Source organism: Phormidium sp. FACHB-592 (assembly GCF_014695795.1).
Classification (GTDB): domain Bacteria; phylum Cyanobacteriota; class Cyanobacteriia; order Leptolyngbyales; family Leptolyngbyaceae; genus Stenomitos.
This window is the reverse complement of the sequence record NZ_JACJOZ010000074.1, coordinates 287,853-345,523: the sequence shown is the minus strand read 5'-3', so window position 1 is coordinate 345,523 and position 57,671 is coordinate 287,853. Positions and strand designations below refer to the sequence as shown.

Sequence of the window (57,671 nt, the reverse complement as noted above, 5' to 3'; positions counted from 1 at the left end):
CCAAAATGCCGCGCTCTTTAAGTGCTAAATAGATTTGTTCAGCATTGCTTTGGGGCGGCTGCACCAACAAAAAGTTAGCTTGCGAATCCCACAGGCGGAAACCCAGTTGCTTAAGCGCGATCGCCAGCGCTGCCCGCGAAGTTTTGACTTTGGCAGCACACTCATTTTTGTACGCCTGATCGCGCATAGCAGCGGCACCTACTAACCCCGCGATCGCATCAATGTTGTAGCTGTCTTTGACTTTGAACAAGCCACTCAACAGCGTTGGATTAGCGATGCCAAAACCGAGACGCAACCCTGCTAGCGAGTACCCTTTAGATAACGTGCGCGTTACAATCACATGATCAAATTCCTGTACCAGCGGCAATGCAGTTTCTTCGGCAAAGTCAACATATGCCTCATCAACCACCAGAACACCCGTAAGCCCTGCCGCTAGTTGGCGTAGTTCAGCGATCGACACCACATGACCAGAAGGGCTGTTGGGCGACGCAATAAAGGTAACGGCACCATTCGCAGCAATTAGTTCCGCAATCGGCAAGCGATAGTCGTCTCCGTAGGGAATCTCGATCGTGTCCGCTGGCTGCATTGCAGTTAAGGTGCGATACAGCACATAAGTCGGTACCGGATAAACTACTTTGCGCTCAGTTTCAGCGCACGCACGAATGATGATATTCAAGATATCGTCACTGCCGTTGCCCACAATAATCCAGTCCATCGGCACGCCGAGCGCTTCACTGATCGCCTGCCGAAACTCATTGGCGTAGGGATCAGGATACCGTCGCAGTGACTCAGCCTTAAGCGTTTGCAACGCTGCGATCGCTGCTGGAGAGGGCGGATAAGGATTCTCGTTGGTATTTAGCTTAATGATGGGTGTGTCAGACTTTGGCTGCTCACCTGGCACGTAGCCAGTCATCGCATCAATGGCGGGGCGGAAGTAGGTAGTCACGGCTCTAGGGATAGGTTCAGACAAATGCGTTCGACAAAGGCTTTAGATAAGTGCTTTAACTTATGGTGACGTTGGACATCACTGCGAGAGAAACCCCGTTACCAGCAGCGGCACAAGAATAAGCGCAGCCATGATCGCAAGTAGCGTTCCGGGATCAATCTTGACAATGTTCTCGTTTGGATCGCGCATTGAACCTTGCTCGTCAGTATGTGAACTTAGTTTAGTGGACTTAAGTTTAGAAGATCATAACTCTTTGCTCAAAGCCTGCTGTTTGCCCAAAGCTCCTAGACAAACAGCAAAAAGCCCCTGAACGTCTTGCCGTGTTTCGACTTCAGGGGCTTTCTGTATTCGATTCGTACTCCTCACACACTTGCGAATATACCACAGATTTCTTCCTTGCGGTAGTCTTTTGCAGCACGATCACTTTAAACAAATAGCAAAAAGCCCCTGAACGTCTTGCCGTGTTTCGACTTCAGGGGCTTTCTGTATTCGATTCGTACTCCTCACACATCTATAATCTCGCTACCAACTTACGCTTGCTATATCTCATGTGACAGATGCTGAGATGGGCAAGTGTGAATTACGTGTGTAAAGCAGACGACAGCACAATTAGAGCAAGGATTACAGCACTGACAACCAAAAAGTATTGTGACAATCCAACGATTTAGGCAAGCAACAAAAAGCCCCTGAACGTCTTGCCGTGTTTCGACTTCAGGGGCTTTTTGTATTCGATTCGTACTCCTCACATATTCATCATCTCGCTACTAGCCTACGTTTGCTATACCTCTTGTGACAGATGTTGAAGTGGACAAGGGGGGATGAGCCCTGTGGAGCAGGCAACAGCACCGTTATGACAAGAGTTACAGGTCTCACAAGAGCAGATATTGCAACGATTCGACGGCACCTCAATGGAAGCGCTATTGTTTAGAGCAGTGGACTCTAGACGATCGTCATGAATAAACCGTTGGATGCAGAGCAGTCGATAGCGCTGTCTACTAGCATCAAAAGCAAAGCCAAAGCACCGTTTGACAATGCCTACCGTGCGGCACTGGCTACAAAAGGCGCAATCTACGTACAGGGGTTTGTAGCGTTGGCAGGGCAGCCACATAAGCCGATCGAGCATAGTTGGCTAGAACTGGAGAATTGCATCGTTGACCCGTCGCTGCCGCACTTTAACCGCCCCGCTACTGCACTCCACTACTTTCCTGCTCAGCGACTCACGGTGAAACAGTTGAAAGCCGCGATCGAAGAGGCTAAGGAAGATTATCCCGACGACGATCCACTACCAATCTATGGCAAGGCTCCTTACGAATACTATGGCGATTTGATGCTGGGCGGCAAAGAGTATCTCGCAGCCCACAATGCCGCGATCGCCCAATGTCAGTCACTGAACCAGCCAAAATCAACCTCTAATGGACACACCAGTGCTGAGGGCTGAAGGTAAAAGCCTAATCGGTTTGACAGCCCGCAAGCTGTTATCTATTGGAGCTGCACTAGCTGCTAACGTTTAGCTGCCATACCAGATGGCTTCGATCGTACTCGCGATCACCTCTCCTTGCTGTGCGTCTTCCAGCAGCACCGTAATGTGCCCTAGCTTGCGCCCTGGACGAGATTCCTTTTTGCCGTACCAGTGCAAATGAGACTTCGGCATCGCGGCTAGCTGCTGTCGCTTAGCTTGATAGTCACTTTGAGACTGCTCATAGCCCAGAAGGTTGACCATGACGGCTCCAGGCGACTGCATGGCTGGGCTACCTAACGGCAAACCACAGACCGATCGCAACTGTTGTTCAAATTGAGATGTTTCGCACGCATCCAGCGTAAAGTGCCCTGAGTTGTGCGTGCGTGGCGCAATCTCGTTTACCAACACTTTGCCATCAGCAGTGAGAAAGAACTCAATGCCAAATACACCAACTACTTGCAGGCGATCGAGTAGCGTCTGGACGATCGCTTCCACGTCCCCAGCGATCGCCGCACTCAGCTTGGCAGGCGCAAAGACACGCTGACATACTTGCTGCTCCTGCTGTGTTTCGACGATCGGATAGACAACAATCTCGCCTGTAGTGGAACGAGCGGCGATCGCTGCCAATTCCCGCTCAAACGGCACAAACGCCTCCACCAATAACTGAGAGTCCTCCAACTGCCCCAGCGCCGCATTCAATGCCTGGGCATCCTTAATGATGAATGTGCCTTGACCGTCATACCCATGCCGACGGGTTTTCAGCACAAACGGAAATGAAACCGGGACGTTCTGAGCACCTTCTTCTAGCGCTTGCTGCCAGGTGTTATCCCAAGCCGCAAACTGAGGCGTTGGCAGACCTAATTTCTGTAAATAACAGCGCTGATGATACTTATCCAGCAGTGGCTTTAGCGACTCCAACCCTGGTCGAAAGCAGACTCCCTGCGTTGCCAGTTGTGAAAGTGCTTCCAGATTGACAAACTCATTTTCAAAGGTGATGACATTGCATTGAGCTGCCAATTGTGCCGTCGCCGTTGCATCATCGATCGCCCCCAGAACCACCTCTGCCGCAATACTTACCGCTGGATCATCACGAGACGGTGTTTGCACCACCAATTCAACACCCAGTTTAGCGGCTGCGCCTGCCATCATCCAGGCAAGTTGCCCACCACCGATCACACCCACACGTTTAATCACCATCCCTCATCCCTCATCCCTCAATCCCTCTTCTTTACTCCCTGCACCCTAACGACTCCCGCGTCTCCACACCCGTTTTAGAATTTACCCCACTTGCCATGCCGCACAATTCTCGAATCTGCACCTTGTCTAAAATCGCATCACTGAAGTCAGTACCGTTGATGTTCACCGCATCAAAAACGGTTCGGAGCATCATCGTATTCACCAAAACGGCATCGCTGAGATCAACCCGCGATAGCTTCACCTGATCCAGCATGGCCTGGGTCAAATCAGCACCGTGTAAGTTCGTTTCCGTCATCGTCGAAGCGCTAAAGACTGCCCCAGCCAGATCTGCATAAGCAAAATTCGTGCGGTTGAGGTTAGCGTTCGAGAACTCTGCCACTCGCAACGATTGCCCAGAGAAATCTTTGCCTGCTAGTTCAGCATTGCTGTAAGAAGGCGGCGGCGTATATTGAGAAGAGTATTTGGCACCTGTAACCGCCTGTGCTGGCACCGAAACCATACCGATTGTCAGCAACAACGCGAACAGCACGACAAAAAAGCGATTTATCAGCATTCGCACAGCATGGAAACGACATCTCTTAGTGTAGTCAGAAGTGAAGCGATCGCCTTTGCTTTATCAATACTCTGGGTTAGCTTTCAGCTTCTAGCCTTTAGCTTTTAGCGTTAAATGCCATGCTGACCGCTGACCGCTAATTGCTGACTTTTTGACTAGCTAGCTCCGAAACAAGCGGCTGTACTGAGTTTCATGCGCCATGCTTACCAAGGCTAATCCCCAACTGCAACTGCCTAAATCGTCATCTTGCAGCAACAAAACCGCCTCAACGGCATCTTCGATCGCAGGCTGAAGCTGCAATAACAACTGCTGTCCTGCTGTTTGCCCTAATGGAATCAGCTTGACACCCACATTGACCAGATTACTTGCCCAACTATGCAAATAGCCCAGCATGGCTGAAGGCAGGTCAATCTGCCATCGTACCGCTGCAAGGGCAAAGGCGATCGCAAAATGGCAGCCATCTTTTTGTAAAACAATACTTTGCGGTAGCTCTACAAGGTGCAAATCTTGCAACAGCCGCAAGAGGGATCGCCCCATCTGCAAACTTTGGTGTCGCAACTCCTCCGTCTCACGCGCTGCCGATAGCCAGCGATTCCAGTCGCCCAAAGCATCCCAATCGTCTAGCTGACACGCTCTATAGGCACGTACCATGACCGCCGTTTCAACACGAATAGCACCATACCGAAGCTCCTGCACTAGCCAGCTTTCAAGCGCATCGCGATCGCTCAATCTGCCAGCCTCAGCTAACGCCTCAAGTCCTTCAGAATAGCTGTAAGCACCAACTGGCAACGCCGGACTCGCTAACTGCAACAACCGCAGCAATGCACCCTGATGATTGTTTTTTTCCATTTCTATATCCTTCCATGCGCTTTCAGCAGTCAGCTTTCAGCGATTCAGTGACCAACCGATAAAACGCAATCAAAACCCTTCTATGAGCAGTCAGTTTTCAGCTTTCAGTGATCAGTAATTAACTGGCAAAACGTAAGTAACTAGCCGACAAAACGCAATCAAAAACCTCTAATGAAGCGACACAAAATACGACTCTTCCACTCCTTCACTCTTCCACTCCTTCACTCTTCCACTCCTTCACTCTTCCACTCCTTCACTCTTCCACCTCCTCAATGCCCATGCCCATAAGCCCCTGTCTCTGGGTGAAATGGCTGAACTTCCTCAACAACGCGCAGACCTCGATGCTCTAATAAAGCGCGTAAGACAGGATCAGGAGACAGCCGCAAATAAGTTGGCATAATCTCTAGCGGTACGTGGCGGTTGCCGAGATGATATGCCGCTTGCAGCAACGGCAGTTCACTCTCAGCCGTGACGGTTAAAACAGGTTCTGGTTTGGCGCTCACCTGCACTACAAAACCATCGTCAGACTGCAAAAAATCGCCATCGCGTAGCACAGTACCCCTGGGTAACTGAAGATAAACCGACTGTCCATCCAGGCTTTCAAAGCGGTAGCGCGATCGCGTTCGTTCTTCGGCTGTTAGAGCGAGGGTAAAGGCAACCGCTGCTTGTGGGCTTACCGTTAAGCGTTGTGTCAGCGTTGTAATCACGGCTTCAGCTAACGTCCTTGCGTCTGGCATAGCGGGTCTAGAGCATCTCAACCAAAGCTTAGTGTATTCAACGTACTTTTATGAAGCGATCGCCTCCGCTTCCGAAACGGGCTGATTTTTCAAAGAAGTTAAATAAGGTTCGCACCTCTGTTAAGTGCTTGGCTCATCTCATCACCAGTGGCAGCTAAACGGCTTCACCGTTAGTTGCGATCGCGTGCCTGAGACAGAGTGCGTAGCCTTTGCATGAGCTGTTCCTTTAGCCCCCAATGAACTCACGATGGATACCGTCATTTCGACTGCAAAACCACCTTCGTTGCTTCAAGCTGTACTGGAAGGCTTTATTGATGGCGTCTTGATTTTGTCTGAACAAGGTGAATGGATACACGCAAATGATCGCGCTCGCCACATTTGCGATCAACTCACAAAAGGTATCGCCCAGCCTGATCGCGTGCCTCAAGAAATCTGGCGAGCGTGCCAATGCCTGATCGGCAGCCTTAATCTTTATCCCAATAAAGCATTGACGATCGAAGATGAAATCACTACAGGTCAAGCGGACTCCTATCGTGTACGAGCACAATGGCTAACCCTTGAACGCTTTCAGCGCCCTTGCTTACTGATTACGCTAGAAGATCGGCTTCAGTCTGTGCAGCAGGCAGCGATCGGTGAAGGGCAGCGTTACGGACTTACACCCCGTGAACTGGAAGTCTGGCTGCGTTACCGTGCTGGCTACTCCTACAAAGCGATCGCTGCAGAACTTTACATCACCCATAATACGGTGAAGAAACACATGAAAAACATCCACGCCAAGCGTCAGATAGTAATGGCGATTGCAGATTGAAGCAACTAGAGAGCTTAAAGACTGGCAGGTTCTTTAGCTAATTTTTCGCTTACTTATGGCAACAGACTGTAGGGGCTTTGAAGCTGAAAACTAACAGTCAAAAGATGGAGCTATGCGCTCACACTCTATCAGCTTATACTAGTAGCTTCATCATGGCTATATTTACTAGATCTGGTACGGATAGATATACTCCGTAGGTAAGCGAAGATCTTTTTATTGCCCTCATAGAGCAGTCATTGAAATTATCATACCTTTACCGAACTCACTAACTACGTTAGTAGCTTCATCTGGTGCATGACTAAATCCGCCACAGATAGGAATACTCCGTGGATAAACGGACATCTTTGTATTTCCTTCATAGAGGAGTCATTGAAATTACCATACCTTTACTGAAATCACTAAACGCTAGGATTACTATTCAATCTATAAGCACGGGTCAGTTCGTCGCAAACTTTCAAAAGGTGGTTGCATGAAAGCAGTAATCTTGGCAGGCGGCTTGGGTACACGATTGAGTGAAGAAACGACTATTAAGCCAAAACCAATGGTTGAAGTGGGTGGACAACCCATTCTTTGGCACATTATGAAGACCTACTCTGCCCACGGAATCAATGATTTCGTCATTTGCTGCGGCTACAAAGGTTACGTTATCAAAGAGTTTTTTGCAAACTACTTTTTGCGTATGTCAGATGTCACCTTTGATATGCGCTTTAATCAAATGAACATTCATGCCGGTAAAGCTGAACCCTGGCGCGTCACGCTAGTTGACACTGGTGAAAATACGATGACAGGTGGACGGCTGAAGCGTGTGCAAGAGCACGTCGGCAATGAAACCTTCTGTTTTACCTATGGTGATGGGGTAAGTAACGTCAACATTACTGAATTAGTTGCCTTTCATAAAGCAGAAGGTGTGTCAGCAACCCTTACCGCCGTACAGCCTCCCGGACGTTTTGGTGCGATTTCACTGTCAAAAGAACAAACCAAAATTAATCAATTTCATGAGAAGCCAGGTGGCGATGGTGCCTGGATTAACGGTGGCTATTTTGTTCTCGAACCAGAAGTGATTGACTACATTACTGATGACTCTGTGATGTGGGAACATGAGCCTCTGCAAAAGATCGCTCAGGCTGGTAAGCTTAGTGCCTTTAGACACAGCGGTTTTTGGCAACCAATGGACACGCTTAAAGACAAAATGTATCTCGACGAGCTATGGAAAGAAGGGAAAGCACCCTGGAAAGTTTGGTAGAAAGTTTGGTGGAAATACGACTGCTTTGCTAGCAGCGTTGGCGAGATAAGGGTTTAGCTATCACTTAAGCAGGGACAAGAATTTATGTACGATTTTGCGATCGTCGGTGGTGGCATCGTCGGTCTTTCTACGGGTGTCGCCTTGAGTCAGCGCTACCCAGATGCAAAGATATTGGTGCTTGAGAAAGAAAGTCGCTGGGCTTTTCATCAAACTGGTAATAATAGTGGCGTAATCCACTCTGGGTTGTATTACAAACCAGGCAGCTTTAAGGCAACGTTTTGCCGTGCAGGTGCCCAGTCAATGGTTGCCTTTTGCCAGGAACATGACATCCCCTACGAAGTCTGCGGCAAAGTCATTGTTGCCACAGAAGAGAAAGAGTTACCGTTGCTGGAGAATCTTTATCAGCGCGGCTTGCAGAATGATATTAAAGTTGCTCGCCTGACTGCTGAAGCAGTGCGTGAAATTGAGCCGCATGTCAACTGCATTGCCGGAGTACAGGTTTTTTCTACAGGCATTGCTGACTACAAAAAAGTCTGTCAAAAATACGCTGAACTCATTCAACTGAGCGGTGGCGATTTACGACTTAACACTAAAGTTCTAAAGATTGTTGAAACGGCGACTGGTCAAGTACTTGAAACCAATCAAGGCACCTTTGAAACGCAGTTTGTGATTAACTGTGCAGGCTTACACAGCGATCGTATTGCCAAACTTGGTAACGTTGACCCGAAGGCAAAAATTGTGCCTTTCCGAGGGGAGTACTACGAGCTGACTCCCGAAAAACGCTACTTGGTTAAAGGTCTCATCTACCCTGTTCCAAACCCTGACTTCCCGTTTCTGGGCGTTCACTTTACCCGCATGATTGACGGCAGCGTCCATGCTGGTCCCAATGCAGTGCTGAGTCTCAAACGCGAAGGGTACAAAAAGACCGACTTTGACCTGGGTGACTTTGCTGAAGTGATGACCTACCCTGCCTTTTGGAAATTGGCTGCCAAGCACGCTGATGAAGGGATTAAAGAGATCATTCGTTCTTTTAGCAAAGCAGCCTTTGTCCATAGCTTGCAGCGTTTAATCCCAGAAGTGCAAGCGGCGGATGTTGTGCCTACTCATGCAGGCGTTCGGGCGCAGGCACTCATGAACGATGGTAAGTTGGTCGATGACTTTCTGATTATCAAAGGTCAGCAGTCTGTTCACGTTTGCAACGCGCCCTCTCCTGCAGCAACCTCATCCATTGAAATTGGCAAAGCCATTGTCGCGCAAATCCCTGCGCCACAGCACTTACGCACCACCGTCAACGTTTAGCACTGATTACTAGGAAGAAGCAATGAAAGTACTGGTTACTGGAACAGAAGGGTATCTTGGTTCACTCTTGGCTCCCCTCTTGATGGAGCGTGGGCATGAAATCACAGCAGTTGATACTGGCTACTATAAGGTTGGCTGGCTTTACAACGGCACAGACTTAACGGCTAAAACCCTTAACAAAGATATTCGCCACATTACCATTGAAGATTTAGCGGGTATTGAAGCGATCGTTCACATGGCAGAATTGTCCAACGACCCAACGGGACAACTGTCGCCAACTATTACCTATGACATTAACCATAAAGGTTCGGTGCGGCTGGCTGAACTGGCAAAAGCAGCGGGTGTACGGCGCTTTGTCTATATGTCTTCATGTAGTGTATATGGTGTTGCTAGCGGCGACGGTCTGACCACTGAAGAAACGCCCGTTAACCCTCAGACTGCGTATGCTGAATGCAAAACCCTTGTAGAGCGGGATTTGAAGCCACTTGCGGATGACAACTTTTCGCCCACGTTCATGCGGAATGCCACTGCCTTTGGCGCTTCTCCCCGGATGCGCTTTGACATTGTGCTGAACAATCTGGCTGGTCTTGCCTGGACGACGAAAGAAATCAAAATGATTAGCGACGGCACACCTTGGCGACCGCTGGTGCACGCGCTGGATATTGCCAAGTCGATCGCCTGTGCATTAGAAGCACCCCGCGACATTGTGCACAATCAGGTGTTTAACGTTGGTGATACGACTAATAACTACCGAGTCAAAGAAATTGCCGAAATCATTGCCAGCGTGTTTGAAGGCTGTCAACTAAGCTTTGGTGATAGCGGCTCTGACAACCGCAGCTACCGCGTTTCCTTCGAGAAAATCAATACGCAACTACCAGGCTTTAAGTGCGATTGGAATGCCGAACGTGGTGCCCAGCAGCTTTTCGATCTATTTACCCGCATTGATATGACGAAAGAAGTCTTTGAGTCACGCGGCTTTACTCGTTTGAAACAGCTTGAGTACCTGATTCGCACCCAACAAATTGACAAAGATTTCTTTTGGAGCAAGTAATGAAATTCACAGAAACGAAGCTAAAAGGCGCATTTATTCTTGATTTGGAGCTGCGTAACGACGATCGCGGTGGTTTTGCCCGCACCTTCTGCGCCAAAGAATTTGAAGACCACGGACTGAAGCCAACTGTTGCTCAATGCAATCTGTCCTTTAACTACAAGGCAGGCACACTGAGAGGGATGCACTACCAGGTTGCACCCGCCTGCGAAACCAAGCTAGTCCGCTGCACAAAGGGCGCTATCTACGATGTCATCATTGATATGCGTCCTGAGTCTCCCACTTACAGACAGCACATTGGCGTGGAATTGACGGCAGAAAATCGACGAGCGCTTTATGTGCCAGAACTATTTGCCCACGGTTATCAAGCGCTCACCGACGATGCCGAAGTCGTGTATCAAGTGGGTGAGTTTTACACTCCTGGTTACGAGCGCGGCTTGCGCTATGACGATCCTGCCTTCGGTATCGAATGGCCCCTTCCCGTAACGGTCATTTCTGAAAAGGATGCTGCCTGGTCCTTATTTGAAGCGGTTCCAGCCTAGGCGAAAAGGCTAAAATGCATTATTTGCCTTCAGGACACTGTTTTCTTCAGAAGGAAAGGCATGAAGCTAAGTGTAATTTTGCCCTGCTACAACGGTGAGAAGACGATCGCGGTTCAACTTGAGTCACTGGCAAAGCAACAGTGGGCCGGAACTTGGGAACTCATTGTTGTTAACAATGGCTCAACTGACCATTCAATGGAAATTGTTGAGGGCTACCGCGATCGCCTACCGCACCTACGCATTGTCAATGCTTACACACCTCCTGGTCCGAGACTAGGCGTTGCTCACTCTTACAACACTGGTGTTCAGGCGGCAGACGGTGATGCTGTAGCCTTCTGTGAGGCAGATGACGAAGTTGCAACAGACTGGTTAGCTCAAATGGCAGAAGCGCTTGCTCAACACCAATGCGTAGCTGGTGCTTTGGAGTACACCCGGCTGAACGAACCCTGGATTCTTGAAGCTAATGGCAATGGGGCTCAATCAGAGGCACTTATCGTGGTAAAGCACAAACCTTATCTTTCTTTTGCCTATGGCTGTAATTTGGGTATGAAACGCTCTGTCTACGAAACAGTCGGCGAGTTTGATACCTCCTTCCCCTGCGCTTGGGATATGGATTATTCCTTTAGAGTGCAACTTGCAGGTATTCCGCTCCACTTCGCGCCTCAGATTGTCGTTCACTATCGCATTCGTCATACATGGCGCGATATTTATCGTCAAGCGCACCGATGGGGTGAAGACAACCCATTAATTCGGAAGCGGTATGGAGTTGGGATGGGCAAGCTTGAACTCTTTAGAAGGACATTCGCGCTTTTGCAACATCTCTTACACAAGCCTCCCGTGTCAAAAAGAGCAGCTTTTTCTAACTGGTTATTTAGCTTCGGTTGGCAAGTTGGAGAGGTGCAGGGACTGCTCAAGCACTTTCTTTTCAGCTTTTTCACTAGTCCTCAACGTTCTAGCGTTGTCCCGCAGCATAAGCAGGAAATTCAAGTTCACTAAGAACATTTGCGCCACTTAAAAGATTCTTGTAGGAGATTACTCATGTTTATTGTTGATACTGCCCTAAAAGCACGTGCCGAAGCAGGAAAGCCCATTAAAGTTGGCATGATTGGTGCTGGCTTTATGGGTCGTGGCATCGCGAACCAGATTGCAAACTCGGTGCCAGGGATGGAGTTGGTTGCTATTTTTAACCGTAATTTGGATGGGGCAAAGCGTGCCTATACAGAAGTGGGTATCGAAACCTTCCAGGTTGTAAACACGGTTGCTGATTTAGAAGCCTCTGTTGCACAAGGTAAGTATGCGGTAACGGATGATGCAATGTTGCTGTGCCGCGCCGAAGGGATTGATGCGCTGATTGAAGTCACGGGCACGATCGAGTTTGGTGCCGCAGTGGTGCTAGAGGCGATCGCTCACAAGAAGCACGTTGTCTTGATGAATGCTGAACTCGATGGCACCATCGGACCCATCCTGAAGGTTTATGCCGATCGCGCAGGTGTAGTGCTCTCTGCCTGTGATGGCGATCAACCAGGTGTCGAGATCAACCTTTACCGCTTTGTCAAAAGCATTGGTCTCACGCCGTTGCTCTGTGGCAATATCAAAGGCTTGCAAGACCCGTATCGCAACCCCACCACCCAGGAAGGGTTTGCCAAGAAGTGGGGGCAACAAGCGCATATGGTCACCAGCTTTGCCGATGGTAGCAAAATTTCCTTTGAGCAGGCGATCGTGGCTAACGCAACAGGGATGAAAGTTGCTAAACGCGGGATGTTGGGCTACGACTTCTCTGGGCACGTCGATGAAATGACCAGTATGTATGACATTGACCAACTCAAATCTCTGGGCGGCATTGTCGATTATGTAGTGGGCGCAAAGCCAGGTCCCGGTGTCTTTGTTTTTGGCACCCACGACGATCCCAAGCAGCGGCACTATCTGAACCTCTACAAGTTGGGTGAAGGTCCGCTGTACAGCTTCTACACACCGTATCACCTCTGCCATTTTGAAGTGCCCTTATCCGTAGCGCGGGTCGTGTTGTTTCATGATGCTGTCATGGCTCCGATCGCTGCCCCTGTTGTCGATGTCATTACCGTTGCCAAAATTGACCTGAAAGCAGGCGAAACGCTGGATGGCATTGGCTTCTACATGACCTATGGGCAGTGCGAAAACTCTGAGGTTGTGCAGGCGGAGAATCTTTTGCCTATGGGTTTGGCAGAGGGTTGCCGCCTGAAGCGCGATCTTCCTAAAGACCGGGCGCTAACCTATGACGATGTGGAATTGCCACCAAATCGCCTTTCCGATAAGCTGCGGGCAGAACAAAACGCTTACTTTGCTCCTACCCCAGTCCTTGCCACTGTGTAACGGCTATCGCAACAGCCAGCTTGGTCTGTCCTAGCCTTTGAAGGCGATCGCAGTAGCACATTGAAGAAAACCGGGTTTCTAAACGTCAGGCTTAAAGTCTAATGTTTAAAGAAACTCGGTTTTTGCGTTTGTCAAAGCGACCTTATCTGCCCTGCCTCTGCTATCCTTTCGTCAAATAGTGCTTGTCTAAATGAATCATTGAAGAGTAACGCTGTGCGATCGCTCGTTCGGTTAGGTATTGCGCTTCTTATCGTTCTGCTTGGGCTGCTTAACTACTGTAGCAGCACCGCTGAAAACCCCATTACAGGCGAGAAGCAAAATGTGCAGCTATCGGTGCAACAGGAAATAGTATTAGGGCTAGAAGCACGGCAGCAGATGGTGGCTCAACATAATGGCTTGCATCCTGACCCTCTGCTTCAGCAGTATGTCAATCAGGTCGGTAAGCAGATCGTGGAGCGATCAACCGCATTCCGATCCCCCTATCCCTTTGAGTTTCACCTATTGCGTGACTCGCGTGCCATCAATGCTTTTGCACTACCGGGAGGGCAGGTCTTTCTTACCGTTGCTTTACTGAGACAATTAACCTCTGAAGCACAACTGGCAGCCGTGTTCGGTCACGAAATCGGTCATGTGGTGGCGCGTCATGGTGCCGAGCATCTAACAAAGCACCCGGTTAGCCAGTTACCAGTCTCTGCTATTAATGCCACTACAAACGATCGCCAAGACAAAGCGGCAGTACTGGCACAAACAGTTAAGCAACTGGTGAGTCTGCGCTACGGACGTGATGATGAATTGGAGAGCGATCGACTGGGCTTACGGTTTATGACCGAAGCAGGCTATGACCCGCAAGGCTTTGTTCAACTGATACAAAGCTTGGGAGTTACGCGGCAAGATGGACGACCACCAGCCTTTTTTAGCACTCACCCTAGCCCTGATAATCGCGTCAAGCGGTTACAAACATTGATTACCCAAACGTACCCGCAGGGTCTTCCCAGAAACTTGAAGAACAACCGTGAGCTATTCGCTCAAATGGTGAAAGCTCGTCTTTAAGCAACCCTTTCCATAAGGCTTACAGCGCTACACTTACTGGCTCTGGGTCGATCGCCTGTGCTTGTGCATGGCTGTTTTCATCGCTCACACTAGCAGTTGAGAGCGCCAACGCAGCCTGGACAAACCCTTTGAACAGTGGATGGGGCGCACTTGGGCGTGATTGAAACTCAGGATGGAACTGAGTTGCGATGAAAAACGGATGTTTCGACAATTCTACAATCTCGACTAGACGACCATCAGGGGAGGTGCCGCTGATGGTGTAGCCTGTTTCGGTGAAGAGGTTCCGGTAGGCATTATTGAATTCATAGCGGTGGCGATGCCGTTCATAGATGACCTCTTCTTGATAAAGCTTAAAGGCAAGGGTGTTGGACGACAGACGGCAAGGGTAGAGCCCCAACCGCATAGTGCCGCCTAAGTCAATCACGTCTTGCTGTTCTGGCAAGAGGTTGATCACAGGATTGCTTGCTTCAGTAGAAAATTCAGCACTATGAGCATCGGGCAAGTTGGCGATATGCCGCGCCCATTCGATGACCAAACACTGCATGCCCAAACATAGACCGAGATACGGAATTTGGTGCGTCCGTGCATACTCGATCGCCGCAATCTTGCCATCAATGCCCCGAATGCCAAAGCCTCCCGGGACGATGATGCCCTGAACGCCTTCTAAATGATTGGTGGCATGGTCGTCTTCAATATCTTCAGCGTTAACCCAGCGAATGTTGAGGTCGCTATCAAGCGCGATCGCGGCATGGCGGAGTGCTTCCATCACCGATAAATACGCATCGCTCAAACGCACGTACTTACCAACGATCGCAATTTCGACCGTCTTTTTGGGGCTATACAGACGATCGACCAATGTTGCCCATTGCGTCAAATCAGGCTGACGCTGCTCCAGTTGCAGAAGCTCAATTGCCTGATGCGCTAGCCCTTCACGTTCCAGATTTAGCGGCACCTCATAGATACTTCTGGCATCTTGAGACGTAATTACACACTCAGCCGGCACATCGCAAAAGCCTGACATCTTTTCCTTGAGTCCCGGCGGCAGGGGACGATCGCTCCGACAAACAAGAATATCGGGCTGAATACCGATCGATCGTAGTTCCTTGACTGAATGCTGAGTCGGCTTTGTTTTCATTTCCCCTGCGGAAGGGATCCAGGGCACCAGCGTGACGTGCATATACAGCACATTTTGTCGCCCGACATCTTTACGAAACTGGCGAATCGCTTCGAGAAACGGCAGCGACTCAATATCGCCGACCGTACCGCCGATTTCGGTAATGACGACATCAGGATTCGTGTCCTTAGCAACGCGCCGCACCCGCTCCTTAATTTCGTTGGTGATGTGGGGAATCACCTGCACAGTGCCGCCGTCATAATCACCCCGGCGCTCTCGATTTAGCACTGCCTGATAGATTGATCCCGTTGTCACACTGTTGAGCCGCGACATTGACGTATCGGTGAAGCGTTCGTAGTGCCCCAAGTCGAGATCTGTTTCGGCACCATCTTCGGTGACAAACACCTCACCATGTTGAAAGGGACTCATCGTACCTGGGTCAACGTTAATGTAGGGATCAAGCTTCAGGATGGAAACGGAGTACTGTCGCGACTTGAGCAAGCGCCCTAAACTAGCTGCTACAATCCCCTTGCCAATGCTAGAAACGACACCGCCCGTTACAAAAACAAACTTAGTAGCCATAGGTTGGGGAAGAAATAGAGTAAGGGACTTGCCTGGTGTCGTATCCAACTCATTCTGCCATAAGGAAGAGAGATGGGGGGATGAGGGCTGAAAGCTGAGGGCTGAAAGCTGAGGGCTGAAAGCTAAAGGAGAAGACTGAGAGTTTTCAGTTTATGGGAGTGGGGAGCGGCAGGAAAGGCACTTTTGTGTCTGCTGCTCGTACTAAAGGGACTTCAACATCCTGTTTCGCTGCATTCATAATGTGTCTAAAGGCAAAACGCATCAGCAGTGCAGACTCAACAAAAACCGCGATCGAGGATTATGCAAAAAACTTTGATGAGCGTTGGCTTGCTCCTTTTAAGCCTGGGATCATTGCCGGGGGGAGTAGTAATGCCTCAACAGGCTCAGGCTCAGGCAAAACCATCAAAAACAACCGCACCGACTAAACCCACTGGGGCAGGTGGACTTACGGGTACGTCTGGCATTCGCTTGAAGAATCCTGCTGGTGCCGCAGGACTCACACAAAAATGGCAAACCTTTAAGGCACCCGGACTTGAGCTATCGCTACCCGAAAACTATCGCGGCGGTAGCCCTAACACGACAGGCTTGCAGACGTTGATTAAAGGTATTCGATCGCTGGGTTCCGATTACGAGAAAATTGCCAGCATGGTAGAGCAAAACCCTGAGACGTTTCTGCTAATTGCGGTAGATCCAAAGCCTGATGTGAGTGGCGGCATTACTAACGTGGTCGTGAGCGCGGTTAAGGTGCCAGAAACGGTTACCGTAGACGCCTACCTTGATGCAGCAATGAAGTCATTGCCGACTCCAATGCGGACGATCGAGCGCAAAACAGTGCAGGTGGGTCAAAAGCCAGCCGGACGCTTAGTGACAGAAGTAAGCGTACCGTCTAGCACTCAGGCAGATGGGCTGCGGCAGTTGATTTACGTGATCAAAGAGGGCACAACGCTGTGGACAGTCGCTTACTCGACCCGATCGGGCGACTATCAGCAGCGGCTAGCCATGTTTGAGCAAAGCATTGCTTCCTTCACGGTGCAAAGTGCTCAAACGCCTGGTAGCGGTTCAGCTGTGCCCAAACAACCTGTTAGCACGCCTGAAAGCACGTCGCCTGGAAGCAAGCCAGCAAAGCCGAGCAAGCAGAAGCCTGCTAGCACAGTACCCGCACAGGAAGCAAAGCCAAACACCAGCAAACCTGCTAGCGATCGCACAGGTGACCGGAAGCAGCCGTAAACTACTGGCTCTTATCATCCATTGGCTGACGACTCAACCTCTTTTCAAAATTCTTTCTAAAAAAAGAGATCGCCCTTCTTAAAGAAAGACGATCGCTTTTTTGCTAAACCTCAAGCGGTTAAGCCAGTCTAGTCTTTAGAAGTGAATGTTTGAAACTGCCGAAGGGCAGCTTGACCAATGTTAAACACTGCCCAACCAGCCGCCGCAGCAATGGGAAGCAGCACAACCACTATGCGAAGATCTAAGTCCATGTCTGGAGCCTCTCTCTTAAAGATTCTTGAATGATTCTCATATTCCATTTTTACGCAAAAGGCTCCGTTTTCCTAGCCCTTGGACGTAAATCCTAAGTCAGTGCCCTTTCCAGCATGAACCAGCGCTAACGTTTCGTAACGTTTGGCATGGTCGATGAGTTCTTCTGCTTCTACATCCGAAAGCTGTCGCAGCACTTTGCCAGGAATGCCAACAACGAGCGATCGGGCGGGTACATCCTTTGTCACCACCGCTCCTGCCCCGACAATGCTGCCTGTACCAACTCGCACACCATCCAACACAATGGCTCCAATGCCAATCAAGCAGCCACGTTCAACGTGAGCACTGTGGATGACTGCGCGGTGTCCGACTGTCACGTGATCCTCCAAGACCGTTGGGTTACCAGGATCGCCATGCAAGATGGCGCCATCCTGAACGTTCGTACTCTCGCCGATGACGATCGCCTCTACATCACCGCGCACGACGGCTCCGTACCAGATACTTGCTCCGGCGGCGATCGTCACCTGCCCAATAACCGTTGCGTTGGCGGCAACAAACGCAGCTTGAGAGTAATCTGGAACAGTCCAAAAAGCAGGATAGGGTTGGGGTTGATTAATCACAGTAAAGGATCGTAAAGAAAGGACTTATAAAATTGCTGTTAGGGGCGACAGTAACCTAGAGAGTATAATAAAGCCACTGGCAGTGACGCATAAGAACAGGCATATCCGTCCTTGATGATTAACCTTAGTTTGCAATATCCAATCTTTGGACCGGAGATTCAGTGCCCGCACTGCCGCCAAACTATTCCGGCGTTGACGCTCACCGACACTTACTTGTGTCAGCGACACGGCGCTTTTGAGTCAGACCCTAAAACAGGCGAATTAGTCCATCTGCAATCTGGGCGGCACTGGCGGCAGTGGGAAAACGAGTGGTATCGGCAGCATACTCACCCAGACGGCATCCGGTTTGAAATTCATGAAGCGCTCGATCGACTTTATACTCAGGGCTATCGCGCTACCCGCGTCATCATTGCTCTACGCTACAAAGATTTGATCAGCACTTATCTAGAGCGCAGCACTCCTTGGCGGGGGCAGGCAGATTCTCAGCGACCGCGCCTGTATGGGCTACCCGTCGAGTTTAGTCCCGATCCCAAGGAAAACCCTTGCTGGGACGTGATTAATTTTGACTTGGATAAAGAACCGGGCGCACCTGTTCAGTATCCCTATTTTCGGCTCTTTGAATGAATGGTAGGGACGCTACATGTAACGTCCCTACCGAATTATTGCTTCCATGCCTGCGGTTGCTGGAAGTGGTAAATGTCTTTGATCGCCTGTACCCAGCCATCCGCAAGTGATGCCAGGATGCGATCGCCCTTTTCCTTAGTAGCCGTCGTGGGATCGCCCAGAACACCGCTTTTGGTGAGATCGCGCGTTACCCAGGCAAACGGCAAGTTTCCTTCCATACTCAGCAAGCTAGCGTCTGGTAGCCCGTGAGGATACTCTGCGATCGCTCGTTCCATCTTCACCTGTTCCGGCAAGATTGACAGCAGCAGGCTCGTTTCGGCATCACCCGCATGAATGCCTAACGCCTGTTCTTTGGCAGTGAGCACCTCGTTTGCCATATTGGGCACTCGCCACGTAAACAGCGGCAACACGACAAAATCTTCATAGCGCTGGTGCAAATCTCGTGCCACCACTTCAATGACCTGCGGCTGCCCTCCGTGGGAGTTAACAAACGCTAGCTTGCGAAAGCCTGCACGATAGATGCTGTCGCCGACCTCCATCAGCGTTGCGATCAAGGTTTGGACACTCAGCGTAATTGTTCCTGGAAAATGCCAGTGTTCGTTGGATTTGCCGTAGTACAGTGATGGCAGCGCATAAGCGGGCACACTAACGGGTAGCTGCTGTAGGGCTTTGCCAATAACAGCCTGCCCGATCGCTATATCAACGGCTAGCGGTAAATGTGGTCCGTGCTGCTCAATCGCGGCAACAGGCTGGATAATCACTACATTGTCTTTGTCTGGCATTGCCTGAACATCCGTCCATGTCAGGTAAGCAAAGAAGCGATCGGGTGGAATAAAACCGTGCAGCATGTGGGAAAGGATAAAGTGGGAAAGGATAAAGGATAAATTATCAAGGATGAAAAGTTTCGAGTTTTGCATACATTCTGACTACTAGCGCCTTTGCCTTTTGCCTCTTGCCTTCTGCCCTTTGCCTTTAGCCTTCTAACCCAAATGTCCACTGTCCTTGAAGAACAACTCGGCTATTTTTTCTTTGATAAGCGCATTCTGACGCGAGCATTGACCCGTAAAGCGTACGCGTTAGAGCAACGTCAAAAAAATGAGCACTGTGACGACCAAGAGATTTATCGCACTCTAGGCGATGCCGTGCTGAAAACCGTGCTGACAGAACTGCTGATTCGGGCAGGCTCCGACACGCGACAAGACATCACCACCAGAAAAATTGAGCTAGAGCGCGAAGAAAACCTGGCAAGAATTAGTCAGGCGATCGGCATTGGCTATGTGCTGAAGCTGGGCATTGGCGAAAAGCAGCAGCGTGCCTATGATCAACCGTATGTGCTTGCCGAAAGCCTGGAAGCGGTTATTGGCGGCATTTACTTCGATGGTGGCTTTAGCGCCGCTAGGAAAACTATTCGACGACTCTTTAAGGACGTTTTTCCGATCGAGTAGCGTTTGCCCAGCACAGGCGACCGCTTCCTCTCTTTAGCGACTGAGAGACTATTGAGGGCGATCGCTGTTACTGTCATGATCTGGAAGTGCAAGTGGCGATCGGGCGTAGCGCAAAAAAGCTCGCTCTTACGTCTTCCTTTAGATGCCTCGACCTCAACCTGTAGACTCATGTTTTAGTAAACTCCTACCTCTATCGTGAGTGAGTTCGGGAGAAGCCGTTTTGTCAGACTTTCAAAACAGCTTAAATCTAAAATTTGTACGGAGAGGAAACCATGTTTTTTCACAAGAAAGAGCTTATCCATAACGTTGACATTAAGGAAGCAAATCCTCGGTACGCTCAACTACTGCTAGAGCAATTTGGTGGCGCTACTGGCGAACTTTCGGCCGCATTGCAGTACTGGGTGCAGTCGTTCCACGTTGAAGATGCTGGTATGCGCGATATGTTGCAAGACATCGCGATCGAAGAATTTAGCCATCTTGAAATGGTGGGCAAACTGATCGAAGGACACACCAAAAATGTGGATCAAACAGAGGCTTACAAAAGCACGTTGTTTGCTGTGCGCGGTATGGGTCCCCACTTTCTCGATAGCCAGGGAAGCGCATGGACAGCAGCCTACCTGAACGAAGGTGGCGACATTGTGCGTGATCTGAGAGCTAATATTGCCGCAGAAGCCGGAGCACGTCAGACCTACGAAGAACTGATCAAGCTGGCAACTGATGAAGGCACCAAACAAACGCTGACGCATCTGTTGACGCGAGAAATTTCTCACACCAAGATGTTTATGAAAGCACTGGAATCGTTGGGCAAATTGGATGATCCATTCTTTGGCAACATTCAACCCGATGAAACCGTTGATCTCTACTTCAATCTGTCAACTAACGGAGAGAAAGACGAGCGCGGTCCCTGGAATTCGGACGAAAACTTTGAGTACGTTGCAGACCCTAGTGCAAAAGGTAAAGCCCCAGCACAAACTCAACCTAAGAATCCACCCGTGCGTCTATAGAGTAGCTTTAGCGGCTGAAGTAGCGGCTACACGGAAAAAGCCTGCCACCGCAGATTGCAAAGCGCTTGCGTTTCGATAATTCCCATTGATCCCCTCAACCTTCTTCAAGAAAGGAATTGAGGGGATTTTGCTTTGTAGAGTATCGAAAGGGAATTGGTATAAGAGAGCGTGACAGTAGAAGTTCAGACGTGAGTTCTGAATTTTTGTACTGCTACGTCCTTTTAATTCTGAAGGGATCGGTGCGCTTTTTTGCAGTTAACTTGCCGCTAAAGAGCACGATCGATCCAGTTAATTACTATCAGTTGGCTATGGCTCTAATACTGTAAAGTCGATAAAGAGTAGCTGCTTTTCTTTTGCCAGCAGTAGACCAACTTCTTTAGCAGTCTTGTAATCCTTCTGAGTCGAAATTAAGCGTCCTCGTCGCGCGATCGCTACACGTTCTTGATCCAGTGTACGAAGTTCGACTGACTCTTCAATCAGAAAAATTGAATAAAACAACATAGAAGAAGCCGCTCACTTGCGTCGGCTTCATTCTTGGCACACGCTAAAAAATTCGTCTGTACGCTTTTGAACATTGTAAAGTTTTAGAAGCAATTGTTGTAAGGAGTAGCCGTTTGTTTACAGAGATATGTATTTACTAGCTTTACTTACAGTCCTTTACATCTCTCCAAAATCAAGTAATTTTGTTTAACTTACAACCTCAATGATCAGCGGTTAGGCGTAATTATTTATAAGCTCCGTGTCGAAAGCTCCTGTCAAGGTCTCAAGGCTCTAGCCCCATGTGTCGGCGGGTTCCGGCTGCGCTCAACCCGGCTTCTAAAGTTTATTTAACTTCTAACGTTAGTTATGAGGATATAGAACGTTTAAAACGTCTACGCCAACTCTTTTCAAATTAGGTCAACCACCCCTCTGTCTATCACCGTACAGACTTCCCTCTTTAAAGGAGATAAGCTAGCTTTTGCTCTGCAAAGGAGAGCAGAGAGCTAGATTTTTTATTTGAATCTAATTAGAAATACATTTTATGACCTCCTGGGTTGAGCTTTACACTCTTTTCCTTGCGCCGTCGATGTCTTTTTCTCGAAGGGCTTTATAGGAAAGGTTTACTATGTCTAATGCTCAAGCTTTTAACACATCAGAGAATTTTTTATTAGCAGCGCTGCCAGCCGAAGATTATCAGCGACTTCAGCAGTATATGGAGTTGGTTGATCTCCCGCTGCGCCAAACTATTTATGATCTAGGTGAACCAATCACTCATGTTTACTTTCCAAGGGGTGCTGTTGTTTCATTAGTGATCACACTGGAAGATGGCTCAATTATGGAAGCAGGTATGGTTGGGCGTGAGGGCATGGCAGGTCTGCCAGCACTACTTAGCGGCAAGACCAAAGCCCATCATGGATTTGTCCAAATTGCCGGTCAAGCGTGGCGTTTGAGTGTAACTGCCCTAAAAGCTGAGTTCGATCGCGGTGACAGCTTTCAAAAATTGGTGCTCCGCTATTTTCAGGCACTTTTTACCCAGGTCGCGCAAACGGGTGTGTGCAATCGGTTTCATACAACTGAGGAACGGTTAGCCCGCTGGTTGCTGTTGGTGTCAGACTGTGTGCAAGCGGACGAGTTTGACCTCACGCAGGAGTTTATTGCTCAGATGATTGGTGTCCGTCGAGCGGGTGTCACCGTTGCTGCTATTACACTCAATCAGGCTGGGTTGCTTCGCTACACTCGCGGTCACATTAAGATCATTGATCGCTCTGGGTTAGAAGCTTTTTCCTGTGAGTGTTACCAGATGGTGCGAGATGAGTTTGCCTGGCTCTACAATCCTTCCGCGACGTAATGTGCCTATGGTAGTAATTCGTTGAGCTAGAACTCATCGGCAAAAGGTGAAACGAGCACCTAACGCTTCAGCCTCAAACAGTTGAAAGAAGAATCTGAAAGTAGCGTGGCTTTTGTTTAAAACCGTACCGACACCACCGTCGCTATCAGAGTATGCTCCTTTTCAACAAAAGATTTAGGTTGCAGGACACCAGTTGCCAACTCTTGCAAGCAAATCGTCCATATCAACAGGTTTATTGATGACATCGTTTGCTCCCACTGCTAGCGCCTGATCGACATCGATATCTCGATCAGCCGTAATAAGCACGATCGGCAGCAACGAAAGCTCTCTGCTCTTACGAAGGCATTGAGTCACTTCCAAGCCGTTCATTTCAGGCATCATGACATCGAGTAATACCAGGTCGGGTGGCGATTCTTTGATTTTTGAAAGTGCCTCAGCACCACTATCTGCTAGCTCTACCCGATAACCTTCCATTTCAAGGACAAGTTGCAGCAAAAGTAGATTGTCGGCAACATCATCGACAACCAGTACAGAATATTCTTGATGGTGAATCATTTTAAGGAGAATTTAAAGGGGGTTAATTAAGACTATCTTGTGCCGTTATAGTGCTCCTTTTTAGATTGCACTGAGTCAATCCTCAGGAAGAGATTTTAGTTCGGATAGACGTCCTCCTCGTTTTTTCGGCGGGGGGATTTTCTTTTTCTGAAAAAGATTTTATAGGTGTGTCGCTACAGGGGGTTTCATGTCTCAAACCGAACTAGCTAACGATGGAGCAACTATAACACCAATCGATTTTCCTCTTTTAGACGGTTTACGCGTGCTGGTAGTGGATGATGACCCTGATACACGGTCGTTGTTTGCTTTTGTGCTCCAAGAGAAGGGTGCTGTGGTAAGCGCAGAAGCGTCGGCAGAAGCCGCGATGGCGGCGATGGAAGAAATACCTTTTGATCTACTGATTAGCGATATTGGGTTGCCAAATATTGATGGCTATAGACTACTTCGTCAGGTGAGAGCATTACCAGTAGAACCAAACGCGCAGATTCCAGCAATGGCAATTACAGGTTTTGCAGATGAGCAGACGCAGCTACAAATTTTGGCGGCAGGCTTTCAACGAATGTTGGTGAAACCAACCGATATTGATCAATTTGTAGCAATCGTAGCGGAACTAGTTGGACGATCGCAGCGGATAGTCTAACACTCTAGCGAAAAAAGGTAACGAATGCAATTTTGGCGCTCAAACAAAAAAGATAAATATTGCTTTAGCAAACCCTACAAAAAGATAAAACTGACTTTGCTGAACCCAGGTAATTTTGGGCTTCGTTAACCGGTGTTTATGTACACTTTCAGCCTTTACATTCTGGGTTTAAATATTGTACGAATGTTAGATGAAACCAACTGTTAAAGCCGCCATTTCAAACAGGTTTTTCTATGCCTTCAGAGAGTGTAAACAAATATTTCTTAAGGATACTGTTTAGCTATAGGGGCTACCGAATTTTGAATAGTGCGGGCAAATGATGTATGAGCAATCTTAATTCTTTAAGCCGACGTGCAAAGCTAGCTGGTGAGCGATCGCTAGAGCTATATCGCAATGCTAACGATTCGTCCTTGCCCTCTCACGATCTTTTGTCCAGCGCTTTGATGGAGCTTGGTCTTGTTTCAGAGGCATTGGAGGGCGCGATCGATGAGATCGCTTATAAAACGAAGCAATTAGCAATCGTTCAAACGGAGATTGAAGCCGAACGTCAACGTTATTTAGATTTACTAGAATTTGTGCCAGATGGCTGCTTTGTAACCGATGCCAAGGCTGTCGTTTTAGAAGTAAATCGTGTGGGTGCTGCCTTGGTGAATGCACAGCCACACGCGTTAGTTGGTAAGTCGCTTACAAGCTTAATTTACCCAGAAGATTTATCGCTGTTTCAAGTCAAGCTTTCGCAAGTAATGCAGCAGTATCGAGCGAACAATGGAACCGAGTTTTCGGTACGGCTTCGTCGTCAGTCCGACAGCTTTTTTCCTGCGACTCTAACGGTAAATGTACTTCGCCAACCAAATGGCGAATTAGGGTCTATACAGTGGCTAGTGCGAGATGTGACGGAGCGCAAGCGAGCAGAAGCTGCGTTAGCTCATCCTCACTATGATCCTGCGCTCGATCGTCCACTGGTGCAATTTGGCAAAGGAGAGGTTATTCCATTGGAGCCTCAGACGATCTGGCTCGTCATCGATGGAGTAGTTAAAATCACGACCTTGTCCGATCGAGGCGAAGAGATGCTAGTAGGGCTGTTAGGCGAACCAATGGTCTTTGGTTCAAGCCTGACGGCGTTGCAGACTTATCAGGCAGTGGCGCTATCTGATGTCAAACTGGCGGCAATCTCGCTTTCAGAGGTGGCGCAGTCTCCTCCGTTAGCTCAGGCAGTGTTGCGATCGCTCCAACAACGGCTCCAGCAGACCGAAAGCTTGCTCGCCATCAACGGGCAGATGCGCGTAGAAGAGCGGTTAAACCGCCTCCTGGTTTTGCTAAAGCAAGCGATCGGGCAACCCGTAGAGCAAGGTACTCGACTGCGTGCGCGCCTGACGCATCAAGATTTTGCTAGCGCTTGCTGTACTACACGCGTAACCGTGACCCGACTCTTAGGCAAGTTGCAAGAGCAAGGTAAGGTCGCCCAAGATGCCAAAAACCACATAGTTTTCAAGGATTAACCCTTAAACCTGTTAGCTCTGTCTGCCTGACGCATCCTGGGTTTCGGCTGCGCTCAACCTACCTACCAACAGGGCTGAGAGCCTTGAAACTTTGGCGTGAGCGCTTAATCGAACGTGCAATCGAAATGGGTCTTATCAATAATTGCGCCCAGCTACTCATAAGGCTGACAAGTTATACTAACTCCCCTTTTGCACGCTGCAATTAAGCCTCCTCTGCCTATGGCTTTCTCTTTTATAAGAGGATTAAGAAGGATCAAGTACGGGAATCTATAACCAGCATTTTTGGCATTGGTATTAATGTAGACAGATTTTTTAGCTCACGGCGTGACGCGAAACCTGCCTAAAGAGCAGATGCGATCCCCAACTCGAAACCGCTATAAATACAGCTTGAGACATTCATTTCTGTTAGTCAGTCAGGTCTGACATAGGAATGATCTTATTTACAAACGACACGACAGGAGTTTATGACATGACCGCAGGTAGCCCTGACCTGGGAGAACAAGCCCTCAGCAAAATTGTAGAGGCAGGAATGACAAGCCAACTGGATGAAGCCGAAAACGTTGATGTGGATATTCGGACGAATCCGGTAAAGCTGGTGCAAGGAGAAGTAGACTCCGTGACGATCGTCGGCAAAGGTCTGGTAATGAAACAGGATTTGCGGATGGAAACCCTGGAAATCAACACAGACAAGATTTCGATCAATCCTCTTAGCGCTATTTTTGGCAACATTGAATTCAACCAATCGACCAACGCTGAAGCTCACATTGTTTTATTAGACAGCGATTTAAACCGAGCGCTTAGCTCTGATTTTGTTCAAGCCAAATTATGTGGTTTGAAAATGACAGTTGAGGGGCAGCCAGTGACGATCGACGTTAAGAAAGCAGAAGTATCGCTACCTGGTAACAATCAACTGGTTGTTAACTCTGATTTTTTGCTTGTAGAGTCCGGTGAAAGCAAACAGCTTACTGCCACTGCTGTTCCGAAGGTGCAGCAAAATGGACAGTGCATTGCTTTAGACGTTCTGTCTGCTGAGGGGCAGGGTCTAACAGACGAATTGACCACTGCTATTTTTGACCAGATTGCTAGCCTTCTAGATCTGCGAAACTTTAAGCTTCCAGTTGCTTCCTTTCAAGTTCACACCTTAGAGGCACAGCAAGGCAAATTGGTGCTTCATGCGACGACGGAGATTGACAAAATACCGTCGGCGTAATGCTCAACGCTGTTAGGAGAGAGCGCTGGTATGGCAAAAGGATAAAGGATAAATAAAGTCCTTCTTCAAAGGAGATTTCAGAATTTATAGCAAACGGATAAAGGATGTAGCTTGTTTCCGCTCTGTGGTGGGATAAATCGAAGCCCTTGCTCAAAGGAAGCTTCAAGGTTTATGTCTGTTCTATACGTTCTCTTGAATTGCTATCGGTCTGTCCTAACATTCTCTTTGACTGCTATACCAGACAGGCTGTAGAGCATCAGGTGGGGATGTTTCATTAATGTCCCTCCCAGCCCTGTATAGGATAGTCTTAAGGCTCTTAGTTCTGCGTGTCGGCGATTTGAGCGCAGTCGAAACCCGATCTCTCAGTAATGCTAATTTAGCGCTCCTAACTTACGGAATTTATAGGAGTAGATTTGACCGTTTATAGTTTGTGGCAGTGCCGTTTAGGTTTGAGGCACACGTTGCGCCAACGATGCTGATTAAGGCATCTGGCTCGACTGGTTTCGAGATGTGTTTTTGAAAGCCAACCGCGATTGCTCGGCGTTGGTTATACTCTCCGGCATATGCAGTGAGCGCGATCGCCAACATGTTTCCCCCTTGCTCTGGCGGCATAGCGCGGATCTGCTGCATGAGCGTATAGCCATCCATTTCTGGCATCCCAATATCACTGATCAACAGATCAAAGCGCGTTTGCTTCAAAACGTCTAGTGCTTCAGCAGCAGAGGTCACTGGGGTGACGCTCGCCCCACTCTGCTTCAGCGTAAAAGCAATCAAATGGCGTGAATCATCATCATCATCAACCAACAAAACGTTGACTGCTTGTAACGGCTGGGCACTGGCAGCAAGGGTTGGCAAAGCATCTCCCTGCGCCTGTTGCCTTGTGCCACTCTCCTTGAGAAGCGGCAACCTTACTGTAAAGGTGGCTCCCTGTCCTTCCCCTGGGCTAGCAACTTGAACGGTGCCGCCGTGCAGTTCTACTAAATGACGCACGATCGCCAACCCTAAGCCCAGCCCACCAAATTTACGGGTGGTTCTACCGTCCTCCTGACGGAAGTATTCAAACACATAGGGCAGAAAATCAGGAGCAATACCTTTACCAGTATCAGCCACTTGAACTTGGGCGTAAGTCGTCTGACGTCCAGAGTTATTTGCTTGAGGCACTGTCACTAAGGATAGCCGCACCTCGATCTGCCCCTCTTCAGGTGTAAATTTAACGGCATTGGAAAGCAGATTCCAGATAACTTGCTGTAAACGAGCGGCATCGCCTAAGACGTGCGCTGCTGAAGGATCAAGCATGGTTTGAACTTGAATCGACTTGGCTTCTGCTGCTAATCGCACTGTTTCTAGCGCTGCTTCAATCGAAGACACCAAATCGACAGGAACCATATTCAGGTTCAATTTGCCCTGGAGAATACGAGAGACATCTAATAAATCTTCAATCAGTTGAGTTTGCAATTTAGCATTGCGCTCGATCGTCTCTAGCGCGCGCTCCGTCTGCGTTGTATCTAGATTGCCAGCGCGAAGCATTTTCGACCAGCCTAGAATCGGGTTAAGGGGCGATCGTAGCTCATGCGATAGCACTGCCAAAAACTCATCTTTGATCCGGTTGGCAGCTTCTGCTTCTTCCCGTGCGAGGCGTTCCCGGTTGAGCAAATGTTCGCGTTCTTGTTCAGCCTGCTTACGACTGGTGATGTCAGTTGTAGAGCCAACGACGCGCTTTATCTGCCCCTGCTGATTGCGGATGAGGTAGCCTCGATCCCAAACATTGAGCCAGTGCCCATCACGATGACGCACCCGATACTCAAACTCGTAGCGATCGCTATCACTCTCAAAAACAGGAGTGATTACAGCATGAATGTGCGCCAGGTCTTCAGGATGGATGCGTTCAGCCCACCACTCTCTTGCAGCCGGGACATCTTCGGGATGAATACCAATCAGCCGATATAAGCCTTCTGAACGATAGACCTGATGCGTTTCTAGATCCCAGTCATAGACAACACCATCCACTGCATAGGTCGAGAGGCGAAAGCGCTCTTCGCTCTGATACAGTGCGGTTTCGACTTGCTTGCGATCTTCAATATCAATACAGGAACCGATGTAGCCCAGGAAGTCGCCTTCGGCTGTAAACCGGGGTGCGGCTGAATTAACAATGCAGCGATACACCCCGTCAAAGCGCCTCAGACGATACTCTATCTGGAACGGTTGGCGAGCCTCAAAAGAAGTGACGTAGACTGCTAAACAATGCTGGAAGTCGTCGGGGTGAACGCCATCTGTCCAGCCATTGCCTCTTTCTTGTTCGATCGTCCGTCCTGTAAAGTTGAGCCACGGCTGATTGAAGTAATAACAAAGGGTGTCGGTGCCAGACATCCAGATCAGCACAGGTGCACTGTCTGCCATCTGCCGGAAACGTGCTTCACTTTCGCGCAGTTCGGCTTCTGCCTGTTTGCGATCAGTGATGTTGCGCCCCTCTGTCAGAATCAGAATAACGTCGCCCTCTTCGCTAGCGATCGGGTAGAACGAAAGGTCAAACGTGCTCAGTTCACCCGAGGGATTAATGATGGGTGCTTCGTAACGGATAAACTCACCGCCTGCTGCCTGTATCACGGCTTGTCGCACTCTTTCCGGTGCCTTTGGCGTGTACCGAAACCATTCTGTTTGCCAAAAGGGTAGTCCAATCACATCATCGTGCTGGCTAATACCAAACTCAAGTGACGCACGGTTGGCTTCGAGTAACGTGCCATCGGGTGAGAGCAGTACCACGTAGGCATCTGTCCCGTCATAAATGGCACGAAGTTGCTGTGCCGATTTACGCAAGTCTGCCTCAGCCTGCTTACGAGCCGTGATATCAGTGCCAAGGACAGTCAACCCATCAGATGATGGATAAACCCGGTGGTCATACCAACGATTCCACGCTGCATAAAAATATTCAGCGTGGCTCGGCGTTTGCTCATGGAACGCTTGCTGAAATTGCACGTAAATGTCAGTATTCACAGTATCTGGGAACAAGTCCCAAAAGCAGTAACCAAGCACTTGGTCACGCTCCATTGAAACCATCTCGCACAAGCGATTGTTCACGTAGGTAAAACGCCAATCGCGATCGAGGACATAAAAGGCATCATTAATGCTAGAGAGAATCGTCTCAGCGTGCTGCTTTGCCAGTTCTGCTTCTAACCGAAGTACCTGCTCCTGCTGTGTTGCGGCTCGTCGCAATTGTGCCAGTTTCAAACATGACTCTACTCTTGCCAGCAATTCACGAGCAGAAAACGGCTTTGTCAAATAGTCATCAGCACCCGCTGCGAGTCCTTCGATGCGTGACTCTTCTCCAGCACGAGCCGACAGCAGAATCAAGGGAATCTCTTTGGTGCGTTCATCAGCACGAAGTGCCCGCAGCAGCCCAAACCCATCGAGCCGGGGCATCATCACATCGCTCAATATCAAACTGGGAGGTTGTTGGGCAATGGCTTCCAGAGCTGCTAAACCATCATTAGCGGTTTCAACCTCCCAGTACACACTGAGCAAGCGTTGCACATAGCCCCGCATATCAGCGTTGTCATCAACCAGAAGAATGCGAACGGAAGTAGGGAGTGAGGAGTAGGGAGTAGGGGTCGATAGCTCTTCCCCGTTCCCTAGTCCCCATTCCCCATTTCCCACTGCTGGTAACCAGCGCGACGCTTCTTCAATGTAAGAATCGGCTCTTAGGGCAGTGGGTGTATAGGTGCGTACCCCAAGACGATCGTGCGGGAGATGCGCTGAGCCCAGCGGAAGGTTGATCGTAAATCTTGTGCCACGATCGACCTGGCTGGTAACGCGAATTGTGCCACCATGCAGCTTAACAAGGTCTTGTACCAGAGCCAGCCCGATGCCAGTCCCTTCATAGGTGCGCGATCGTGTGTCACTGACCCGATGGAACCGTTTAAACAATTGCGGCAATTCAGCCGCAGGGATACCGACTCCTGTATCTTCAATACTTAACTCAACGGCATCACCAACCTGCTGTAAGCGAACGTTAATGCCGCCTGTAAAGGTAAATTTAAACGCATTGGAAAGCAGATTGAGTACAATCTTTTCCCACATTTCGCGATCGACGTACACAGGTTCCGGCAAGGTCACACAATCAACCTGTAAGGTCATGCTTGCTCGTTCAATCAGCGAACGAAAAAGACTGGTAAGTTCGGTCGTAAAACTGGCTAAATCAATTGGCTCATAGATAGCTTGCACTCGATCGGCTTCAGTCCGAGAGAAATCTAGCAGCGTATTGACCAGCTTTTGCAACCGCAGCCCATTACGCTGCACCAACTGTAGCTGTTCCCGCTCGTCTGGTTGCAACCGTTCGTCAAGCGTCTGCGACAGTTCCTCTAATGGACTCAACATTAACGTTAGCGGTGTGCGAAATTCGTGGCTAACGTTGTTAAAGAATGCCGTTTTAGCGCGATCGAGTTCTGCCAGTGCTTCGGCTCGCTTGCGTTCTTCTTCGTATGCTTGGGCATTGGCGATACTGGCTGCAATCTGAGCCGTCACTAGATCAACGAAGCCGCGATAGCTGCTGTCAAAGAGCCTGAATGGATTTAAGCCAGCGACCAAAACACCTGCTTGTCCTGTCTGACCAGACGAAGCGAGCGGTACTACGACTGCCTGATGCGGTGGTTGCGACCAGGCACCTGTAGGCAAACTGCCAAACGTTGCCGCTAAATCAGAGAGCAAACAGGACTGATGCGTCTTGATGACATCTGCAAACGACCAAACTGCATCGGCAGTCAGATCTATCACTTCCGGAACAGCAGGATGGGTGCGATCGATGCCAGAAGTGCCTGCTAAGACCAGTCGCTGTTGATCTGGCTCAAGCAGATACAGCATGGCAAAGGGCAGGTCGTAAGGGTTAGTTCCCAAACAACTAGCACTAAGGGTACAGGCTTGATGAAAGGTACGAGCATCGGCTGTTTTGGCTGCCAGTTCTTGCAGCAGCGCTAACTGACGTTCACCAATAATGCGCTGTGTATCATCCGTATTAGCGCAAAGAATGCCGCCTGTACCACCTTGGTCGTCTGGGACAGGGCTATAGGAAAATGTGTAGTAGGTTTCTTCTGGGTAGCTGTTGCGCTCCATAATCAGCAGCAGTGCTTCATCATACGTGCCCTCGTTTTTGAGCATAGCTGATGCTGCCCGTGGGCTGACTTGATCCCAAATTTCTTGCCACACTACAGAGGCGGGTTGCCCAAGTGCTTGCGGGTGTTTGCCACCGACGATCGCTTTATACGCATCGTTGTAAAGGTTAATCAGCTCATCGCCCCACCAAACAAACATGGGTTGGCGTGAGGTCAGCATAATACGCACGGAGGTTTTTAAGCTCTGCGACCACTGCTCTACGGCACCAAGTGGAGTTTGCGACCAGTCGTGCGATCGCATCAGCATTGCCATTTCACTACTGCCTGCAAAAAGCTGTTCAGCCGCTTGCTGCTGGGTCATGCCCTCACACCTCCATTCAGCCCAAACCAGTAAACTACGATCGCAGCTAAGGACTCCTAACTAAGCAGGGTTAAACACATAAGGAGCTTTCTAGCAAACAAAAGACCTGTAGGGGAAGGTTTGATACCAATGTGATCGGCTATTCGCAAAGCTTCTAGCAAAACTTGCCCCCTACAAGCGGTACACTCTTCTCAGAAATCTCCTAAGCTGCTGCCCTTCTACCTACATATTTTCGCAGAAAGCTACTGCTGATGTCTTGTAGTACGTTAGCAAGGGTTAGAACCAGCGCTACAAAAGCACTGGCGTATACTTTAAGGCTCTTTAATCCTCCTGAACGCTCTTTAGAAAGGAGCGATCGGAACCGTTTAAAGTTACTTACTAAGAGAAAACTGGTAGGTAATTTAAGACATAGAGTTTAAGCCCTTTTCCTTAAAGAAAAGGGCTTGAGTAAGGATTATTTACCTTGGCATTTAGCTATGCCAGCCGCTGGCTTAACCAATCACTAATTGCAGCGATGTCAAAGATATTTGTCTTTAACAGCGTTCTGCAACACAAGTTGATGATGCAGAACGCTGTTTCGACCTTACGGCTTAAGCACAACTTTGATACATTTGTCCTTCTTGTGCTTGAAGATCTCATAACCACGTGGGGCATCAGCCAGAGGCATAGGATGAGTAATCACAAACGAAGGATCAATATCACCGTTTTGAATGTGCTCCAATAGTGGTTGCAGATAACGGTGAACGTGAGTTTGCCCCATTTTGAAGGTCAACCCTTTGTTAAACGCAGCACCCATGGGCACTTTATCTAGCAAACCACCGTAGACACCTGGCATCGAAACATATCCACCTTTGCGGCAGGCAACAATCAATTGACGCAGCGCGGTTGGTCGATCGGTTTCAAGGCGCACTGCTTGCTTTGCCTTATCGTACAAGGCATCAAGACCAGTGCCATGCGCTTCCATCCCAACTGCATCAATCACGGAATCAGGACCACGCCCTCCGGTCATTTCCTTGACGGCTTCGCCAGCATCCACTTCTTCGTAGTTGATGACTTCTGCTTTGCCCTGTTCTTTTGCCATTTGCAGACGCTCGGGAACGCGATCGATCGCGATCACCCGCTCGGCACCCAGCAGGTAAGCACTGCGGATAGCGAATTGCCCAACTGGACCGCAACCCCAAACAGCAACCGTATCACCAGGCTGAATGTTGCAGTTTTCGGCTGCCATGTAGCCAGTAGGGAAAATATCGGTGAGGAACAAAACTTGCTCATCGGTCAGCCCATCGGGAATCTTGAACAGACCGACATCTGCAAAGGGTACACGCGCATATTCTGCTTGCCCGCCAGCGTAACCGCCAAACAAATGGGAATACCCAAACAAACCCGCAGCGGAATAGCCATAGAGTTTTTCAGCCATCCAGGCATTTGGGTTGCTGTTGTCACAAAGGGACGACAACGCACGGCTACAAAAATAGCAACTGCCACAAGAAATGGTGAAGGGAACAACGACGCGATCGCCAATTTGCAGGTTCTTTACTGAAGGACCTAATTCAACCACTTCTCCCATAAACTCGTGACCCAAAATATCCCCAGATTTCATTGAGGGAATAAAGCCATCATAAAGATGTAAGTCAGAGCCACAAATGGCGGTAGAAGTAATTTTGACGATCGCATCACGGGGATTGAGAATTTTAGGATCGGGCACATTATCTACCCGAACATCATTGGCACCATGCCAGCAAACTGCTTTCATTAAATACAAACTCCCAGCGACAGTAAACTAATTGAGGCGAAATAATGCACTCGTAGCCAGGAGCTAATCAAAGGTGTCTTTCACAGCATCAGCCGCACGTTCAAAGGCACCACGAGTATTCTTGCCTACATTCTTAGCAGCTTGTTTGGTGCGGGTATTACGCCCACTTTGAGGCGATTTTTTACCCGGAGGTGTTCCACCCTCTTCGCCAGTGCGAAAGCTGCGTCGATAGTCTTGAGTTGCCGCTTGAAGATTGTGGTAAGACCGATTGACGGCGCTACTGTCACCCTTAACGTTAGACACATCATTAGTCGAGCGAGAGTCAGCTGCCAAAGCACTTTGAGCCACATGGCTAAAGGCTGTGCCTAGAAACAAAGCAACAGTAAGCAGTGAAATGGTGAAAAACTTACGTAGTTGAGCAATACGATTCATGAGTTTGTCCTCTGCGAAAAAGTAGGTGTGCGTTAAAATTTGCGATGATTGAACTTTGAGATGGTTAAACAGCACCGTGTTTATGGCTTGATGTCATTCAAGAAATCTTTGGTGCTTTGTGGTAGAGGTTCATCCAAATTGAGCTTCTCGCGTACGTTGTCAGCCGTGCGCTCGATCGCATTCTTGGCTTGTCCAGTTGCTTTTTTGGCTGCTTGCTTCGTGTAAGCAGAGTCTTCTTTCAGCTCTTTTTTGTAACTCTTGGCTTTATCCTCGAGTCTGGAATGAGCTTCATCAGGGCTAGTAGCCTGATCGATTTCATAAGCAGCCGCTTCAGGGGTCAGTGGTGCGGCGATCGCAGCCGTCTGCAAATCACCAACAAACAGAGAACCTAAAAGCAACACAACAGCGACCAAAAAGGCGCTGAAAGATTTACGTAATTGAGCTATATAAATCACAAAAAACTCCTCGATAAAATCTAAGGTTGAAATGAACTGAGAAAGAGTGCTTATAGAGAGCAATATTCTTATAAGCACTGGGTAAGGAGTGCTGAGTTTTAGGGTTTTAGCAGCACTTTGACACAGCGATCTTGCTTATGTTTGAAGATCTCGTAGGCGTGCTTTGTGTCATCTAGGGGCAGGGTGTGCGTAAACACAAAGGATGGATCAATATCGCCGTTCAAAACATGCTCCAAAAGGCGGGGCATATACTTCTGACCGTGCATTTGTCCCATCCTGAGGGTTAGCCCTTTGTTGAACGCAGCGCCCATCGGCATTTTGTCGACAAAGCCGCTGTAGACACCCATGACAACAACGGTGCCGCCCTTACGACAGGCAACAATCATCTGACGCAAGACGTGAGGGCGATCGGTTTCTAGACGTACTGCCTGCTTGGCTTTGTCGTAAAACCCTTCCAGCCCCATCCCATGCGCTTCTAACCCAACCGCATCTACGCAGGCATCAGGACCTCGTCCGCCTGTCATCTCCTTAAGCGCTTCACCAGCATCCATTTCTTCATAGTTGATGATTTCGGCACCACCTTTCTCTCTTGCAAGCTGCAACCGCTCTGGTACGCGATCGATGGCAATGACCCGCTCAGCACCCAGCAAGTAAGCACTTCGTATGGTGAATAGACCCACCGGACCGCAACCCCAAACGGCGACTGTATCACCAGGTTGAATATCACATAAATCGGCACCCATATAGCCTGTAGGGAACGCGTCCGAAATCGGCAGCAGTTGCTCATCAGGTAAATGGTCTGGCACTTTGATTGACCCTAAGTCAGCAAAGGGAACACGTATATATTCCGCTTGAGACCCTGCCAAACCACCAAATAAATGGGAGTAACCAAAGATAGCGGCTGTCCCAAAACCAAAGAGGGGTTCTTGCATCCAGCCATTGGGATTAGAGTTGTCGCACAAAGACCACTTCTGTTGCTGGCAATAGAAGCACTGTCCACAACCAACAATTGATGATGCAACAACGCGATCGCCCCGCCGTAGCTGCTTTACCTCATGCCCAACATCAACCACTTCTCCCATGAATTCGTGACCAATAATGTCACCGGGCTTCATAGAAGGGATGTAACCATCGTAGATATGGAGATCCGATCCACAGATGGTTGTTGACGTGATTTTGAGAATGGCATCACGCGGGTTCAAGATTTTGGGGTCTGGTACGGTTTCAACTCGCACATCATGAGCACCGTGCCAGCAAACAGCTTTCATCGTTTATTTAGCTCCTAAAAGTTGCGTTAGGGGTTAGGAGAGAATCCCAGCCCCTAACGTTGCATTAGCTTCTACAGGCTGGCTGACCTTCAGTAGTGGCAATTTCACCCGCTTCCATCAATTGCTTAAAGCGGTTAAGTTCGTCACCAATTTGTTGTTCGGGTTCTTCGCCAAACAGTTTGGCTAGAGCACTGCCCAAAACGCCACCGGGAGGGTTGTATTCGATGACGACTTTCACTTCTGTACCTCGATTGCCAGGGGCGGGCTTGAAGCGAACAAAACCGGAATTATCTACATCGGCACCTTCGATCGAAGCCCATGCAATCAATTCATTGGGACGATCGTCAATAATATCAGCATCCCATTCAATACTTTGTCCCATTGGGGCTTTGGCTACCCAGTGCGATCGCCGCATATCCATCACAGTAACGGATTGCACATGCCTCATAAACGTCGGCAGGTTTGCAAAATCATGCCAGTAGGCATAAAGTTCTGCGGCTGGCTTATTGATTGTGACTGTTCGCTCTGCCCGAATGACCTTGTTCAAGCCAACAGCATCAGTGACGACAGTGGGTAGGCTCTTTTCACCTTGAGCGCCGTGATAGGCAAGGCTACCACCCGCTATAGCAGTCAAGACGCCACGCAGCGATCGCTGCTGCAAACCAAAGAGCACCATGGCACCGCCGCCAATAATCGAAGCCCACCGTTCAGTATCACCCGGCGATGAAGCTGACGGTTGATCGTTTTGTATGGTCGTAATCTCTTCCATAATTTCACGTTCTCCTGCGATCGTGTTTGTTAATGCTGTTTGCTAAAACCAAAGCTTCATGAACTTGGCTCTGTTTGATGCCAGTTCGTGTTTACGTCTGGTTGCTTAACTCTTGCCACCCGATGCCTGGTTTGCCAGCAGGGCTAAAACGGCGGCTCCCACAGTTCCAGCAACGCCCCATCCGAGTGCAGGGTGGCGATCGAACCAATCGGTAACGCTAGGTATCGTAAGATTGCCAAAGTCACCTTCAATGCGATCGTGTTCTGCTACTGGCTCGTAGAGGTTATTTGGTGCGTCTGCTGACTTCAATTCATCTGTTTTCTGCCCCTTAAAACCTGTCAGCACCAACAGGGAATCAACTAACGATGGGGAGACCCGTTGCAAAACGTCTAGAACCTTGCCAACGTCACCAACAATAAAATCGCGTGTGGGATGTTCGGCGGTATAGAGGATGGCATCTACAACCAAGCTGGGTTCGTAATAGGGAGGAATACCAGTTGGTTTTACGCCCAGTTTAGTCAAGCCATTGTTATAAAACGGCGTATTAATCACTGCTGGTTTAATGCTGGTAACACTGACTCCACTGCCCTCATGCTGCAATTCAACTCGAAGCGATTCGAGAAAACCTTCCACGCCATGTTTCGCGCACGAATAAGGGCTTTGCAGAGGAAGCGCCCGTCGCCCTTCCATTGAAGAAATGTGGATTAAAGCACCTTGCCCTTCACGCTTAAGATGGGGTAAGGCAACCATGGCACCATAAACCTGTCCCATTAAGGTGACATCAATGACACGGTTAAACTCTTCTGGTGTCACTTGCTCAAACGGTGCAAAAACGCCAGTTGCAGAGGAGTGCACCCAGGTATCCAAGCGTCCATATGTAGCAACGGCTTTGTCAGCGATCGCTTGCACCTGTTCAAAGACAGAGACATCCGCTGTAACCGCTGTTGCCTCACCACCAAGCTGATGGATTTCATTAACTAACGATGCCAAGCCTGACTCGCTCCGAGCTGACACTACAACCTTGGCACCGCGTTGTGCAAAGCGAAGTGCGGCTTCACGCCCGATGCCACTAGAGGCTCCAACAATGGCGACGACCTGCTGTGCTATTGGCTTAAGTTGCATTCCTGCTCCTAAAAACGGTTTTATCGATTTGATTGATTTCGTTACTTTTATTTGTCTAGCGCACGTTGTAATGAGTGCGACTTGTCGGCTGCCTATCCCAATAGCAAAAGCAAATGGGTCAATCCTTTAAAGCACCTCTCTAAGCTACTGAGAATGACGGTTTCATCCGTCCATCACTGGGAAGAGGCGTTGTCTGTCTGAGGGAGGAGCATCTGTTAAGCGATGCCGTAGCAACGTTACGTTGTAGCGATGCTGCTGATAACAGTAAATTGGAAAGCAACTGTATCAGTAGTAAAGATTCCTCAGGTCGTTAGGCACAATTATTGAAGGTGCATTGAGACTTCGCGTTCGTCTAAGCGTCCCTCGGCTTGAGCACTTAGGTCGAAAGCTTATGCCGAAGTCTCAATGCTTTTAATCCTGTGTGCCGGCGGATTGAGCGTAGTCGAAACCCAGTCTTTGCGTGGTGCTTAATTTAGCCCTCCTACTTAGTAGAGGCTATCTGTTATAAAGCAATGGTGTTTATAACGACCGAGAGAAGATTGCAACTATGACGCCTTCTGCATACTGCGCCTCTTCTGCGCTTCGGGTTGTAGTCTATACCGATGCAATGGGTATTGGTGGCGCAGAAATTAGCCTGGGTCATTTAATTGCCCATGTGTCGAGCGACATTGCCATTACTGTCGTAGGAGTCTCACAACGTGTTGTAGACGCGATCGCCGTTCACCGTCCTCAGACTCAAGGGTTTGTGCTGCCTACAACAGGCATTCAATCGCTGCTGGCACATCTAACAACATTCCATCAACTACAGCCGGATGTGGTGCATTGCAATCTCTGTACGCCGTGGGCATGTGCAAGTGGGTTGGTTGCAGCACTATCGTTACCGAACGTGCGAGTCGTGCGAGTGGATCAATTACCGTTACGTACGACGGGCGCGATCGAACTATGGCGCACACGCACTTTATCATTACGTGTGGATGCCCATGTTGCAGTCGGTGAGGCATCTGCAAGGCGAATGGAAGATTTTTATGCACTGGGTCGGCACACTGTTCTTTCGGTGCCAAACGGTGTGCCTGCTGAAGTGAGCCACCCCTCTATGCCAGTTAAGCAGCATGATGGCTTATTGATTGGCAGCGTGGGGCGACTAGACGCAATGAAAGCACATGATGTTTTGCTACGAGCGATCGCCCAGGTAGACAATGTACAGGTGGAAATTTTGGGCGAAGGCGAACAACGCCCAACCTTAGAAGCACTGGCAGTTGAGTTAGGCATTCACGATCGCGTCAGCTTACCAGGATGGATTGAACAACCCCGCGATCGCTTACATCAGTACGATCTTTTCGTCCTACCATCACGTTCTGAGGGTTTTCCATTGGCGATCGTGGAAGCGATGTTAGCCGCACGCCCAGTAATTGCAACACGGGTAGGCAGTATTGCCGAAGCCGTTATTCCTGATGAAACAGGCATCTTAATTGAGAAAGATGATGTAGCAGGTCTGGTGTCTGCGTTATGCCGTTTAAGAGATGATGCCGCACTGCGTGAACGCTTAGGGCAACAGGGACAAGCGTTGGCAAATGCACGTTTTACAGCCCTACAGATGGCTAAGCGCTATGAAGAAATTTGGCAGAAAGTTTTGTCAATGCCGCGATCGCCCCGACTGTACGTACCACGCCCCCGCGATTAATGGTTATCACACAAAAGCTGCTAGCAACACCCAGTAAGGGCTGACGCTAGCAGCTACATTATTTGCCTAGAGATTGGAGGTTTAGTTCAACGTGAATACCCTTAAGAAACTGTTCTTAAGAAGCGAGGTGGAGCAAACGGACAACGCTGTAACCAGCAAGATCCCATAGCAGGTAGGCTACAAAGCCAATCATTGCCAGGCGACCATTCCAAAGTTCAGCTTGAGGAGTCCAACCAAACAGCCATGCGTTGCGGTCTTTGCCGTTAAAAGCAGGAGCGGCTGTGGGGGTTAAAACGGATTTATCGGTAGAGGATTGCATGGTTGATTTCCTTAACTCAGTTGATTCCATTACTGTAACGATTCATAAAGGATGCCTACTCTACCAAAAGTTACAGATCGTTACATGATCAGTTGCATCGCTTGTATAACCATACGGAATGCTACCTGAAAGCGTTATCCCAGTTACTTTTTACTGTTTAAGCGCACCAAGATTGAGTACAGGATTGAGCAAGGCTGATTGGTAGAGTTGCAGATGTGCGTCTGCGATCGCATCCCATACCAAAGTTTGAGTAATGGTACGACTTGCGTGTTTCAGTTGCTTGCCGTTTGTACGATCGTGCAAAAGTTCAGTGAGCGCGATCGCTAGCTCGTTGACATCACGAGGGGGAACGAGGCGAAGGCAATTCTCTAGCTCACGATCAGGGGAGTCAGGTTGGGTTGCAATCACAGGCAAATCGTGCGCCAGCAGTGCCAGTAGGGAACCGCTTTTTAACGTGACACCGTGATTAAAGGGCAGCACACCTATATCAGCGCCAGACAGATAACAGGAGGCAGTTTCAGCAGACACGTAGCCTGTGAAATGAACGGTTTCGCCTAGCTCTAAAGCAGCCACCCGCGTGTGTAATTGCTGCCAGTAGGTGGTTGCTTGCTCACCTACCAATGCCAAACTTTCCACACCACCAATGAGGAGCAACCGGGCATGAGGATGAGTAGCAAGGACTTGTTTGAAGGCAGGCAGCAGCGTTTCTAACCCTTTCACAGGATGCAGAAAGCCGAAGAAGGCAATGATTTCTGTCTCCGCTGCCCAGCCACACACCTCGCGCAACGTTTGACGAGCACTGGTTTTGTCAATCGGAACAACATCAATATTGGGCGCAATCGCCAGACGATGAAGGCGATCGCTCAAGGCTGGCAACCGCTCTCGCAGGGCTATTTCAGCATCAGCATTCGTGGTGATAATGACATTGCTAAACGTTAGCAGAAACCCATCTTCTCGATCCCACCAGTCGTGGTGCTGTCCCCATTGCTTCAACCATTCCAGCAGAGGCGGCGGTAACCAGCGAGGTTGCCATTCCCACCAACCGTATTCATGCACTGTAACGACGATCGGCTGATGCCAACCCGTTGCCCGCAGCAGTAAGGGCAGCAAAAAGATGGCGCGTTCAAAGCTATACGTCCCAGCCGCGTGCTGAATATGCAGAACATCTGTAGGTACGGCGTGGAGCGATCGCACCAGTGGGATCAGTGAAGACAAGCGCCAGTCTCGCACTGCCCCAATAATGTCTGGTGTATTCGCCGTTTGGGCAGCAGTATGGGTAGTCATGACGACGGATTGAATGCCCCGTTGCTCAAGACTGGTGCGGAGGCGATCGGTGTAGTGAGCCACGCCACAGCGGGTCGGTTCATAGGTGCCTGCAATCAGCGTGACGTGAACCATAGGATTATCGGTAGTGTGAATCTAAGAGGCAAATGACCTTGTAAGTAAGCTGCTGCTATTGCCCCCAGCACTCTTATTCGAGGGGCGTAGGGGAGTTAGGACCCCACAAAACGGGGGGGCGGGGGGAAGTCCCCCGATCAGGACTAGCAACGAAGCCAGAATTTGTGTGCACGAACGTCGTTTGTAACAGCGCTAATCCAGCTTCAACCACCTGTTCGGGTGCAATGTCTAAACACTCCAGCTTGAAGGGGCAGGTGAACGCATAGCAGGGGCTACAGTCGGTTGGCTGGCGCAACAGTCGTGCAGAGGTATGACGCGGTTGCCACTGGCATTCGTATTCGGTGCCTGCAAATAAAATAACGCTGGGGGTACGAGTGGCATCAGCGAGATGCATGGTAGAAGTGTTGTTGCTCAACATCAGGCTTGTTCTAGCAATCAGCGCTGCCAGTTCGGCAAGACTGGTGTGCCCAATGAGATCGATCGCACACGTACCCAACTGTTCTAGCAAAGGCGCACTGTGAGCACGATCGTTCGCTACACCTGTCACCACAACGCGATAACCCGTTTTTGCTGCTAACTGCTGGGCTGCAACCGCAAAGCGATCGGCAGCGTAATTACGCGACTGGCAACTTGTCCAGGGATTGAGCAAAATGTATGGCTCGTCGGGTTTCAACCCCTGCTCTAATAGTTTTGCGGCTGCACTGTGCTGAGCGGCGGTTGGTATTTGAATGCGGAGGCTACGATCGCTGACGGGGAAACCGACGGCTTCGATTAAGCGCAAGTTTCGTTCCACTTGATGCATCGTATCCAGCCCTGCTTTAACCTCGGTTGTCAGGACAGAACCACCCCATTCTTTAGACTGCCCCAGGCGTAAGGGAATGCCTGCCAAATAGCACATGAAGCCTGCCGGATGGGGCGTTTGGCTAAAGCTCGTGAAGATAATTGCCGCATCAAACTGGTGATCGCGCAGGGTTTGAATGAATGCCTGCTCGCGATCAGGATCAAACCCTAGTTTGCCTAAGTCTTGCCATAGTGCCCGGCACGGTAAAACCTCATCCACCCACGGCAAGAGTGCGGCTGCCTGCGCTCCCCCAGGGCTTGCCATCAAGGTTAAACGGGTGGCTGGCAAGGCTGCTCTCAGCGCACCCAGGGCAGGGCTGGTCATCAATACATCGCCAATGTTGTCTAGCCGCATCACCAGGAGGTTACGGACGGATGACCATTGCTGCTGTAGGGCGTGATCAAAGGGGATCGGGGCGATCGCGTGCAGCTTAGAGTCTGAAGCGTTGGATTCTGGGCTTGGCATTCCGAGTTCTGAGTTGGATGGTTCAAGTTCTGCGTTTGGCAATCAGAGGTTAGAGGTCGAAGAATTAAGTTCCAAGCTCGCCGTTCCGAGTTCTAAGCTCGACACTCCGAGTTCTAAGCTTGAATGACCGAGTTCAGAGGTTGGTCGTTTAACGCTAGAGGCTAAAGTTTTCAGAAAGGGCGCGGCAGCAGCCAGGACTTCGGCAGGCGAGATGTCCTCCAGGCAGGTGTGCCAGCGATCGAAGGGGCATTCGCCGCTGTACCAACAGCGCTGCGTGGTGAAGTTGTTGATTTGGCGTTCAGGGCAGTCTGGGTAGCCTTGTAGATTGATGTGCGGTGCGGGTTGTCCGTAACGCTCGTGCCAGGAGGGACCAAACAGCGTGGTGGTTGGCGTTTGCAAAGCGGCGGCAATGCGAGCGGGTCCCGTATCGGCTGCAATCACTAACGCAGCGGTTGCCATCAGTGCTGCTAGCGATCGTAAGGTTCCCGGTGCCCACACCTTCGCAGTACCGCCGATCGCTTCCACAATCTGTGCTGACTCAGGATCAGAGCCAATAGGCACCACGATCGTGGCGTTGTACTGTTGCTGTAAGGCTTGCCCCACCCGCACAAAGTTTGCCGTTGACCACCGCTTAATAGCCATCCCGGCATCGGGATACAGGACGACGAGGGGCTGGGCGATCGCGCCAAGCTGCTGCTGTACGTGGCATTGTTCGGCAGGCAAGAGATGCAGTTGCGCGGGTGCGCTGTCAGCAGGTGTAATCAACCCTTCGGCTTGCAGGATTTGCAAAAAGCGATCGCCAACCTTCTGGTTAGGTGGCGGCGATCGCCAGAGATTCGTCACTACGCGAGGGACACTGCTCTGCTGTAGCAACGTGTCAATGCCGTCATAGTTTGTATCCGACACAATTAAGTCGAAAGACTGGCGTTTTAGCACTGCCTCAATAGCGCTTCGAGCAAGGTGAGGTGCATCAGGCTGGGGTTTAAGGCAAATCACTTCATGAATCAGGGGATCGCTTTGGATTAGTTCGCCACCCGATGCAAAGGTTAAAACAGTGAGTTTTGCTTGTGGGTAAGCACGACCCAACGCTTGAATTGCAGGCAGGGCAATCAATACGTCACCAATGCCGCCCAGCAACTCGATAAAGAGAATAGACTGTACGTCTGGCTTCATTTCCTAGAAAAAGGCTGCTCGGTTGACCAGTCGATCGCGTTGTCAGCAGCAACATGGCGATCGGGAATCGTCGTTGGTACTTCCTGGTGATAAGCGCCGGAGGGTATGAGTCCACAACCGCCATAACGCGCCATCAGTTCAAGCTGCACCCGCACATCTTCGCCTCCATGCTCTGGTGGCAGGTCACGCCAAAAGTTAAAACCACCAATGCTACGAAGTTTGTCAGCGTCGTACAGTACGCAGCCTGCCACCCAGGTGACTTTATACTTGCGTGGATGGTTAACGGCTAATCCCAAACGCTGCTGCACATGGTAGAGATTTGCCGCATTGTGCAGCCGCCATCGCTCCCATTGCGGTGTATCGGGTCTCACCAGTTCTGGCTGTACAGCACCCTGCCAAAACTCGATCATCTGCTCATGAGGACGCACATCCTGGTGAAAACTCAAGCCATGCATAGCGTTGCCCACAAACCCACAGCCTTCTGTTTGAATGGCTGACAATAGCTGTTGAATGACGTTTGCTTCTAAGATCACATCGTCATCCAGATAAAGAACGTAAGGAGCGATCGCCTGATCAAGAAGAAATTGACGCTGTTCCGCAATGCCCCAACGCGGTAAGTGCTTGTGTTGATCAACGATATGCCCATGCGCTTGCAGCACCCGCAAGACTGCCTGCACTTCGCCTGTTGCAAGGGGATTACTGCCCTCTGTTTGATCAGAAATGACAATCCGAAAGTTCTGAAATGTCTGGGCAATGAGGCTGGTCAGCGTGACGGCTAACGCTGTGGGACGGTTACAGGTGGGAATCAAGACATCTACCAGTGTCATCGCCAGACCTCCCTTGCCGTTGGCACCCATGTTGCTGATTGACAATCGCTCTCAAGGCTGACCGTCAGCGCTGGTCGGGTCAGTATGGTTGCCATCGAGTCTGGTTCGATTGTTGATGGGCTGCCAGCCAGCAGTTCACAAGCGGCTTTAAAGACCTCATCAGGAGTCACCAACTGCAAACAGTGATGGTGCCCTTCAGGGCAAAGACTTTTGTAGCAAAACTTGCACGGCACATCATGAAACAACACGCGATTGGGCACACCCCAGGGTGTGTGCTGCGGATTGGTCAACGCATATAAATCAACGACAGGCGTACCCACAGCCGCAGCAAGATGAGCGGGACCTGTGTTATTGGCAATAACAAGAGGGGCGATCGCCAACAGCGCTGCCATTTCTGCCAGATCCAGCGCGCCAACCAGGGAAAAGGACTCTATAGCCATTGCCGCTTGAATGCTTTCGACGAGCGATCGTTCTGGCTCTGTCCCTGTAAACACAATCTGACAGTTGGCATCCAGCACTAAACGGCGTGCAACGGCGGCAAAGCCTTCTGCCGCATAGCGTCGTGACAGGGCTGTGGCACCTGGATGGATGACGACCCACGGTTGCTCTCTGTTAAGTCCAAGCCGCGATAAATGGTCAAAAACTCTCTGATAATCGCTCTCTGGCACCTGCAACGACAAACGCTCATCAGTAATGTGGAACCCGACGCTAGCGACAAGATCCAGTTGACGACGCACTTCATGACGAATGCCACTGCTGGGTTCTGGGTCAAGCACCCAGTTGGTAAGGAGTTGATAGGGGTTTTCGTGGCAGTGCGCCAGCCGCAACGGGATATCCGCCAGGTAGCACAGCAACGCAGACGGTAAGGGATTTTGGCTAAACACAGTAAAAATCACGGCTGCGTCAAAGTTGCCCTCCCGTAAGGTTTCCACCATTGCTAGTTCGGGGCGGCTGTTCAAGCGTGGTGACGTTGCCTTCATCCATGGCGGATCGTAGGTCATCACCTGATCGATTTCTGGCACTAAAGCCGCAACTTCAGCCCCCGATCGTGACGTGAGTAAGGTAATGTGGCGACCGCCTGCTAACGCCTTAATCGCTGGAGTGGTCATCAACACATCACCGATCGCATCTAACCGGATACATAAAATCTTTTTTGCCTGTTGCCATTGGTCTTTTAAGTTCGGTTCTGGTACATTCAGCGCTTGTAACCCAATTGCTTGAAAATTGAGCGCTTGTAAACCTGGCTCTTGCAAACTCATGCAACCTCCTTTGTTGATGGATTACGTTCAGCACTACTGCACCATAGGGATGCCTGGTTAGCCAATGGTTCAATCTGCGATGGCATGGCGGCGCTAGCTGTTTGCAATTCTTCCATTGAGCAAGTTGCAGTGCCGTCTTTGGCAATCACTACTGCCGCTGCCGTAACCGCTAGTTCTGCTGCGATCGCGACAGGGGCGTTACTTGCTAGAGCAAGGGTCAACGCGCTGATAAAGGTATCGCCTGCACCCGTTGTTTGCCTGCAAGTGGTAGGTTTTGCCTCAATCGGCTGAGGGGCTTGCTCTCGTTGCAAAATGACGGCACCCTCTGCATCTAGCGTCACAATAACCATCTTGGCTCCCGTCAGGTCAAGCAGCCGATCACGCTGTCGCGCTATAGAATCAAGGCGAGTTCCCATATCAGGCATAGAATCCGCAGTCCCCACTGGGTCAGTCAGCAGGCGACAGGCTTCGTCGTAATTAGGTTTGACAACCGTGGCACTTAGCGATCGATAGCGTGCCAACCGTTTGGAATCCACAACTAGCAATATTGGTGCAGTAGCCTGGAGGGTGGCAATCGTGTCTATCACTCGTTGGGTCAGCAGACCATAGCTGTAATCAGAGATGATGACAGCATCACAGTGTGGCACCAGAGATTGCAGTCGTTCAATCAATTGCTGTTCAATCTCAGGCGCGATCGCGTCAGTGCTGCCCTGATCAAGCCGCACCACCATTTGAGAGGCTGCCATAATGCGCTGTTTGGCTAACGTATGGCGAGAGGGTTGCACCAAAAGTCCATCGGTTTCAAGCCCATAGTGCTCTAGCGTTTGCCGCAATCGATCGCCGTCTCCATCATCCCCAACCACAGATAGAAAGGACACCCGCGCCCCAAGAGCATGAAGATTGACAGCCACGTTGGCGGCACCCCCTGGACGATCGCTACGGTCGTCCAACGTCACAACCGGAACCGGAGCCTCCTGGCACAAACGGTTCGCACTACCCATCAGATAGCTGTCAAGCATGGCTTCACCCAGCACAACGACATGGCGATCGACGAACGTATTGATTAAGCCAGGTAAATTCGTGTACATGGATGTTGGTCTTGAATAGTAGCCAGCAATTCTAAGCGTTTTGAGTTCAGCTTTTAGCCTTCAGCCTTTAGCCTTTTGTCCTCTGCCTCCCATCGCCTGACGCTCTGGAAAGTCTGCCCTCTGCCCTCCGCCCTCTGCCTTCCTAATTATTGCTGCCGCTTCAGCCAAATCCATCGTTATGTAATGGGGTTCTCGATCGGCTGAACGTAGCCATTCCGTTTCATTACCATTGTTGAGCAGAATCGTTTGGCAACCAGCGCTCCGACCCGCTTCCACATCGTTGAGAATATCGCCGATAAACCAGGACGCCGTTAAGTCAATAGCATGGTCACGGGCAGCTTGAATTAATAAACCAGGAGCCGGTTTACGACAGGCACAGGCGATCGCATATTCCGCTACAGTGCCTTCTGGATGATGGGGACAATAGTAAAAGCCAGCCAGCGACACATTGAATGGTCTCAACAGCACGTGCAAGCGTTGTTCAACTGCTGCCAATGCCGACTCAGGAAAATAGCCGCGTGCGACTCCAGATTGGTTAGAAATGACAATCAGTTGATAACCCATCTGATGCATCTGCCCTAGCCCTACGCCTGCACCCACCGTTAAGCGCATCTGTGCGGGGTCAACGTTGTATGGTACATCTTCAATTAATGTGCCATCTTTATCCAAAAACACGGCTCGATGCTTCATCTCCTGGCTCCTGACTTCAGCTTTCAGCTTTCAGCATAGAGTTGCTTCCTACTTCTGACTCTTGACTCCTGACCCTCACCTTTTTTACGGCCACGATGATTCCTGCATGGGCAACACCATCACTTCAGGGATTACCGTTGCCTCTGGTTGAGACAGCACATAGCGAATGGTATCTGCAACGTTTTTGGGATCTTGGAGTTTCTCCAGAGGAGTATCGGGAAAGCGATCGAGAATAAAGGGTGTTTGCATTCCACCCGCTAGCACAGCCGTAACCTTAATCCCATGAGGACGGGCTTCCACATGAAGGGCATGGCTAAAGCCTAAAAGACCCCATTTGCTAGCGTGATAGGCAGATGCATTTGCCCAGGCACGCTTCGATGCCGTAGAGGCAATGTTAATAATGTGCCCTCGTTTCTGTTGCTGCATGGTGGGTAACACCTGTTTTGAAAGGACGAATGGCGCACGCAGATTGACTGCCAGCACACGATCCCACTCGGCGATCGTCAATTCATCCACTGGCAAGGTGACATCAGTACCCGCATTATTAATCAGAATATCTAACCGACCAAATTCGCTCACAATTTCTGCGACGGCTATTTCTACTTGATGTTCATCACAAACGTCTAACCGCATCGCTTTGGCTTTACCGCCATCTGCCTGAATCTCTAAGGCGATGGTTTCAGCTAACTCTTCACGAATATCTGCCACGATCGCGATCGCACCTTCAGTACCCAACATTCGGCAAATGGCTTCGCCTAGCCCACGTCCACCACCCGTTACCAGTGCTACTTTTCCAGTTAGCTCATTCATAATTTAAGTCTCCTTCCACTTTTTGTCCTTTCTATTAGCCGATGGGCGCTGGGAACTGATCAGGCGCAATGGCTTTACCGTCAGGCGCAATCGCTTTACCAAGCTGACGCTCAATCGCCTGAAGATGGTTTGCTAGGGGCTGACGGCTCACCACAGATGACGGTGCCACAAACCACTGTTCCACCAGTTCACAGAGCAGATGAATAATGACAATTTGTACTTCTTGAATGTGCTGCGGCTCAGACGATGGCACCAGCAAGCAATGGTCTGCCAACAAGCGCAACTCGCCCCCATCGCCCCCTAAAATAGCAAGCGTCTGCATTCCCAGCGATCGTGCCACTGTAAAAGCCTGCACCACATTTTGCGATCGTCCGCTAGTGCTAATGCCGATCAGCACATCACCCGCCTTGCCAAAGGACTCCACTTGACGCGCAAATACATTGTCATAGCCCATATCATTCGCCCAGGCAGTTAACACTGCGCTATCTGCCGTTAGCGCCATGGCTGGAAAGCCCGGTCGGTCTCCACACCGAAAACGACCCACAAATTCTGCGGCACAGTGTTGAGCATCGGCGGCGCTGCCACCATTACCGCACAACAGCACTTTCCCGCCTTGCTGAAAGCAATCACTGAGCATGGCTGCCGCTGACAAAATTGAGTCCTGTAGCTGCTGCCGTGATGTTTGTAGGGCGGTTAAGGCACCCTCGAACCTGCGATCGATCAGTGCCAGAGCATTAATAGTAGACCGCTGCTCGGGTTGATTCTCCGCAACAACGCGCTCGTAGAGGCGTGCAATTGCAGTCGTGACTGTCTGCCAGGTGAACAAAGCGTTAGCGCGTTTGATCGCTTGCTGTCGGAAGGTAGAGAGCAATTCAGGCTGCTGATAAAGGTAAGCCAGACGTTCAGCGATCGCCACTGGCTCATTAGGTGGCACCAGATAACCTGTTTCGCCATCCCGCACCGTAAATTTAATGCCGCCCACATTGGCACCAATCACAGGGGTGCCACACGCCATCGCTTCGATTGGTGTAATGCCAAACGGCTCGTACCAGGGAGTTGTGATAAATACATCAGCAGCGCTGTAGTAATACTTCAACATTTCGCGCCGCTGACGACCCATAAAGATGACGCGATCGCTGATTCCAACCTCAGCAGCGATCGCCTTGAGCCGAGACACTTCGGCAGTGATGCGTGAGTCAAAATCATTACCATCACCACCAACTACAATCAAATGCGCGGGCGTTTGGTAGTCCTGAACCAGATGAGCCAGACTCCGAATTACTGTATCAATACCTTTGCGGGGCACCATGCGACCCAGTTGCAAAAGGACACGCTCATTGGCAGGCAACCCTAAAGCAACGCGAGCCAACGGCTTACTTAGTGGCTCAAACTCCGTTGGGTTAAACCCACAGGGAATGATCACAATCTTGCTAGGATCAGCATGATAGAGCTGGCACAAATCTTCCTCATCTTGAGGGCATTCGGCAATAATGGCATCCGCTTCAGCCGCAATTCGGTCTTCGATCGCAAACCGCTCATCAGGAAATTCATCTGCCTTGCCCTGATGCAGACGGCGCACCCGACCCAGTGCGTGAAACGTCATAACAAAAGGAATGCCCAACTGTCGCTTGACATCAGCTGCCACCAGACCTGACATCCAGAAGTTAGCGTGGATGAGGTCATAGGTAACAGTTTGACGCTTGCAAAACTGAAGCACATACCCGGTAAAGTCTGCCATAAACGGCAGTAGATCTTCTTTGCGAACGTGGGTTGCCGGACCAGCAGGAACATGAATCAGGCGCACTCCATCGACCCAGTCAGCGATTTCTGGCAAAAGGGTATGATCGCGTCGCGTAAACACATCCACCGTATAGCCCATTGCCGCTAAATGTTTGGCAAGCTGCCCAACGTAGACATTTTGTCCGCCGCTGTCAACGCCACCCAATACACCGAAGGGAGATGCGTGTTCGCTAATTAATGCAAGCCGTCGTTTCATGCTCTACCTCGTACTAACGTAGGGGGTGTTGAGTCACGTTGCCGCTCCTCCATACCTGTAGCCAGTGCAAACGCAGCATCCCAATCACGGGTAAACCGTTGGATGTTGAACCGTTCTTCAGCACAGCGGCGTGCGCCTTCACCCAGACGATGCGCCTCTGCTGGGTCATGAAGCAACTGCTGCATCACCGCCACTAGGCGATCGATATCTGTATCCACATAGCCAGAAACGCCGTTCTCAATCACAGTTGCCATCTCAGTTGTGGCTAAACCGACGATCGGCATACCGACCATCATGGCTTCACAGACAGCCAACCCCAGACTGGTATACCGAATGGGATTAAAAAAGAAACGATACCGCGCCTGAAAGGCAGGCAGTTGCAGATGTGGGATTTCACCTAAACCACCATTGTTTGTGCCCATGCCAACCAAATCCAGTGGTACCTGCTGCTGCACGCGCTCAAAAATATCAGCACCGAGCCGACGACCGCGCGATCGCAAGCCATTTACTACCACCAGACCGCGATCGAGTTCACCTGTATAGTGCACATCTGGCACCATAACGCCATGCTCAATAACACAAGTGGGTGTACGGCGACTGTCCCACATCAACGCATTAAACGGTGTGACATGAACTAACAGGATATTTGCATCGTCAACTGGATGACACGTATTGGTTGGATGCTCTTGCGGTGGATCATGCTCCAGGTAAAGGCGTGGCAACTGGCGCTGGGCTGCCGAGAGGATCTCGTACTGATCGTCCTGATAGTTTTTGCGCGACTGAAACAGCACACAATCAAACTCTTGCTCACGCACCGCTTCAGCAGGCACATCATGCACATTGTCTGACCACGGAAGTCCCCCCAAACGCCCTCCATAACCTTCAGGATGCCCTGGTTTTACAGGCAAGTAAAAGTGATGACGGGATTGCGTCAGGTAGTAAAGATAACTCCCATGCACATGCCAGGTTAAGATGCGTAATGGACGCATGACGATTACACACAATAATTTTTACTTAAGAGTTTGCACGGCTCGTAACACGAACCCTGCAAGCCGTAGAGGGCTTCTGTAGTAGGCTTAGAGTTATAGCCCACTTAAACGGACTAAACCGTTCTCTAGAAAGGAGTGCTTACCAAACGCCGCTATAGCAGTTGAAGAGAACGTCAAGACAGACATAAACCTTGAAGCGTCCTTTGAGCAAGAGCTTCGATTTATCCCTCATCCCTCATCCTATTGCTATGCATTCCCATCTTTAACAGTGTCCTTGAGGGATAGAACTTAGATGGGGTCTGGCTTAAATGGTTTTAGTAGAACTCAAATATCTAGCTGTACAGCCCATATTTAAGTACGCCTCTATCTATAGTGAATGGCTGCATGGCAACTTTCATCGGATATTTGCCCAATATGTGGTTGATCCCAATGTTCATCAACTGTGCATTTGCACAACTTATTCCCATCACCGTGGAGCGATCGTAAAAAAAGAGCCAGCCGAATCTGCATGGCAGCATCAAAACGACGTGGATCAAGTCCAGTCAGCAGGGTGATTTTTTCCAGGCGATAGCTAAGCGTATTGCGATGGATTGACAGCCGACTCGCAGTTGTTGAAAGGCAGCAATTTTCAAAAAAGAATACATCCAGCGTCTCAAGCAGTTCAGATTCCTGATCCAGAGGGCTGAGTAAATATCTAGCAAGATCAATCTTGGTACGTTCATGAGAAAGACCCACAAAAGCAGCAATGCCTAGCCCATCTAAGCAATGAACCTGATTTTGACCGGAAAACCGCTTACCCAGCGATAGTGCAGCACGCGCATCTTGATAGGAAGATGCCAGCCCCTTTAAGGTTGGGTGATAGCGACCAATGCCAATGTTAATAGTGGTGCGTGTGTCGCCTCGCAACCGATCGAGCAAGGCTGCTCCAGCTCGTTTCAGGGCAATTAGGTTTGCCCAAGAGGCATCAACGTGTCTTGGTTCATCCTCGCCGTTCGTCCATGCCGCTAAATCTTGTGTACTGCTGGCTTTAAGTACCGCGATTTCACCATCGCCGATATAGGCACAAATGGTATCGTTCGGTAAGTGAAAGAAGCTAACTACACTGCTAATCACAAGCTGGGCACGTCGCAAAATTTGTGCCGATGGTTCCAGTTCTCTTAGGGCGATCGTAGACAGAATATAATCAGCGGCATCAATTAAAAGCACGGCACGAGGGCGGGTGAGATCCATGCCCAAAATCTGACCTTCTCGTAGCAGGTTGACTTCGCTAGCGTTAGAGCCGCGTAACAGATCATGGATAAATTTGTTCTTCAGCTCATGCTGATCGGGTCGCGTTGCTGTGGCTTGACTTAGCAATAATTCCACTAGCACCTGCGCCGGACGGAGCGAGATCGCTTCACTTTGCGCTGACCGAACAATGAGTACCTCTCCCATTTGCCCATCAAAATGGATGGGAATGCTTAGAACTGGAGCGTCGATTGCCTCATGCTTGGCGTGAAGGGCACTTTCTGCATGAGGGTTACTCATTGCCACTACCGTGCCTTGCTCGTTCAATACCGAAACGTTTGCTGCCAAAAGTTGAGCGAGCCGCTCTGCAATGACGATCGCCACCTGTTTAAACTGCTGAGTCATACGAGTGTGTCTCCTTGCTCCACACGTTGCAGCCCCACCAGTGTTGCTTCTTTAGAGACAAGGGACAGTTGTAAAAGCATTTCTGCTTGCGCGATCGCATCCGCCAACGTGTCATTTTCCGCAGCACAAACGATACGATGCCGCGTGCGATTAAGGGGTGCCCATCGAGCCGGATCAGAGGTTGTAAAGATTACCACACTGGGCACCTGGAGGGCAGCCGCTAAATGAGAAACACCCGTATCGTTGCAAATGAGCAAGCACGCCCCTTTCAGCAAAACAGCCAAAGCACCCAAATTAGTACTACCAGCAAGATTGATTGATGGAGCCTGCATAAAGCGGGCAACTGCCTGCGTCAATGGCACCTCTTCTAATGATCCTGTCAGCACAATCTGATAGCCGTGCCGCGCCAATGCATCTGCTATGATGGCAAACCGCTTAGGAGACCAACGGCGATCGACAACACTGGCACCAGGATGAATGCAGATATAACGCCCGACCTGAAGAGAATGGGCTGCATCGATCGCCGCTATTGCCTTGTAATCTGCCTCGCAAAGTGGAAACTCTAACTCGTCCCCTTGCGCGGGTAGACCTAAAAATTCCATCAGCCGGATATAACGTCGTATCTCTGATTCCTCATGTAGATAAGGTAAAAAACTACTGGGTTCGGGGCAGTATTGCCCAGTCAGAAAAAAGCCAGCAGTACGCTTGGCACCCAGTAACACGGTGAGCGGGTTTGTCAGAATGCCGCTGCCCTGCATTTGCAAAGCTAAATCAAAGCGTTTCTTCTGTACGGTTGCAAGAAAAGTAGGAAATGCCTGAAGCTGTAGCGCTTGCTCCGGCAAACCGGGATAGCCTGGAAAGGGCAGTAGGTCATCCACATACTGATGGAACCGTTCCACCAAGGGCTGCATTTTTGGCAATCCCATCAGCGTAATTTTGGCATAGGGTAAGGCAGTACGCAGCGATCGTAACGCCGGGACAATGCAGAGAAAGTCCCCTAATCCAGCCAGCGATCGTACCACCACAATATGCTTGAAATTAGCACGATGCTCTAGCTCGAACATCGAGGTTTTTGATGATGCCCGCTGATTCATAATAGTGTTAGCTGCTCAGTTCACTACTACGTTCAGCAGTTTAGTGGTTTATTCTTTCTTGCGCGTCTATCTGTAGATTTGGTCTTGCTCCAGACGACGTTACCAGCGTTAAGGTAAGAATGACTCTCTCTATAACAAGTTTCTAGGAAAAACCTTGAGCAACTGCACCCTTTAAATTTAGAGCCAGTCGTACTCCAACGTTATTTAGAGAAACTTTGGCTTCATTTTTATCAGTTTTGACGTTCGATCGTTAGTATCTGTACTTAACGCTACAAGCAAGTTTAAAAAACATTTGCTTCTTACATTAAAATTTTTGAGGTTTATAGCTGAAGTGCAAGCATCTTGCCTCCATAGACAAAACGCTTGCACTACTTAACTTATTTCCAGAATTTGCTAAAGAGTTTAGTCTTTAGTCTACTGAACGACCAACAGCGTTAGCCGAATCAGCCGCCTTGTCTTTGGCAACCTCACCTGCACGGTTCAACGCTTTACCAGCTTTATCAATTGGCTCTTTAACACCACGGGAGATGTCCTTACCAGCCGCTTCCACATTTTGTTTTGCTTGGTCAAGACCGCGCGACGCTTTTTCTGGTACGTCTTTCACATTACGCTCAACATTCTTAGGACCCCGATTGCTGAACTCTTTTAGGCTATCCTTAGCCTCGTCAGCTGCTTTAGAAACATCTTCACCAATGTTTTCAATGCGCTCATTTAGGGGTGTGCCGCTGCGGTAGTTTTTAACATACTGTTCAGGGCTATCAATGCTCTTCTCGTCAATGTTGCGCTGTACCCGATCTCTTAGGGCTTTAGCCTTCGCATCGACACTACCTTTATCGAGGCGACGATTTGTGTCAACGTCCTCAAAGTTGTTCATACCACCCTTATAGGGCTGAACTTGACCTGGAGTAATGGGATCTTTAACGCCAGGATTTTTCATTGATGATGTATCGGTTGCATTTGCACGACTGCAAGCGGTACTAAATAGCATCAACAGACTTACCGTGGCGATCATTAGAATCCGACTCAACTGAATGCCCTTAAAAAAGGAAAAAACTTTGCTCATTCTATTACTCCGTTAGTGCTAATTATGTTGCTCAATCTTTGTCAGACCTTATAGTCAATCTTTAAAGGCTGCTTAATTTAAAGAGTCGCGTTTCTACTGCTTAAGAGACTAAAACTTTCACGCTATAGGAGCACTGAGGCAACTATGTTGGAAAGGATATAGCTTACCGCCGCAGGCGGAAACATTAGGATGATTAAGTAAACCTACGACGGTGAACTTCGTTTCAGTAGTCACGAACTCAACTGTCAAAACCTTGCAAACAGCCTCACAATGTTATTGAGGGGCTATTGATCGACTGCATGGTTCAACCTGACTAAAAACCAGGAGGGGTGCTAACGATCAGACTGTACTACACCCGATTGGTCGATCGCCTTCTCAGTGTCACCGGTCAAATGCTTGCCAGCTTCTTTGAACGTTTGACCTGCTTTTTCCAAAATTTTGACATCTGGATCACTGCGATCGATCACCTCTTGCGCCTTCTCTGGAATTTGCTTCGCTTCTTTTACCGTGTCTCTCGTCGGATTTCCAGGCTGGCTTGTACTTGTGCCTGCATTGGAATTCTTACGAGCCGAAACAACTTGGTCGGATATAGAGCGTTCTGTTTGCTTAGGGTTTGCAGCTAACAGCCCTAATCCCGGAAGATCAGCACGATCGCGCTTTTTAACAGCAGAATCGGTAGACATTTTGTACTCGGTATAACCGTCTCCGCCACCTTTGTGGGGGTTGTTTTGTCCACCCATTTGCACCGGCGGATTGTTAGGACGAGCGCCAGTAGCAGTTCCGTTGCTACAAGCAACATTTAAAAGCAGCAGAAAGCTTGCTGCAAAAGCAGTAAAAAGCTTGCCAAGATGCAGCCGTTTACAAAAGGCAAAAAGTGTATCCATAAATCCATTTCCTCATTTCTACATAGGTCAGACGGTTAAATCAAAAAGATTCAACAGTCTTAATTGCGTGCCTGGTCCAATTCCTTCAGTTAAGCTTTTATGCCTGAGAGCGTTGGAAGACTTCGCCTTACTATTGTTGGTCTTCTTTGCGCTCAAGATCTTGATGAAGGGCAACGCGAGAAACGACGTTGTAAGCATCAGAACCGGGGTGAGCAATTTCTTCTGTGCCTTCGGTAGAGCCAGCAATCTCTTTCCAGGCTTCTAGACCGCCTTTAATCACAGCTACATTGGTGTAACCCGCTTCTCTTAACTTGGTCGCTGCCTGCGTCGATTCTTCTTCAGTCGCGCCATAAATGTAAATATCACGCTCTTTAGCAATTGGAATCGTGTCACCAACCAACTTATCTGGAGGCATGGGCATCGCTCCCATGATGTGACCCGCATTGAAGGATTCACGATCGCGTACATCAAGGATCGTAAGCGCAGGTTCGCCCCACTCTAAACGCGATTTCAAATCATGAGCCGATGACTCAGTTTTAAAACCAGGTGGTGTAGGAGTTATGTTAGGTAGAGCATCTTTTGCTGACTTGATAGCATCTTCAAGGTTTCCCATGGCTGTTAATAAATACGTAACGTCAGTGTTAACAATAACAATAAACTTTAGGTGAGTACTCTTCCCAGAGGATGAGGATTTCTCCCGGTAGAATAAAGTTTGATTTCAATAGAATAAGCCTAGGAAACAGAAAAATATTAGCTTTGATTTTCTCAACCACTGCTTAATCTAGACGTGTGTAAGGTATGGAAATACACCTTTTCGCTTTACATGATTAAGCGGTATCTCATTAACTTAGATGATGAAACTGCCTGCGCACGTCATTAGCATAAAACAGTGCAAACGAAATGCACAGTAAGCTCATAAATCCGTACTCGTTGGGTTGGTAGATTATACCAACCCTTTTTTTAAGAAATTTCTTAAGTAGAAGGGCTAAATTAAGCACCACTGAGAGACTGAGTTTCGACTGCGCTCAACCCGCCGACATAAAAGAACTGAGAGCATTAAGACTTTGGTCTGAGCTTTTGACCTGAGAGTCCATACCGAAGGACCCTTAGGCTTCGACATTGAGCTTAGGCGAAACGTCAAACGCGCAATCGAAATGAGTTTATAGATAATTACGCTCAGCTACTTAGAAACAGGAGTACATTTACTCAAACGTTAGAGTAAGAGTAAATATGTTTAAAGGAAAGGGGCGCACTTATGTACGCCCCAATGGTCTTTTAGGTAACAACTAAACAATTAAAGCTTAGTGAAGGGCAGCCTTTAGCTGATCTTGTAGCTGGCTTTTCGCTGCTTTAAATTGAGTTGCCATCTGTTCACTTTGGTCGCTGCTACAGTTATTGCGGATAGCGGCGAACATAGTGCTCTCTTCCTGCCGGACGTGATCCATGACAATATCTTTGAGCTGATTAACCTTGGTCTTAAATTGAGAATCAGCAGGATTCAGCGACTTGATTTCATCCAGCAA

53 protein-coding genes (2 of these 53 cut by a window edge) are annotated in these 57,671 nt (G+C 49.5%); 18 read left to right on the top strand and 35 right to left on the bottom strand.

The window, feature by feature from the left end; translation table 11 throughout:
* Positions 1–946 carry the 5' portion of a histidinol-phosphate transaminase gene (gene hisC, locus H6F86_RS20420; RefSeq protein WP_190451078.1) on the bottom strand. Its footprint begins 104 nt before the window's first position, so only the first 946 of its 1,050 coding nucleotides appear in the window; the start codon lies at positions 944–946; its stop codon lies off the left edge, out of view.
* 952 nt (positions 947–1,898) lie between these two features.
* On the opposite strand from hisC, the gene H6F86_RS20415 reads away from it, so the two are divergent.
* Positions 1,899–2,384, top strand: a complete 486-nt coding sequence (locus H6F86_RS20415; protein ID WP_190450523.1) for a hypothetical protein — start codon at positions 1,899–1,901, stop codon at positions 2,382–2,384.
* Between the two features lie 69 nt (positions 2,385–2,453).
* Here H6F86_RS20415 and H6F86_RS20410 read toward each other — a convergent pair whose 3' ends face one another.
* The 4 genes from H6F86_RS20410 to ureE all read right to left on the bottom strand — a co-directional run bounded on the left by H6F86_RS20410 (position 2,454) and on the right by ureE (position 5,741).
* Positions 2,454–3,602, bottom strand: coding sequence for a 5-(carboxyamino)imidazole ribonucleotide synthase (locus tag H6F86_RS20410; protein WP_199305391.1), 1,149 nt, complete (start codon positions 3,600–3,602; stop codon positions 2,454–2,456).
* Between the two features lie 31 nt (positions 3,603–3,633).
* Positions 3,634–4,155: a pentapeptide repeat-containing protein gene (locus H6F86_RS20405; protein WP_190450522.1), complete on the bottom strand. Its 522-nt coding sequence runs from the start codon at positions 4,153–4,155 to the stop codon at positions 3,634–3,636.
* A 159-nt stretch (positions 4,156–4,314) separates the two neighbouring features.
* Entirely contained in the window at positions 4,315–5,004 is a 690-nt protein-coding gene (locus tag H6F86_RS20400) for an urease accessory protein UreF (protein WP_190450521.1), read from the bottom strand.
* 269 nt (positions 5,005–5,273) lie between these two features.
* Positions 5,274–5,741 (bottom strand): urease accessory protein UreE, encoded by a 468-nt coding sequence (gene ureE / locus H6F86_RS20395; RefSeq protein ID WP_199305390.1) that lies wholly within the window; start codon positions 5,739–5,741, stop codon positions 5,274–5,276.
* Positions 5,742–5,988: 247 nt separating this feature from the next.
* Between ureE and H6F86_RS20390 the strand changes: the two genes are divergently transcribed.
* The 8 genes from H6F86_RS20390 (at position 5,989) to H6F86_RS20355 (ending at position 14,080) form a co-directional block, all read left to right on the top strand.
* Positions 5,989–6,549 (top strand): helix-turn-helix transcriptional regulator, encoded by a 561-nt coding sequence (locus H6F86_RS20390; protein ID WP_190450520.1) that lies wholly within the window; start codon positions 5,989–5,991, stop codon positions 6,547–6,549.
* Positions 6,550–7,018: 469 nt separating this feature from the next.
* Positions 7,019–7,792, top strand: coding sequence for a glucose-1-phosphate cytidylyltransferase (gene rfbF / locus H6F86_RS20385; protein WP_190450519.1), 774 nt, complete (start codon positions 7,019–7,021; stop codon positions 7,790–7,792).
* Between the two features lie 84 nt (positions 7,793–7,876).
* The gene (gene lhgO / locus H6F86_RS20380) at positions 7,877–9,091 is read left to right on the top strand and encodes an L-2-hydroxyglutarate oxidase (RefSeq protein WP_190450518.1); all 1,215 of its coding nucleotides are present in this window, start codon (positions 7,877–7,879) and stop codon (positions 9,089–9,091) included.
* 22 nt (positions 9,092–9,113) lie between these two features.
* Positions 9,114–10,142 carry an SDR family oxidoreductase gene (locus H6F86_RS20375; RefSeq protein WP_190450517.1) on the top strand — a complete coding sequence of 343 codons (1,029 nt, stop codon included), beginning with the start codon at positions 9,114–9,116 and terminating at the stop codon, positions 10,140–10,142.
* On the top strand, positions 10,142–10,681 hold the full coding sequence (rfbC, locus tag H6F86_RS20370) for a dTDP-4-dehydrorhamnose 3,5-epimerase (RefSeq protein ID WP_190450516.1): 540 nt from the start codon (positions 10,142–10,144) through the stop codon (positions 10,679–10,681). The genes H6F86_RS20375 and rfbC overlap by 1 nt, the downstream gene beginning before the upstream one ends.
* A 60-nt stretch (positions 10,682–10,741) precedes the next feature.
* Positions 10,742–11,677 (top strand): glycosyltransferase, encoded by a 936-nt coding sequence (locus H6F86_RS20365; RefSeq protein ID WP_190450515.1) that lies wholly within the window; start codon positions 10,742–10,744, stop codon positions 11,675–11,677.
* Positions 11,678–11,719: 42 nt separating this feature from the next.
* The gene (locus H6F86_RS20360; RefSeq protein ID WP_190450514.1) at positions 11,720–13,030 is read left to right on the top strand and encodes a Gfo/Idh/MocA family oxidoreductase; all 1,311 of its coding nucleotides are present in this window, start codon (positions 11,720–11,722) and stop codon (positions 13,028–13,030) included.
* A gap of 198 nt (positions 13,031–13,228) precedes the next feature.
* Positions 13,229–14,080, top strand: coding sequence for a M48 family metalloprotease (locus H6F86_RS20355; RefSeq protein WP_199305389.1), 852 nt, complete (start codon positions 13,229–13,231; stop codon positions 14,078–14,080).
* 19 nt (positions 14,081–14,099) lie between these two features.
* Here H6F86_RS20355 and H6F86_RS20350 read toward each other — a convergent pair whose 3' ends face one another.
* Complete coding sequence (locus tag H6F86_RS20350; protein WP_190450513.1) at positions 14,100–15,776, bottom strand: CTP synthase; 1,677 nt, start codon at positions 15,774–15,776, stop codon at positions 14,100–14,102.
* Between the two features lie 369 nt (positions 15,777–16,145).
* Between H6F86_RS20350 and H6F86_RS20345 the strand changes: the two genes are divergently transcribed.
* Complete coding sequence (locus tag H6F86_RS20345) at positions 16,146–17,003, top strand: hypothetical protein (protein WP_190450512.1); 858 nt, start codon at positions 16,146–16,148, stop codon at positions 17,001–17,003.
* Between the two features lie 128 nt (positions 17,004–17,131).
* Here the strand turns inward: H6F86_RS20345 and H6F86_RS20340 are convergent, their stop codons facing one another.
* Positions 17,132–17,254, bottom strand: coding sequence for a photosystem II protein Y (locus tag H6F86_RS20340; protein WP_190450511.1), 123 nt, complete (start codon positions 17,252–17,254; stop codon positions 17,132–17,134).
* A 72-nt stretch (positions 17,255–17,326) separates the two neighbouring features.
* Entirely contained in the window at positions 17,327–17,872 is a 546-nt protein-coding gene (locus H6F86_RS20335) for a gamma carbonic anhydrase family protein (RefSeq protein WP_347240767.1), read from the bottom strand.
* 114 nt (positions 17,873–17,986) lie between these two features.
* On the opposite strand from H6F86_RS20335, the gene H6F86_RS20330 reads away from it, so the two are divergent.
* Positions 17,987–18,496 (top strand): TIGR02652 family protein, encoded by a 510-nt coding sequence (locus H6F86_RS20330; protein ID WP_190450510.1) that lies wholly within the window; start codon positions 17,987–17,989, stop codon positions 18,494–18,496.
* 35 nt (positions 18,497–18,531) lie between these two features.
* On the opposite strand, the gene H6F86_RS20325 is transcribed toward H6F86_RS20330, so the two are convergent.
* Complete coding sequence (locus H6F86_RS20325; RefSeq protein ID WP_190451063.1) at positions 18,532–19,341, bottom strand: creatininase family protein; 810 nt, start codon at positions 19,339–19,341, stop codon at positions 18,532–18,534.
* 144 nt (positions 19,342–19,485) lie between these two features.
* On the opposite strand from H6F86_RS20325, the gene H6F86_RS20320 reads away from it, so the two are divergent.
* Both H6F86_RS20320 and H6F86_RS20315 read left to right on the top strand, forming a co-directional pair.
* Positions 19,486–19,941: a ribonuclease III domain-containing protein gene (locus H6F86_RS20320; protein WP_190450509.1), complete on the top strand. Its 456-nt coding sequence runs from the start codon at positions 19,486–19,488 to the stop codon at positions 19,939–19,941.
* 272 nt (positions 19,942–20,213) lie between these two features.
* Positions 20,214–20,945, top strand: coding sequence for a manganese catalase family protein (locus H6F86_RS20315; RefSeq protein WP_190450508.1), 732 nt, complete (start codon positions 20,214–20,216; stop codon positions 20,943–20,945).
* Positions 20,946–21,251: 306 nt separating this feature from the next.
* On the opposite strand, the gene H6F86_RS20310 is transcribed toward H6F86_RS20315, so the two are convergent.
* Positions 21,252–21,446, bottom strand: a complete 195-nt coding sequence (locus H6F86_RS20310; protein WP_190450507.1) for a hypothetical protein — start codon at positions 21,444–21,446, stop codon at positions 21,252–21,254.
* Positions 21,447–22,050: 604 nt separating this feature from the next.
* On the opposite strand from H6F86_RS20310, the gene H6F86_RS20305 reads away from it, so the two are divergent.
* Positions 22,051–22,773, top strand: a complete 723-nt coding sequence (locus H6F86_RS20305) for a Crp/Fnr family transcriptional regulator (RefSeq protein ID WP_190450506.1) — start codon at positions 22,051–22,053, stop codon at positions 22,771–22,773.
* A 174-nt stretch (positions 22,774–22,947) separates the two neighbouring features.
* On the opposite strand, the gene H6F86_RS20300 is transcribed toward H6F86_RS20305, so the two are convergent.
* Entirely contained in the window at positions 22,948–23,328 is a 381-nt protein-coding gene (locus H6F86_RS20300; protein WP_190450505.1) for a response regulator, read from the bottom strand.
* 187 nt (positions 23,329–23,515) lie between these two features.
* Between H6F86_RS20300 and H6F86_RS20295 the strand changes: the two genes are divergently transcribed.
* From H6F86_RS20295 to H6F86_RS20285, 3 genes are all read left to right on the top strand, one after another.
* Entirely contained in the window at positions 23,516–23,968 is a 453-nt protein-coding gene (locus tag H6F86_RS20295; protein WP_190450504.1) for a response regulator, read from the top strand.
* Between the two features lie 323 nt (positions 23,969–24,291).
* Positions 24,292–25,467, top strand: a complete 1,176-nt coding sequence (locus H6F86_RS20290) for a PAS domain-containing protein (protein ID WP_190450503.1) — start codon at positions 24,292–24,294, stop codon at positions 25,465–25,467.
* A 430-nt stretch (positions 25,468–25,897) separates the two neighbouring features.
* Positions 25,898–26,677, top strand: a complete 780-nt coding sequence (locus tag H6F86_RS20285; RefSeq protein ID WP_190450502.1) for a DUF2993 domain-containing protein — start codon at positions 25,898–25,900, stop codon at positions 26,675–26,677.
* 399 nt (positions 26,678–27,076) lie between these two features.
* On the opposite strand, the gene H6F86_RS20280 is transcribed toward H6F86_RS20285, so the two are convergent.
* The 7 genes from H6F86_RS20280 to H6F86_RS20250 all read right to left on the bottom strand — a co-directional run bounded on the left by H6F86_RS20280 (position 27,077) and on the right by H6F86_RS20250 (position 37,939).
* The gene (locus H6F86_RS20280) at positions 27,077–32,140 is read right to left on the bottom strand and encodes an ATP-binding protein (protein WP_190450501.1); all 5,064 of its coding nucleotides are present in this window, start codon (positions 32,138–32,140) and stop codon (positions 27,077–27,079) included.
* A gap of 583 nt (positions 32,141–32,723) precedes the next feature.
* On the bottom strand, positions 32,724–33,893 hold the full coding sequence (locus H6F86_RS20275) for a zinc-dependent alcohol dehydrogenase (protein WP_190450500.1): 1,170 nt from the start codon (positions 33,891–33,893) through the stop codon (positions 32,724–32,726).
* Between the two features lie 63 nt (positions 33,894–33,956).
* Positions 33,957–34,325: a hypothetical protein gene (locus H6F86_RS20270; protein ID WP_190450499.1), complete on the bottom strand. Its 369-nt coding sequence runs from the start codon at positions 34,323–34,325 to the stop codon at positions 33,957–33,959.
* An 80-nt stretch (positions 34,326–34,405) separates the two neighbouring features.
* Positions 34,406–34,780: a hypothetical protein gene (locus tag H6F86_RS20265; protein WP_190451108.1), complete on the bottom strand. Its 375-nt coding sequence runs from the start codon at positions 34,778–34,780 to the stop codon at positions 34,406–34,408.
* A gap of 98 nt (positions 34,781–34,878) precedes the next feature.
* The gene (locus H6F86_RS20260) at positions 34,879–36,048 is read right to left on the bottom strand and encodes a zinc-dependent alcohol dehydrogenase (protein WP_190450498.1); all 1,170 of its coding nucleotides are present in this window, start codon (positions 36,046–36,048) and stop codon (positions 34,879–34,881) included.
* 64 nt (positions 36,049–36,112) lie between these two features.
* Positions 36,113–36,817: an SRPBCC family protein gene (locus H6F86_RS20255; protein ID WP_190450497.1), complete on the bottom strand. Its 705-nt coding sequence runs from the start codon at positions 36,815–36,817 to the stop codon at positions 36,113–36,115.
* 105 nt (positions 36,818–36,922) lie between these two features.
* Entirely contained in the window at positions 36,923–37,939 is a 1,017-nt protein-coding gene (locus tag H6F86_RS20250) for an SDR family oxidoreductase (protein ID WP_190450496.1), read from the bottom strand.
* A 547-nt stretch (positions 37,940–38,486) separates the two neighbouring features.
* On the opposite strand from H6F86_RS20250, the gene H6F86_RS20245 reads away from it, so the two are divergent.
* Positions 38,487–39,620 (top strand): glycosyltransferase, encoded by a 1,134-nt coding sequence (locus H6F86_RS20245; RefSeq protein ID WP_190450495.1) that lies wholly within the window; start codon positions 38,487–38,489, stop codon positions 39,618–39,620.
* Between the two features lie 115 nt (positions 39,621–39,735).
* On the opposite strand, the gene H6F86_RS20240 is transcribed toward H6F86_RS20245, so the two are convergent.
* From H6F86_RS20240 to H6F86_RS20160, 17 genes are all read right to left on the bottom strand, one after another.
* Positions 39,736–39,969, bottom strand: a complete 234-nt coding sequence (locus H6F86_RS20240; RefSeq protein WP_347240761.1) for a chlorophyll a/b-binding protein — start codon at positions 39,967–39,969, stop codon at positions 39,736–39,738.
* 120 nt (positions 39,970–40,089) lie between these two features.
* Positions 40,090–41,337 carry a glycosyltransferase gene (locus tag H6F86_RS20235; protein ID WP_190450493.1) on the bottom strand — a complete coding sequence of 416 codons (1,248 nt, stop codon included), beginning with the start codon at positions 41,335–41,337 and terminating at the stop codon, positions 40,090–40,092.
* A 73-nt stretch (positions 41,338–41,410) separates the two neighbouring features.
* A complete protein-coding gene (locus H6F86_RS20230) occupies positions 41,411–42,643 on the bottom strand; it encodes a glycosyltransferase family 9 protein (RefSeq protein ID WP_190450492.1) in 1,233 nt (410 codons plus the stop codon).
* A gap of 42 nt (positions 42,644–42,685) precedes the next feature.
* Entirely contained in the window at positions 42,686–43,816 is a 1,131-nt protein-coding gene (locus H6F86_RS20225; RefSeq protein WP_190450491.1) for a glycosyltransferase family 9 protein, read from the bottom strand.
* Complete coding sequence (locus H6F86_RS20220) at positions 43,813–44,643, bottom strand: glycosyltransferase family 2 protein (RefSeq protein WP_190450490.1); 831 nt, start codon at positions 44,641–44,643, stop codon at positions 43,813–43,815. Before H6F86_RS20220 ends, H6F86_RS20225 begins: the two co-directional genes overlap by 4 nt.
* Positions 44,640–45,902 carry a lipopolysaccharide heptosyltransferase II gene (waaF, locus tag H6F86_RS20215; RefSeq protein ID WP_190450489.1) on the bottom strand — a complete coding sequence of 421 codons (1,263 nt, stop codon included), beginning with the start codon at positions 45,900–45,902 and terminating at the stop codon, positions 44,640–44,642. Before waaF ends, H6F86_RS20220 begins: the two co-directional genes overlap by 4 nt.
* Positions 45,899–46,990 carry a bifunctional ADP-heptose synthase gene (locus H6F86_RS20210; RefSeq protein ID WP_190450488.1) on the bottom strand — a complete coding sequence of 364 codons (1,092 nt, stop codon included), beginning with the start codon at positions 46,988–46,990 and terminating at the stop codon, positions 45,899–45,901. Before H6F86_RS20210 ends, waaF begins: the two co-directional genes overlap by 4 nt.
* A gap of 60 nt (positions 46,991–47,050) precedes the next feature.
* Entirely contained in the window at positions 47,051–47,680 is a 630-nt protein-coding gene (locus tag H6F86_RS20205) for an HAD family hydrolase (protein ID WP_190450487.1), read from the bottom strand.
* A gap of 84 nt (positions 47,681–47,764) precedes the next feature.
* Positions 47,765–48,490 carry an SDR family oxidoreductase gene (locus H6F86_RS20200; RefSeq protein WP_190450486.1) on the bottom strand — a complete coding sequence of 242 codons (726 nt, stop codon included), beginning with the start codon at positions 48,488–48,490 and terminating at the stop codon, positions 47,765–47,767.
* A 34-nt stretch (positions 48,491–48,524) separates the two neighbouring features.
* Positions 48,525–50,486, bottom strand: coding sequence for a glycosyltransferase (locus H6F86_RS20195; RefSeq protein ID WP_190450485.1), 1,962 nt, complete (start codon positions 50,484–50,486; stop codon positions 48,525–48,527).
* A complete protein-coding gene (locus H6F86_RS20190) occupies positions 50,483–51,475 on the bottom strand; it encodes a glycosyltransferase (protein ID WP_190450484.1) in 993 nt (330 codons plus the stop codon). The genes H6F86_RS20195 and H6F86_RS20190 overlap by 4 nt, the downstream gene beginning before the upstream one ends.
* 363 nt (positions 51,476–51,838) lie before the next feature.
* Positions 51,839–53,107 carry a helix-turn-helix domain-containing protein gene (locus H6F86_RS20185; RefSeq protein ID WP_190450483.1) on the bottom strand — a complete coding sequence of 423 codons (1,269 nt, stop codon included), beginning with the start codon at positions 53,105–53,107 and terminating at the stop codon, positions 51,839–51,841.
* Entirely contained in the window at positions 53,104–54,201 is a 1,098-nt protein-coding gene (locus H6F86_RS20180; protein WP_242033608.1) for a glycosyltransferase family 9 protein, read from the bottom strand. The genes H6F86_RS20185 and H6F86_RS20180 overlap by 4 nt, the downstream gene beginning before the upstream one ends.
* 409 nt (positions 54,202–54,610) lie before the next feature.
* Positions 54,611–55,264 (bottom strand): DUF6658 family protein, encoded by a 654-nt coding sequence (locus tag H6F86_RS20175; protein WP_190450482.1) that lies wholly within the window; start codon positions 55,262–55,264, stop codon positions 54,611–54,613.
* 332 nt (positions 55,265–55,596) lie between these two features.
* Positions 55,597–56,148 carry a DUF6658 family protein gene (locus tag H6F86_RS20170; RefSeq protein WP_190450481.1) on the bottom strand — a complete coding sequence of 184 codons (552 nt, stop codon included), beginning with the start codon at positions 56,146–56,148 and terminating at the stop codon, positions 55,597–55,599.
* A 130-nt stretch (positions 56,149–56,278) separates the two neighbouring features.
* Positions 56,279–56,761 carry a rhodanese-like domain-containing protein gene (locus H6F86_RS20165; protein WP_190450480.1) on the bottom strand — a complete coding sequence of 161 codons (483 nt, stop codon included), beginning with the start codon at positions 56,759–56,761 and terminating at the stop codon, positions 56,279–56,281.
* Between the two features lie 688 nt (positions 56,762–57,449).
* Positions 57,450–57,671, bottom strand: the final stretch of a protein-coding gene (locus H6F86_RS20160) for a hemerythrin domain-containing protein (RefSeq protein ID WP_190450479.1). 822 nt of this gene lie beyond the right edge of the window; the window shows 222 of its 1,044 coding nt (coding positions 823–1,044); its start codon lies off the right edge, out of view; it ends in the stop codon at positions 57,450–57,452.

Excerpts from the sequence above, each read along its gene's own strand:
- H6F86_RS20280 (WP_190450501.1), bottom strand. The coding sequence starts at position 32,140 with ATGACCCAGCAGCAAGCGGCTGAACAGCTTTTTGCAGGCAGTAGTGAA.
- H6F86_RS20345 (WP_190450512.1), top strand. The coding sequence starts at position 16,146 with ATGCCTCAACAGGCTCAGGCTCAGGCAAAACCATCAAAAACAACCGCA.
- H6F86_RS20200 (WP_190450486.1), bottom strand. The coding sequence starts at position 48,490 with ATGAATGAGCTAACTGGAAAAGTAGCACTGGTAACGGGTGGTGGACGT.
- H6F86_RS20300 (WP_190450505.1), bottom strand. The coding sequence starts at position 23,328 with ATGATTCACCATCAAGAATATTCTGTACTGGTTGTCGATGATGTTGCC.
- H6F86_RS20195 (WP_190450485.1), bottom strand. The coding sequence starts at position 50,486 with ATGAAACGACGGCTTGCATTAATTAGCGAACACGCATCTCCCTTCGGT.
- H6F86_RS20235 (WP_190450493.1), bottom strand. The coding sequence starts at position 41,337 with ATGGTTCACGTCACGCTGATTGCAGGCACCTATGAACCGACCCGCTGT.
- H6F86_RS20245 (WP_190450495.1), top strand. The coding sequence starts at position 38,487 with ATGACGCCTTCTGCATACTGCGCCTCTTCTGCGCTTCGGGTTGTAGTC.
- H6F86_RS20405 (WP_190450522.1), bottom strand. The coding sequence starts at position 4,155 with ATGCTGATAAATCGCTTTTTTGTCGTGCTGTTCGCGTTGTTGCTGACA.
- H6F86_RS20205 (WP_190450487.1), bottom strand. The coding sequence starts at position 47,680 with ATGAAGCATCGAGCCGTGTTTTTGGATAAAGATGGCACATTAATTGAA.
- H6F86_RS20175 (WP_190450482.1), bottom strand. The coding sequence starts at position 55,264 with ATGAGCAAAGTTTTTTCCTTTTTTAAGGGCATTCAGTTGAGTCGGATT.
- H6F86_RS20190 (WP_190450484.1), bottom strand. The coding sequence starts at position 51,475 with ATGCGTCCATTACGCATCTTAACCTGGCATGTGCATGGGAGTTATCTT.
- H6F86_RS20400 (WP_190450521.1), bottom strand. The coding sequence starts at position 5,004 with ATGGAAAAAAACAATCATCAGGGTGCATTGCTGCGGTTGTTGCAGTTA.
- H6F86_RS20330 (WP_190450510.1), top strand. The coding sequence starts at position 17,987 with ATGATTAACCTTAGTTTGCAATATCCAATCTTTGGACCGGAGATTCAG.
- H6F86_RS20320 (WP_190450509.1), top strand. The coding sequence starts at position 19,486 with ATGTCCACTGTCCTTGAAGAACAACTCGGCTATTTTTTCTTTGATAAG.
- rfbF (WP_190450519.1), top strand. The coding sequence starts at position 7,019 with ATGAAAGCAGTAATCTTGGCAGGCGGCTTGGGTACACGATTGAGTGAA.
- rfbC (WP_190450516.1), top strand. The coding sequence starts at position 10,142 with ATGAAATTCACAGAAACGAAGCTAAAAGGCGCATTTATTCTTGATTTG.
- lhgO (WP_190450518.1), top strand. The coding sequence starts at position 7,877 with ATGTACGATTTTGCGATCGTCGGTGGTGGCATCGTCGGTCTTTCTACG.
- H6F86_RS20220 (WP_190450490.1), bottom strand. The coding sequence starts at position 44,643 with ATGACACTGGTAGATGTCTTGATTCCCACCTGTAACCGTCCCACAGCG.
- H6F86_RS20390 (WP_190450520.1), top strand. The coding sequence starts at position 5,989 with ATGGATACCGTCATTTCGACTGCAAAACCACCTTCGTTGCTTCAAGCT.
- ureE (WP_199305390.1), bottom strand. The coding sequence starts at position 5,741 with ATGCCAGACGCAAGGACGTTAGCTGAAGCCGTGATTACAACGCTGACA.
- H6F86_RS20165 (WP_190450480.1), bottom strand. The coding sequence starts at position 56,761 with ATGGGAAACCTTGAAGATGCTATCAAGTCAGCAAAAGATGCTCTACCT.
- H6F86_RS20375 (WP_190450517.1), top strand. The coding sequence starts at position 9,114 with ATGAAAGTACTGGTTACTGGAACAGAAGGGTATCTTGGTTCACTCTTG.
- H6F86_RS20210 (WP_190450488.1), bottom strand. The coding sequence starts at position 46,990 with ATGTACACGAATTTACCTGGCTTAATCAATACGTTCGTCGATCGCCAT.
- H6F86_RS20225 (WP_190450491.1), bottom strand. The coding sequence starts at position 43,816 with ATGAAGCCAGACGTACAGTCTATTCTCTTTATCGAGTTGCTGGGCGGC.
- H6F86_RS20350 (WP_190450513.1), bottom strand. The coding sequence starts at position 15,776 with ATGGCTACTAAGTTTGTTTTTGTAACGGGCGGTGTCGTTTCTAGCATT.
- H6F86_RS20315 (WP_190450508.1), top strand. The coding sequence starts at position 20,214 with ATGTTTTTTCACAAGAAAGAGCTTATCCATAACGTTGACATTAAGGAA.
- H6F86_RS20270 (WP_190450499.1), bottom strand. The coding sequence starts at position 34,325 with ATGAATCGTATTGCTCAACTACGTAAGTTTTTCACCATTTCACTGCTT.
- H6F86_RS20255 (WP_190450497.1), bottom strand. The coding sequence starts at position 36,817 with ATGGAAGAGATTACGACCATACAAAACGATCAACCGTCAGCTTCATCG.
- H6F86_RS20365 (WP_190450515.1), top strand. The coding sequence starts at position 10,742 with ATGAAGCTAAGTGTAATTTTGCCCTGCTACAACGGTGAGAAGACGATC.
- H6F86_RS20230 (WP_190450492.1), bottom strand. The coding sequence starts at position 42,643 with ATGCCAAGCCCAGAATCCAACGCTTCAGACTCTAAGCTGCACGCGATC.
- H6F86_RS20290 (WP_190450503.1), top strand. The coding sequence starts at position 24,292 with ATGAGCAATCTTAATTCTTTAAGCCGACGTGCAAAGCTAGCTGGTGAG.
- H6F86_RS20410 (WP_199305391.1), bottom strand. The coding sequence starts at position 3,602 with ATGGTGATTAAACGTGTGGGTGTGATCGGTGGTGGGCAACTTGCCTGG.
- H6F86_RS20310 (WP_190450507.1), bottom strand. The coding sequence starts at position 21,446 with ATGTTGTTTTATTCAATTTTTCTGATTGAAGAGTCAGTCGAACTTCGT.
- H6F86_RS20170 (WP_190450481.1), bottom strand. The coding sequence starts at position 56,148 with ATGGATACACTTTTTGCCTTTTGTAAACGGCTGCATCTTGGCAAGCTT.
- H6F86_RS20305 (WP_190450506.1), top strand. The coding sequence starts at position 22,051 with ATGTCTAATGCTCAAGCTTTTAACACATCAGAGAATTTTTTATTAGCA.
- H6F86_RS20260 (WP_190450498.1), bottom strand. The coding sequence starts at position 36,048 with ATGAAAGCTGTTTGCTGGCACGGTGCTCATGATGTGCGAGTTGAAACC.
- H6F86_RS20275 (WP_190450500.1), bottom strand. The coding sequence starts at position 33,893 with ATGAAAGCAGTTTGCTGGCATGGTGCCAATGATGTTCGGGTAGATAAT.
- waaF (WP_190450489.1), bottom strand. The coding sequence starts at position 45,902 with ATGAGTTTGCAAGAGCCAGGTTTACAAGCGCTCAATTTTCAAGCAATT.
- H6F86_RS20185 (WP_190450483.1), bottom strand. The coding sequence starts at position 53,107 with ATGACTCAGCAGTTTAAACAGGTGGCGATCGTCATTGCAGAGCGGCTC.
- H6F86_RS20360 (WP_190450514.1), top strand. The coding sequence starts at position 11,720 with ATGTTTATTGTTGATACTGCCCTAAAAGCACGTGCCGAAGCAGGAAAG.
- H6F86_RS20250 (WP_190450496.1), bottom strand. The coding sequence starts at position 37,939 with ATGCAACTTAAGCCAATAGCACAGCAGGTCGTCGCCATTGTTGGAGCC.
- H6F86_RS20285 (WP_190450502.1), top strand. The coding sequence starts at position 25,898 with ATGATCTTATTTACAAACGACACGACAGGAGTTTATGACATGACCGCA.
- H6F86_RS20180 (WP_242033608.1), bottom strand. The coding sequence starts at position 54,201 with ATGAATCAGCGGGCATCATCAAAAACCTCGATGTTCGAGCTAGAGCAT.
- H6F86_RS20295 (WP_190450504.1), top strand. The coding sequence starts at position 23,516 with ATGTCTCAAACCGAACTAGCTAACGATGGAGCAACTATAACACCAATC.
- H6F86_RS20340 (WP_190450511.1), bottom strand. The coding sequence starts at position 17,254 with ATGGACTTAGATCTTCGCATAGTGGTTGTGCTGCTTCCCATTGCTGCG.
- H6F86_RS20415 (WP_190450523.1), top strand. The coding sequence starts at position 1,899 with ATGAATAAACCGTTGGATGCAGAGCAGTCGATAGCGCTGTCTACTAGC.
- H6F86_RS20240 (WP_347240761.1), bottom strand. The coding sequence starts at position 39,969 with ATGGAATCAACTGAGTTAAGGAAATCAACCATGCAATCCTCTACCGAT.